At 41.8% G+C, this 44631-nt stretch carries 44 protein-coding genes and 1 pseudogene; 32 read left to right on the top strand and 13 right to left on the bottom strand.

What is annotated here, in order from left to right; translation table 11 throughout:
- Window positions 1-201 (bottom strand): hypothetical protein (locus V7L12_RS32495; RefSeq protein WP_335090721.1); only part of this gene is annotated, 201 nt, incomplete at its 3' end.
- 146 nt (window positions 202-347) lie between these two features.
- Here V7L12_RS32495 and V7L12_RS32490 point away from each other — a divergent pair.
- The 4 genes from V7L12_RS32490 (at window position 348) to V7L12_RS32475 (ending at window position 5084) form a co-directional block, all read left to right on the top strand.
- The gene (locus V7L12_RS32490; RefSeq protein WP_335090719.1) at window positions 348-989 is read left to right on the top strand and encodes a Uma2 family endonuclease; all 642 of its coding nucleotides are present in this window, start codon (window positions 348-350) and stop codon (window positions 987-989) included.
- A gap of 396 nt (window positions 990-1385) precedes the next feature.
- Window positions 1386-2855, top strand: a complete 1470-nt coding sequence (locus V7L12_RS32485; RefSeq protein WP_334822268.1) for an efflux RND transporter periplasmic adaptor subunit — start codon at window positions 1386-1388, stop codon at window positions 2853-2855.
- A 97-nt stretch (window positions 2856-2952) separates the two neighbouring features.
- Window positions 2953-4170 (top strand): ABC transporter permease, encoded by a 1218-nt coding sequence (locus V7L12_RS32480; RefSeq protein WP_335090717.1) that lies wholly within the window; start codon window positions 2953-2955, stop codon window positions 4168-4170.
- Between the two features lie 302 nt (window positions 4171-4472).
- Window positions 4473-5084 (top strand): hypothetical protein, encoded by a 612-nt coding sequence (locus V7L12_RS32475; protein ID WP_335090725.1) that lies wholly within the window; start codon window positions 4473-4475, stop codon window positions 5082-5084.
- Between the two features lie 125 nt (window positions 5085-5209).
- Here the strand turns inward: V7L12_RS32475 and V7L12_RS32470 are convergent, their stop codons facing one another.
- A complete protein-coding gene (locus V7L12_RS32470) occupies window positions 5210-5578 on the bottom strand; it encodes a Dethiobiotin synthetase (RefSeq protein ID WP_292787328.1) in 369 nt (122 codons plus the stop codon).
- 209 nt (window positions 5579-5787) lie between these two features.
- On the opposite strand from V7L12_RS32470, the gene V7L12_RS32465 reads away from it, so the two are divergent.
- The 9 genes from V7L12_RS32465 (at window position 5788) to cas5 (ending at window position 15089) form a co-directional block, all read left to right on the top strand.
- On the top strand, window positions 5788-6024 hold the full coding sequence (locus V7L12_RS32465; RefSeq protein ID WP_334822265.1) for a hypothetical protein: 237 nt from the start codon (window positions 5788-5790) through the stop codon (window positions 6022-6024).
- Window positions 6025-6520: 496 nt separating this feature from the next.
- The gene (gene psaC / locus V7L12_RS32460; RefSeq protein WP_015175986.1) at window positions 6521-6766 is read left to right on the top strand and encodes a photosystem I iron-sulfur center protein PsaC; all 246 of its coding nucleotides are present in this window, start codon (window positions 6521-6523) and stop codon (window positions 6764-6766) included.
- 408 nt (window positions 6767-7174) lie between these two features.
- Window positions 7175-9058 (top strand): glutamine--fructose-6-phosphate transaminase (isomerizing), encoded by a 1884-nt coding sequence (gene glmS, locus V7L12_RS32455; RefSeq protein ID WP_335090715.1) that lies wholly within the window; start codon window positions 7175-7177, stop codon window positions 9056-9058.
- A gap of 264 nt (window positions 9059-9322) precedes the next feature.
- Complete coding sequence (locus V7L12_RS32450) at window positions 9323-10018, top strand: hypothetical protein (protein WP_335090713.1); 696 nt, start codon at window positions 9323-9325, stop codon at window positions 10016-10018.
- Between the two features lie 21 nt (window positions 10019-10039).
- Entirely contained in the window at window positions 10040-10996 is a 957-nt protein-coding gene (locus V7L12_RS32445) for an AIPR family protein (RefSeq protein WP_335090711.1), read from the top strand.
- 348 nt (window positions 10997-11344) lie between these two features.
- A complete protein-coding gene (gene cas6 / locus V7L12_RS32440) occupies window positions 11345-11836 on the top strand; it encodes a type I-MYXAN CRISPR-associated protein Cas6/Cmx6 (RefSeq protein WP_335090723.1) in 492 nt (163 codons plus the stop codon).
- Between the two features lie 58 nt (window positions 11837-11894).
- Window positions 11895-13430, top strand: coding sequence for a type I-MYXAN CRISPR-associated Cas8a1/Cmx1 (cas8a1, locus tag V7L12_RS32435; protein WP_335090709.1), 1536 nt, complete (start codon window positions 11895-11897; stop codon window positions 13428-13430).
- 56 nt (window positions 13431-13486) lie between these two features.
- Window positions 13487-14461 (top strand): DevR family CRISPR-associated autoregulator, encoded by a 975-nt coding sequence (locus tag V7L12_RS32430; RefSeq protein WP_335090707.1) that lies wholly within the window; start codon window positions 13487-13489, stop codon window positions 14459-14461.
- Window position 14462: 1 nt separating this feature from the next.
- Window positions 14463-15089, top strand: a complete 627-nt coding sequence (cas5, locus tag V7L12_RS32425; protein ID WP_335090705.1) for a type I-MYXAN CRISPR-associated protein Cas5/Cmx5/DevS — start codon at window positions 14463-14465, stop codon at window positions 15087-15089.
- 495 nt (window positions 15090-15584) lie between these two features.
- Here cas5 and V7L12_RS32420 read toward each other — a convergent pair whose 3' ends face one another.
- The gene (locus V7L12_RS32420; protein ID WP_335090703.1) at window positions 15585-15731 is read right to left on the bottom strand and encodes a hypothetical protein; all 147 of its coding nucleotides are present in this window, start codon (window positions 15729-15731) and stop codon (window positions 15585-15587) included.
- Window positions 15732-15736: 5 nt separating this feature from the next.
- The gene (locus tag V7L12_RS32415; RefSeq protein WP_335090701.1) at window positions 15737-15967 is read right to left on the bottom strand and encodes a hypothetical protein; all 231 of its coding nucleotides are present in this window, start codon (window positions 15965-15967) and stop codon (window positions 15737-15739) included.
- A gap of 145 nt (window positions 15968-16112) precedes the next feature.
- On the opposite strand from V7L12_RS32415, the gene V7L12_RS32410 reads away from it, so the two are divergent.
- The 3 genes from V7L12_RS32410 to V7L12_RS32400 are packed head-to-tail and all read left to right on the top strand — an operon-like array spanning window position 16113 to window position 17226.
- Window positions 16113-16235 carry a hypothetical protein gene (locus tag V7L12_RS32410; protein ID WP_335090699.1) on the top strand — a complete coding sequence of 41 codons (123 nt, stop codon included), beginning with the start codon at window positions 16113-16115 and terminating at the stop codon, window positions 16233-16235.
- 10 nt (window positions 16236-16245) lie between these two features.
- Window positions 16246-16815 carry a TniQ family protein gene (locus tag V7L12_RS32405; protein WP_335090697.1) on the top strand — a complete coding sequence of 190 codons (570 nt, stop codon included), beginning with the start codon at window positions 16246-16248 and terminating at the stop codon, window positions 16813-16815.
- A gap of 27 nt (window positions 16816-16842) precedes the next feature.
- Window positions 16843-17226: a TnsD family Tn7-like transposition protein gene (locus V7L12_RS32400; protein WP_335090695.1), complete on the top strand. Its 384-nt coding sequence runs from the start codon at window positions 16843-16845 to the stop codon at window positions 17224-17226.
- 242 nt (window positions 17227-17468) lie between these two features.
- Here the strand turns inward: V7L12_RS32400 and V7L12_RS32395 are convergent, their stop codons facing one another.
- The gene (locus V7L12_RS32395) at window positions 17469-17771 is read right to left on the bottom strand and encodes a hypothetical protein (RefSeq protein ID WP_335090693.1); all 303 of its coding nucleotides are present in this window, start codon (window positions 17769-17771) and stop codon (window positions 17469-17471) included.
- 196 nt (window positions 17772-17967) lie between these two features.
- On the opposite strand from V7L12_RS32395, the gene V7L12_RS32390 reads away from it, so the two are divergent.
- Window positions 17968-18225: a hypothetical protein gene (locus tag V7L12_RS32390; RefSeq protein WP_273766102.1), complete on the top strand. Its 258-nt coding sequence runs from the start codon at window positions 17968-17970 to the stop codon at window positions 18223-18225.
- A gap of 267 nt (window positions 18226-18492) precedes the next feature.
- On the opposite strand, the gene V7L12_RS32385 is transcribed toward V7L12_RS32390, so the two are convergent.
- The 3 genes from V7L12_RS32385 to V7L12_RS32375 all read right to left on the bottom strand — a co-directional run bounded on the left by V7L12_RS32385 (window position 18493) and on the right by V7L12_RS32375 (window position 24755).
- Window positions 18493-21819, bottom strand: a complete 3327-nt coding sequence (locus tag V7L12_RS32385; RefSeq protein ID WP_335090690.1) for a Swt1 family HEPN domain-containing protein — start codon at window positions 21817-21819, stop codon at window positions 18493-18495.
- A gap of 127 nt (window positions 21820-21946) precedes the next feature.
- Window positions 21947-22498 (bottom strand): hypothetical protein, encoded by a 552-nt coding sequence (locus V7L12_RS32380; protein ID WP_335090688.1) that lies wholly within the window; start codon window positions 22496-22498, stop codon window positions 21947-21949.
- Window positions 22467-24755, bottom strand: a complete 2289-nt coding sequence (locus V7L12_RS32375; protein WP_335090687.1) for a DUF1156 domain-containing protein — start codon at window positions 24753-24755, stop codon at window positions 22467-22469. The genes V7L12_RS32380 and V7L12_RS32375 overlap by 32 nt, the downstream gene beginning before the upstream one ends.
- Window positions 24756-25184: 429 nt before the next feature.
- Here V7L12_RS32375 and V7L12_RS32370 point away from each other — a divergent pair, with 429 nt between their 5' ends.
- Both V7L12_RS32370 and V7L12_RS32365 read left to right on the top strand, forming a co-directional pair.
- Window positions 25185-25595: a type II toxin-antitoxin system RelE/ParE family toxin gene (locus tag V7L12_RS32370; protein WP_322637850.1), complete on the top strand. Its 411-nt coding sequence runs from the start codon at window positions 25185-25187 to the stop codon at window positions 25593-25595.
- Window positions 25592-25939: a helix-turn-helix transcriptional regulator gene (locus V7L12_RS32365; RefSeq protein WP_335090684.1), complete on the top strand. Its 348-nt coding sequence runs from the start codon at window positions 25592-25594 to the stop codon at window positions 25937-25939. Before V7L12_RS32370 ends, V7L12_RS32365 begins: the two co-directional genes overlap by 4 nt.
- Window positions 25940-26068: 129 nt before the next feature.
- On the opposite strand, the gene V7L12_RS32360 is transcribed toward V7L12_RS32365, so the two are convergent.
- Window positions 26069-29584, bottom strand: a complete 3516-nt coding sequence (locus V7L12_RS32360) for a helicase-related protein (RefSeq protein ID WP_335090682.1) — start codon at window positions 29582-29584, stop codon at window positions 26069-26071.
- A 493-nt stretch (window positions 29585-30077) separates the two neighbouring features.
- On the opposite strand from V7L12_RS32360, the gene V7L12_RS32355 reads away from it, so the two are divergent.
- Window positions 30078-30662, top strand: coding sequence for an AMP-binding protein (locus tag V7L12_RS32355; RefSeq protein ID WP_335090680.1), 585 nt, complete (start codon window positions 30078-30080; stop codon window positions 30660-30662).
- A gap of 36 nt (window positions 30663-30698) precedes the next feature.
- Window positions 30699-31118, top strand: a complete 420-nt coding sequence (locus V7L12_RS32350; RefSeq protein ID WP_335090679.1) for a phosphopantetheine-binding protein — start codon at window positions 30699-30701, stop codon at window positions 31116-31118.
- A gap of 717 nt (window positions 31119-31835) precedes the next feature.
- Here V7L12_RS32350 and V7L12_RS32340 read toward each other — a convergent pair.
- The 3 genes and pseudogenes from V7L12_RS32340 to V7L12_RS33455 form a co-directional block, all read right to left on the bottom strand.
- A pseudogene (locus V7L12_RS32340) lies at window positions 31836-32036 on the bottom strand (CmcJ/NvfI family oxidoreductase); the annotation flags it as partial.
- 187 nt (window positions 32037-32223) lie between these two features.
- A complete protein-coding gene (locus V7L12_RS32335) occupies window positions 32224-32628 on the bottom strand; it encodes a gamma-glutamyl-gamma-aminobutyrate hydrolase family protein (RefSeq protein ID WP_335090677.1) in 405 nt (134 codons plus the stop codon).
- 114 nt (window positions 32629-32742) lie between these two features.
- A complete protein-coding gene (locus V7L12_RS33455; RefSeq protein WP_442947943.1) occupies window positions 32743-32880 on the bottom strand; it encodes an IS4/Tn5 family transposase DNA-binding protein in 138 nt (45 codons plus the stop codon).
- Between the two features lie 348 nt (window positions 32881-33228).
- On the opposite strand from V7L12_RS33455, the gene V7L12_RS32330 reads away from it, so the two are divergent.
- The 11 genes from V7L12_RS32330 (at window position 33229) to V7L12_RS32280 (ending at window position 43919) form a co-directional block, all read left to right on the top strand.
- Window positions 33229-33456: a hypothetical protein gene (locus tag V7L12_RS32330; RefSeq protein ID WP_335090676.1), complete on the top strand. Its 228-nt coding sequence runs from the start codon at window positions 33229-33231 to the stop codon at window positions 33454-33456.
- A 453-nt stretch (window positions 33457-33909) separates the two neighbouring features.
- Window positions 33910-35763, top strand: a complete 1854-nt coding sequence (locus V7L12_RS32325) for a glycoside hydrolase family 2 protein (protein WP_335090675.1) — start codon at window positions 33910-33912, stop codon at window positions 35761-35763.
- Complete coding sequence (galT, locus tag V7L12_RS32320) at window positions 35742-36842, top strand: galactose-1-phosphate uridylyltransferase (protein ID WP_335090673.1); 1101 nt, start codon at window positions 35742-35744, stop codon at window positions 36840-36842. Before V7L12_RS32325 ends, galT begins: the two co-directional genes overlap by 22 nt.
- A gap of 8 nt (window positions 36843-36850) precedes the next feature.
- Window positions 36851-37873, top strand: coding sequence for a hypothetical protein (locus V7L12_RS32315; RefSeq protein WP_335090671.1), 1023 nt, complete (start codon window positions 36851-36853; stop codon window positions 37871-37873).
- A gap of 2 nt (window positions 37874-37875) precedes the next feature.
- Complete coding sequence (locus V7L12_RS32310) at window positions 37876-38613, top strand: AAA family ATPase (protein ID WP_335090669.1); 738 nt, start codon at window positions 37876-37878, stop codon at window positions 38611-38613.
- Between the two features lie 24 nt (window positions 38614-38637).
- The gene (locus V7L12_RS32305; protein ID WP_335090668.1) at window positions 38638-38916 is read left to right on the top strand and encodes a hypothetical protein; all 279 of its coding nucleotides are present in this window, start codon (window positions 38638-38640) and stop codon (window positions 38914-38916) included.
- Window positions 38917-39085: 169 nt separating this feature from the next.
- Window positions 39086-40198 (top strand): M24 family metallopeptidase, encoded by a 1113-nt coding sequence (locus tag V7L12_RS32300; protein WP_335090666.1) that lies wholly within the window; start codon window positions 39086-39088, stop codon window positions 40196-40198.
- Window positions 40199-40203: 5 nt separating this feature from the next.
- Window positions 40204-41298: a galactokinase gene (gene galK, locus V7L12_RS32295; RefSeq protein ID WP_335090664.1), complete on the top strand. Its 1095-nt coding sequence runs from the start codon at window positions 40204-40206 to the stop codon at window positions 41296-41298.
- On the top strand, window positions 41288-41683 hold the full coding sequence (locus V7L12_RS32290) for a signal peptidase I (protein WP_335090662.1): 396 nt from the start codon (window positions 41288-41290) through the stop codon (window positions 41681-41683). The genes galK and V7L12_RS32290 overlap by 11 nt, the downstream gene beginning before the upstream one ends.
- A gap of 154 nt (window positions 41684-41837) precedes the next feature.
- A complete protein-coding gene (locus tag V7L12_RS32285) occupies window positions 41838-42647 on the top strand; it encodes a phytanoyl-CoA dioxygenase family protein (RefSeq protein ID WP_335090660.1) in 810 nt (269 codons plus the stop codon).
- A gap of 255 nt (window positions 42648-42902) precedes the next feature.
- Window positions 42903-43919, top strand: coding sequence for a glycoside hydrolase family 43 protein (locus V7L12_RS32280; protein ID WP_335090658.1), 1017 nt, complete (start codon window positions 42903-42905; stop codon window positions 43917-43919).
- On the opposite strand, the gene V7L12_RS32275 is transcribed toward V7L12_RS32280, so the two are convergent.
- Entirely contained in the window at window positions 43913-44395 is a 483-nt protein-coding gene (locus V7L12_RS32275; RefSeq protein ID WP_335090656.1) for a DUF4383 domain-containing protein, read from the bottom strand. The genes V7L12_RS32280 and V7L12_RS32275 overlap by 7 nt on opposite strands.
- Between the last annotated feature and the right edge of the window lie 236 nt (window positions 44396-44631).

Genomic DNA, 44631 nt, shown 5'->3' with positions numbered 1-44631 from the left:
ACTCCGTTCATCCACTTCAGAACTCCGTTCATCCACTTCAGAACTCCGTTCATCCACTTCAGAACTCCGTTCATCCACTTCAGAACTCCGTTCATTCACCTCAGAACTCCGTTCATCCACTTCAGAACTCCGTTCATCCACCTCAGAACTCCGTTCATCCACCTCAGAACTCCGTTCATCCACCTTAAAGACTGGATTCATTAAAGTAGACCATCGGTGCGTTAGCCTCCGGCATAACACACCCTACGAAAATTGTTAGCAAGAATGCAGTTAAAGCTTTGGTGTCAGCTTAGTGCTGGAAAATGAAACTTGTATGATCGTTGTTAAAGTTCCTCTTTCGCAATATTATGAGCGAATTACAGACCCAACTAGCAACCGATACCTGGATAACAGCAACTTGGGATGAATATATCCAAATAATTGAAAATCCTGCCTACGAAAAAGCCAAGGGCTACTACCACAATGGACAGATGAGGATTGAAATCTACGCACTAGGCCATGACCACGCTTGCGACAACACAATTATTGCCTTTGCTGTTAACCTTTTTTGCACAATTAAAGGCATCCCTGCCAAAGGCTTAACTAATTGTACATATCGGAAAACAGGCTTTAAGGAAGCTCAACCTGATGTGTCTTACTATATTGGTGAGAATGCTGATGTCATTCCTTATGGAACTTCAATCATTAATCTAGATATATATCCACCACCAGATTTAGTTATTGAAGTAGCTAATACCTCACTTGCTGACGATCAAGGTGAAAAACGACTTTTATACGAAGATTTAGGAGTAAAAGAATACTGGATTTTAAATGTCCAGAATGTCCAAGTTATGGCTTTTGCTATTGAAAACCAAGGTAGTAGGCGGATTACAGAATCTCAGGTATTACCAGGACTAGCTATTTCTTTATTAAACGATGCATTACGGCGAACTCGTCAAATAAATCAAAGTCAAGTTGGTGCTTGGTTATTAACCCAATTTCAGCAATAATTACAAACTGCTTTGCAGTAGGGAATGGGGAGTAGGGAAAAAGAAAAGGATACAGAGCAACTAAAGCCCGATCGCACTATAGCAATCCTATCTAATTTGTGAGAATTCCCAGCCGGAGATTCCCAGCTTCTCAAAAAAGTCGGGAATCTTGTTTCTCACGAATAGTTCAGAATTGCACTAATATGCTGTGGCTAAAGTCACCCTTTTAGGTGAAGACATACAGAAATACGAATGCCTAGTATTAAGGAAGATTAAGCAACTGTGAAGCTTATTATGCATCTGGTTGTTAATTGACTCATAAAAATTTAATCCCAAAGCTTTAACAACTCCGTATTACCCATTTGTCCTCTAACTAAAAAATATTCTTATACAGCAAGATTTACAGGCTTCTATAATATGGCTACGCACATAGAAATTCCAGTTATTGGCAAAGTTAAGTATCCATTGCGCTGGCTGATAGGGCTGATGGCAGGGAGTGCTTTGGTTGTGGGTACTATAACAACTTACACTTTAGTAAATCAAGGGACAAACAAAGAAGATATTGCTCAACTAACTGTGCCAGTTGCAGCACAAAACGTCACTTTGCGGATTACAGCTAGTGGCAAAGTCGTGCCAGTTCAAAGCGTAAATATTAGTCCCAAGAATCCTGGAGTGCTGTCGCAATTATATGTGGAACAAGGCGATCGCATTCAACAAGGGCAAATTCTCGCCCGCATGGATAGCGCCAGTATTGAAGCTCAAAGGAGCCAGTACCGTGCTAACTTAGCCCAAAGTCAAGCACAGCTAGCCGAAGCTAAGGCTGGTAGTCGTCCTCAAGAAATCGCTCAAGCTAGGGCGCGATTAGCACAATCTCAAGCCCAATTAGCCGCAGCTAAGGCTGGTAATCGTCCCCAAGAGATTGCTCAGTCTCAATCCCAAGTGGATGCGGCTCAAGCAAAGGCGAATTACACCAGTGGACAGGTAAAGCGTTATCAATACCTATACGAACAGGGAGCGGAGAATAAACAATTACTTGATCAAGCCATCAGCGACGACAAAAGTGCTAAAGCCAGTTTAGAAGAAATAAAAAAACGATTGTCGTTAGTCCAAAGTGGCACTCGGAGTGAGGAAATTGACCAACGCCAAGCCGCTGTTAACGAAGCACGGGCAGCATTGGTACTGTTAGAAGATGGCACTCGTTCTGAGGAAATTGCCCAGCGTCAAGCTGCGGTTGCATCTGCTGAGGCTCAGTTAAAGGGTGTGCAAGTGCAGTTGGAAGATACTATTATTCGCGCTCCTTTGTCGGGAATTGTTACCCAAAAGTATGCCGAACCCGGCGCGTTTGTCACACCGACAACTTCTGCTTCTGCTAGTGCATCGGCAACTTCCAGTTCAATTGTCGCTGTAGCACGCGGTTTAGAAATATTAGCTCAAGTTCCTGAAGCCGACATTGGCAGAATTAAACCGGGGCAGCAGGTGGAAATTGTTGCTGATGCATATCCGGATCAAGTTTTTAAAGGTCATGTGCGCCTGATTGCTCCTGAAGCAGTGATAGAACAAGGTGTGACATCCTTCCAGGTGCGGGTTGCTCTCAATACTGGCATAGATAAACTGCGTTCTGGCTTAAATGTGGATCTGACTTTTTTAGGCGATCGCGTTAATAATGCCTTGGTGTTACCAACGGTGTCAATCGTCACCGAAAAGGGTAAAACTGGTGTACTCGTACCCGATGCAAAGAATAAACCCCAGTTCCGCGAAATTACAATTGGGGCACAAATTCAAGACCAAACTCAGATTTTAGGGGGAGTTAAACAAGGCGATCGCATTTTTGTTAACCCACCCAAAGACTACAAAATCGAAAAGGCGAAAGAACAAAATAATTCGTAATACTTCGGCTACGCCCTTCGACTACGCTCAGGACAAGCTCAGTACAAGTTCGTAATACTTCGGCTACGCTCAGTACAAGTTCGTAATTATATAAGATATGAATTTTTTAGAAAGCATGAATATGGCGGGGAAAACCCTGCTGTCAAATAAGCTGCGTAGCGCTCTCACGATGTTGGGTATAGTTATTGGCAACGCTTCCGTGATTGCGATGATTGGGATTGGCGAAGGTGGGCAAAAGTACATTAATAAACAGTTGGAGTCACTAGGGCCAAATGTGCTATTTGTACTGCCAGGTAATCGAGAAACTCAGCGGATCTCCTTTGAAGTACCAAAAACTCTAGTGTTGCAAGATGCGGATGCGATCGCCTCTCAAGTACCAACAGTAGTAGGAGTTTCTCCCGAATTAAACACCAGACAGGTGGTTACATACCGCAACAGAAACACCGATGTCAACATCATTGGCACAACTCCCAGTTTCCTGTCGGTGCGGGATTTTGAAACTGCTAAAGGCAGGTTTTTCTCCGAGGTAGACATCAAGCGAAGTAACCAAGTCGTTGTGCTAGGTGGAGACTTGACAGAAAAACTATTTGGTAATACTAACGCTATAGGTCAGCAATTGCGAGTTGGAAATACCAGCTTTCAAGTGATTGGGACGTTAACAGCCAAAGGTTCCAGCGTGGGAGCAGATTATGATAATGCTGCCCTAATACCAATCACGACATCTGCAAACCGACTTGTGGGCAAGAATTCTCCCTATGGTATTGCTTTAGATTATCTCGTTGCTGCCGCTCGTGATTCCGATAGCGTGGATGCAGCAGAATTTCAAATTACTAATTTGCTGCGTTTACGGCACAAAATTAATGGTGAAGATGACTTTACTCTTCGCTCTCAAAAGGATGCTTTGCAAACTGTCGGTCAAATTACAGGTGCATTGACAATTATGCTAGCTGCGATCGCAGGCATATCCCTGTTTGTCGGCGGCATTGGCATTATGAATATTATGCTAGTCTCCGTCACCGAACGCACCCAAGAAATCGGATTGCGAAAAGCGATCGGGGCAACTGAACAAGATATTTTGCTACAGTTCATCATTGAGGCAGTGATAGTTTCTGCCGCTGGCGGCTTAGTTGGGACTGCGGTTGGTGTCAGTGGCATCCTATTAGTGGGAGCCTTGACTCCTTTAGAAGCGAGTCTTTCTCCTGTAGCGATTACTATGGCTGTTGGTGTCTCTGGGGCTATTGGTTTATTCTTTGGTGTTGTTCCTGCACGTCGCGCTGCTAAACTCGACCCCATTGTGGCTTTGAGAAGTGCTTAGTGATGGGAATGGGGAATTAAAAATTAAAAATGAATACAGCGTAAGGGTTTCATTGATTTGGAATCGGTGGTTTATTTACGCACTGCCTCAGCTAACTCTCTAATTACAGCTATTTTCAGGTAAATAGACCACGCGGTAGGGGCGCAAGGCCTTGCGCCCCTACAACAGATGTGGTTCAAATACTTGAATTCTGCTGTAACGCGACGCGATCGCTGCAATCCATTGAAGTAATTTTGCTGAAAAACGGGAAGACTATGGTTACTCCCGAATGGGAAATTTCTATAAAAATCCTCAACAGCAAAATGCTCAAAAAATCTCTGCTTAACTGTTTAATTTTACCTTTTTCTCTAATGCCCTGGCTCTGTGTCGGAACGCTTTTTGATTCCCAAGCCAATGCTTTACCAGGGCAAAGTACAGAAGAGGTAGGCACTTGGATTAAAGCACATCCGACACTCCGCCCCAGGAGCGGAGAGCGATTATTTGTGCAAAAGACTGATACTGCTGCCCAACGCTTCACTTTTCAAGCGTCAGTATTGCCTCCCGGTAGGGTAGAGTTTTCTAAAGACCGTGGCAGAATTCGGACTGAGCGCATTACTATGTATGATGCTATTAACGGCATGACATTTGCGCGTCTCCAAGAATCCTTGCGGGTAATTTATGGCTTGGAGATTTATCAAGACTACGATCGCGCCCAAGTCGTGTATCAATATCCCAACCAGAATGTAGTTAATTCGGCACGTCTAGCCAAAACTCCGATTCGAGAAGCCTTAAAGGGAGAATTACGAGTAGGCGATCGCTATGTATATTGGGTGGAAGTTGCCCAACCCAAGACTGGCAAAGCTTTTACAGGTCAAATGACTGTTTTGCTCAAAACTGACCTAGACAAGTTAGAAAATGAACTGCAAATTCGTTAATGGGCATTGGACAAGAGGAGGCAGGAGGCAGTGTTTCGACTACGCTCAACAACCAGGTAGGAGGCAGAAGTTCTTTAATTTTGAATTTTGAATTTTAAATTTTGAATTTTGAATTGATTTCTTCCTCATCTCTTCCCCAACTCCATCTGAGCTAAGGTTTGCCATATACCCGAAAAGATACTTTCAGCTGCTAAGGAAATTCGTAGTAAATCTTCTTTGAGTAGTGGTGGCCAATCAACCCCGGCTTTCCGCCCTGCGCCAAATAGCTGTTGTGCCTTAATACTTAACTGATAAAGGGCCAAAGCCAGTTCTCGGTCTAGGCTCTTTGCATCTTTGAGGGCTTCAAACACCACTTTCAATGCCAACAAAATCGAAGTGATCTGACCGGGTACCGGCGGTTTGCCCTGTTTCATACGCGTTAACAGCGCATCTGGGTTTTCCTCGGTTGTGATTGTCTGATCTATGAGGAGTTTCCTAGCTGTTTCGTAATTCATGTAGTCAGTTTAGCGCACATTTTGCTTCAGCAGTAATACTTAATTAAAAAGTCATAAAACGGGCTTTTAGTTATTTATAGCAATCTCTGATGATTTGTGAAATGATAGGCGTGGGGAAAATGATGGAGAATTGGCGATGCTCTAGGTTAACCAGATAGACTGAATATAATATCTTTGAAAAATACACCTTACTAGGAATCAAAAGTAAAATGATCTCACCGAATTTACTAGAAATTGAGCGCTCTATCCTTACCTTGTCTGTGGAAGAACAACTTTGGCTGTTAGAAAGTATTGTCCGACAAATCCGAGAAAGGGAGTATGTAAAAGATAAATTAGTTGATGCTAATAATCTAGAAGAACAACTGCAAGTGACGGCTATTGAGCCAAAGATTGAAACAAAAATTGCTACTATAAATGATGAGTTTGCAATTTCTGAAATACTCTGATATGTAGGAGTAAACATTATGAAATTGCCAGACCTAAAAAGTTAAATATACGAGTTATCGGTGAGCGATCGCAGTCTGTAAATTAATCATTTACATAGCAAAAGCAGTTTGATTCAGTAATAAAACTGCTTTTGCGTAATATAAATTGCCGAACTGCTTTTGTTTGCACGGGGAAGTGGCGATCGCAAAATCAGATTATTACCCAAAATCCCCATAGTTAAAATTATGGAGATGTTTCTATTTACTTTTAATTTTGTTTCATCTATCTTTACGATTCAACCCCGTTATGGTATACCACTGTGGTAAATACGCTCTGATGATGTTGCTGATTATCAGTCAATAGGGACAATCTCGCAAAAAGAAATTTTAACGCTGCTTATTACATTGTTTGAAGTTATGTAGCCTTTTGATTACGGCCTATCAACCACTGCGGTAGACTATGCGTTGATTATGATTCTTTCGCAGAGAAGAACACTCGAAAGGAGCCGTTTATTCAATGTCTCATTCTGTAAAAATCTACGATACCTGCATTGGCTGCACCCAATGCGTCCGCGCTTGCCCTACTGATGTACTTGAGATGGTTCCTTGGGATGGCTGTAAAGCTGCTCAAATTGCCTCTTCACCCCGTACAGAAGACTGCGTGGGCTGTAAGCGTTGCGAAACCGCTTGTCCCACCGACTTTTTGAGCATCCGGGTTTACCTGGGCGCTGAAACAACTCGCAGTATGGGTCTAGCTTACTAAAAAGCTGAGTGCTGAGTGCTGAGTGCTGGGTGCTGAGACAAAAAGAAGTAAATCAGAAACAAAATTTTTTGATTCTTCACTCGGAACTTGGAACTCGGAACTTGGCACTCAAGGCTTTTAATTGTCTCAATAGCAAGCACCTTTACGATCGTAGAGTGGACACTGCCCGCCTTACGAAATCGCAATTTTAGATTGGGGATATAATCTCTGGGTATGTAAATCCTAGAAGCCGTATTTGTACCGTCAGGTCAAAAGCTGACGGGGAATCCGCTGTAAAAAAAACCTAAAATCCATAACAATACCTAGTGGTAGAGGGAGTATCTTACTCCCTTTTTTCTTTGCAAAATGTCCACTTTATGCTACCGACTATACTGGATTTAATCATCCTGAAAAAAAGTGGTGTGAAGAATGTGCGGAATTGTTGGATATATAGGCACTCAAGCGGCGACAGACATTTTACTGGCTGGACTGGAGAAACTAGAGTACAGGGGCTACGATTCGGCTGGAATCGCCACTGTTTGGGAAGGTGAGGTAAATTGTGTGCGGGCAAAGGGTAAACTCCATAACCTGCGTTCTAAACTGGAACAAATAGAAACCCCTGCCCCAATTGGTATTGGTCATACACGCTGGGCAACTCATGGTAAACCAGAAGAGTACAACGCCCATCCCCATTTGGATACGGCAAAGCGAGTGGCGGTAGTGCAAAATGGCATTATTGAAAACTACCGCGAGTTACGCGAGGAACTCAAAGCGAAAGGACACCAGTTTCTTTCTGAAACTGATACCGAAGTCATTCCCCATTTAATAGCCGAATTTTTAAAGAATCTTCCTCCTTCATCTTCCTCATCTCCCTTCCTAGAGGCAGTTCGCCAAGCTGTTAACCACCTAAAAGGGGCATTTGCGATCGCAGTTATTTCTGCTGACTACCCCGATGAATTGATTGTTGTCCGCCAACAAGCACCTTTGGTAATTGGTTTTGGGCAAGGGGAGTTCTTTTGTGCATCTGACACGCCTGCGATCGTTGCCTATACCCGTGCAGTGCTACCTCTGGAAAATGGCGAAATTGCCCGCCTCACACCTTTGGGCGTTGAGATTTACAATTTTGCTGGCGATAGGTTGAAAAAACAACCCCGGCTGCTCAACTTCAATCCTGCAATGGTAGAAAAGCAGGGATTCAAACACTTCATGCTCAAAGAAATCCATGAGCAACCAGGGGTAGTAAGAGCTAGTTTAGACGCATACTTTACTAATCTTGGAGAATCTACCGAATCGCCAATCAATCTTGGTTTACCTGCGGATTTATACAAGGATTTAGAACAAATTCAGATCGTCGCCTGTGGTACAAGTTGGCACGCAGCATTAATCGGAAAATATTTACTCGAACAACTAGCAGGAATTTCAACTCAAGTACATTATGCTTCTGAGTATCGCTATGCACCATCACCCGTGACAGCTAACACCTTGATTGTTGGTGTTACCCAATCAGGTGAAACAGCTGATACCCTCGCAGCTTTGACTATGGAAAAAGAACGTCGCCAGGGAAAAGAACCCAAATATCAAGCGCGACTACTGGGCATTACCAATCGTCCTGAAAGCAGCCTTGGTCATCTAGTACCCCATATCATCAGTACCCTAGCGGGAATTGAAATTGGGGTAGCAGCGACGAAAACTTTTACTGCTCAACTGATGGCATTTTATGCTTTGGCATTGGATTTAGCCGCTCGTCGTCAGACAGTTTCAAAAGATACATTAGATCAAATTATTAATGGGTTACGACAGATTCCCAAAGAAATTGAAGCAACTTTAGAAAGTCAGGAACGTTTAAGCGAACAGCTAGCCCACGAATTCGCCGAAACCAAAGATTTCATTTTTGTGGGAAGAGGAATTAACTTTCCCATTGCTTTAGAAGGGGCGTTGAAACTAAAAGAAATTAGCTATATTCACGCCGAAGGGTATCCGGCTGGAGAGATGAAACATGGCCCGATCGCGCTTTTAGATGCGAAAGTACCAGTAGTTGCGATCGCAATACCTGGTAGTGTGTACGAAAAAGTTATTTCTAATGCCCAAGAAGCCAAAGCTAGAGATTCTCGGTTAATTGGCGTGACTCCCGTCAACGATGGCGAAGCTGCGGAAATTTTTAACGATCTTTTTCCCATCTCTCATGTAGAAGAATTACTTTCTCCGATTCTCACAGTAGTTCCTTTGCAATTATTGGCTTATCATATTGCCGCCCGTCGCGGTTTGGATGTCGATCAACCTCGTAATCTAGCTAAAAGCGTTACTGTAGAATAGTATTATTTTATACTCAAAATTAAGGTAAAATGGCTTCTGAAGAAGTTCTATGGCTTGCAGAAGCCATTTTTATGGCAATGATTATAAGTATAATATATTTATTAATACTTAAGTAAGCATTCGTTGGATTTGCAGTAAAGGGTAAAATTATCCAAATGCGATCGCAAAAACCCGAATGTATATTTTTACAACGTCTTTATACTACAGACAAGTCTGTAAAAATTTGAGCCGATAACATCCAAGTTAATTACATCTACCAACATTATGAGTGAAATCCACCTACGTCAAATAAAGTCATACCTTCAAAAAACATTTAATGGTTTGATTGACTTATCAGATTATCAAAATAAATCTGAAACAGACAGAGAGTTAATTTTCTTAACAAGAAGTCTAGCTGCATTTACTTTGATGGTTTTAGCTAATATCTCTCCTCAAGAAGCATCAAAATCGATAGTTGATGGTGGACAGGATAATAGAATAGATTCACTTTATTTTGACAGGCGAGAAAAAATAATGTATGTATTACAGTCCAAATGGAAACAAGACAGTAAAGGTAGTGTTAAAACAGATGAGGTAATGAAATTTACTAGAGGTTTTAAAGACTTGGTAAATGCTAGATATGACAGATTCAACTCAAAATTTAATAATAAAACTCCAGATATTGAAGAAGCGCTGAATGACGCAGGAACAAGATTTGAAATAATTCTTGTCTATTCAGGTCAAACTCCCTTAGCAGATGAACCAAAAAGAGAATTGGATGATCTATTAGGTGAGATGAACGATTCATCAGATATTGTTAGTATGAGAGTTTATAACCAGGCATATATATATAATATTATATCTCAAGGAGCATCTGGCAATCCTATAAATTTAGATGTTTGCCTGTTTGAGTGGGCACAAACAAAAGAACCCTATCAATCATATTATGGGCAAGTGTCTGCTAGGGAAGTAGCTGATTAGTGGACTAAACATTCTCCTAAATTGTTCTCTTCAAATATTAGGCTTTTTGTAAAAGATAGTGAAGTTAATGAAGGTATTATCAATACACTCAAAAAAGAACCGGAAAAATTTTGGTATTATAACAATGGCATAACAGCTTTGTGTTCTAGTATTGGGAAAAAACCGCTTGGTGGTAGTGGAAGAGACATGGGCATATTTGAATGTAAAGATGTCAAAGTAGTTAATGGCGCTCAGACTGTTGGATCGATAGCAAGAGCATATCAAAATTCTCCTGAGCAGGTTGAAAAAGCAAGAGTTCTTATTCGTTTTATCTCCTTAGAAAACTGTACTGAAGAATTTGCTACAGAAATTACTCGATTCAACAATACTCAGAACCGAATTGATCGTCGAGAATTTGTAGCTCTCGATCCAGAGCAAGAAAGAATAAAAAATGAACTTCACTTAGAAGGAATTATTTATACTTATAAGTCAGGTGAATCAATCCCAGATGGAGAAAAAGGTTTTGATTTAAATGAAGCTACGATTAGTCGAGCGTGCAAACAGAATGAGGTTTCTTTCGCCACGCGAGTTAAAGATAAAATTGGTGTTTTATGGGAAGATATAGAAAAACCTCCATACAAAACTCTCTTTAATACATCAGTAAATGGTTCTAACCTTTGGAAATTAGTTCAAATCTTAAGAGTAGTAGAGAATAAATTATCAGAAGTACAAAAACAACGAGATGGAAGAGAAAAGCTATTTGCTACTTCTAGTAATCGTCTCATACTACACCTGGGGTACAAAGCCTTAACAGAGAATTTTTTGAGCATATCATCTGATTTAACCGCAGTACAAATTGATGATATTCAATCTATGACCTCAGAGTTTTTGGGTAGTATTATGAGTGAAAGTAGCAACCTATTTCCAACTTCCTATCCGGCAAATATCTTCAGAAATGTCAAAAAATGCCAGGAAATTGTGGAAAAAATTTTAAATTGAGGACAATACTGTAGGAGTCCCAGTAATTCGAGTTGGTACAAATGAGGCTTTTCCTATTCTTCAAGGAAATTTTATAAATGCTAGGAGAGGAACAGGAGAAGGAAGTGTAATTTGGGACAGAATGGTAAATGCTCATAAATGGTATTTCTTTATGGAAGGAATGTGGTAATACCAATGGACAAAAACTTTTGTTCCTTTCTCAGATGAGATAAATGAAGTTTTTTATGACGAAAGTCAGGGAATTATGGATATTGCTATCAAACTTTACAAAATGCTTCAATGGAGAGCAATTTCAATAGGCGGGAAAGAAATTATTACTGTTGAGCTAATTCGTCAAGCAGCTTTGGAATTCATACTATTGCAGGTATTCCCAAGGAAAGCGTAATTCAGCTAACTAAAAATTCTAGGCTTCGGATTCAGCTACTAGTAGATCAAGTGCGTTTGGTTTATCCGTTAGCAGGTAAGTCCCTGAAAATTGGCAAGCATACAATTCGCTTGGGGATTCCTGAAATTTATTTGCTTGAGCCTACTGAGAGATTGCGATCGCGTATAGTGATTATCCAGGGTTATCAAGAACCGGAGTCATTTTTAGCAGCAGCACAGCGTCAGTTAGAACAACTGGGTATTCAGGGAAAAGCCTTTATTACTAAAAATACTGATGGTAGCCCAAAACGTAGAAGTATCAAAATCAAGCGCTTTACGGTTGTGGGTTTTAGGTTAGAAATCATTAATCTCAGCAATGAAGATTCGCTAACATTACTGAGATATGGCATTGGGGAAAAGCGTAAGATGGGCTGTGGCATTTTTGTGCCAGTGAAGAGAAAGGGAAACGCAAGTTAAAGCTGGTTTTGACTATTACCCAATAAAAGTTTAAGAGTATTTCCCAGAAATAAATAAGATGTCCATAGTAGCTAGTGTTGTCAATCCCAAAATCCAGTTAAATCTGGGCGACCCAAGCATAACTTGGATACATCGTGCTGGCATAGCAGGGCTGTGGATGACGCTCAAGCAACTAGAAAAACTATACCCAATACCTACGGAACGACCTGGTAATTTAACTTGGTTGCTGACTCCTCGCAGTATCAGCCTTGAATGGAAAGGGCAGGATTTCGTAGTTTTAGACTGGCTGCTAAAGCAATCTTTTCAGATTAATGAAGAAGGTCTAATTTCGCTGACAGGCTTAAATACGCATTCAATCAATATTGAAACCCAAATTAATATTCACTTGGGAATAACAGGAACGTTTCTCCAACATAATCAGGTTTTTAAATTTGACGGCAGTAAATCCTGGTCATTAATAGTTGATGGTGTAGAAATCGATGTTGAGTTTAAGAAAGCAGTTTCCTATGCTCATCAACATTTTGCTAAACAACTCTGTGATAAACAAGGTCAATTATTTGAACAATCAATTGGTGTCGCAGGGTGGCTATATCCAGGGTCTGTAGTTCGTCATGTTGCTTTTACAAAAGAAACTAAGTTTGAAGAGAAACCACAACTGACTTTTGCTCTTTTATATGCTCCTGTCGCTTGCCACTACTTTGTTATGCGATCGCATACCAAACTGGAACATACACAATATGCTCTAGTTATACCTGAAGTGGTTGACTTAGAAATTTATGCCCAGGAATACTGGAATTTGGGAAACTTAGATTACAAGGATTTCCATGTATCTAGCTTAGGAGATGCTGCATTAAGATTCCTTACTTACGAAACAATTATAGAACTGACTACACCCGATCAAGTAAAACGATGCCAGGTCATGTTATTTGGAACGGTAATTTGGTCAAAGCAGCAAAAAACTCGCATAGAAATAGCAGTAGTAGAAGCGACTGAAATAATAGCTTTTATCTATAAGCTTAGTCGTATTTATTTTCCAGAGTACCAAATTATTAAGTATAAAAATAAAAATTTTATCATTAGCAACATGTTTAGGGGAACAATTGCCGATAACTTAGTAAAGGGCTTTCCTTGGTGGGCTAATTTATATACAATCTTTAAAAATAAAAGTTTATTGAAACTCATTACTAATGATGGAGTTAATAAGATGATTCAAAACTCTGAATGGAATCTAGAAAGTCAAAAATTATTTATTAAAGCTTGTCATGAGGCATTGAAGAAAATCTACGCTAAAATTCATGGGCGAACAAATGAAGGTCAATATGCTCAAATTGAAAGAGAAAACATACGTATTTTATCGCAACTAGGACGTTGTACAAATGCTGAAAACTTTCGGAAATTCATTGCGGAGTTTTGGGGAAGATCAGGCCAACTTTCCATTTTAGAGAAACACTGGGAAGAATTACTGCCATTAACTTCTGGGATAATGGATTGGAAAGTTGCCAGAGATTTAACTTTTATTGCTCTTACTAGTTATCCAAAAAGCAATGTGATTGAGAAACAAATATTGGAAATCTCTGATTCTAATAGTGAATAATTACACATTCTTTTGCTTAATAAAGCACAAAACATGAATTTAATAGGCAATTTTAAATGTTTCATTTATTCGGTAATATTTTGACTAGCTATGGAACCGCAGCTAATAATCGTGGGGAAAATGAAGGTAATATAACTCCCTTACAAAAATTAATTTGGAAAGGTGAAGTTCATACTACCATTTCATCTGAGGCGATTCGTTGGGCATTAAGCTACTACTGGCAAAATGTTGGCTATCCGGTGAATCGATGTTGGGATGAGAACGCTCAACCAGTAGCGGATCATGTTTGGCAAGACCCTAACTTTGATGAGATTCGCTTTATTGATGATGATATTTTAGGATTTATGCAGGCAGAAGCAGCAAAGGTGGAAGCGTCAGATGAGTCTGAAGGCGAGTCCGAAGGAGCATCCCAAGATGAGAACAAAAAAAGTTCTAAAGGTAAGGATAAGCAAACTTCTCCACGTAAGGGCAAGCAAAAGCCTAAAGGAAAAATAACTGCTAGACGAGGTGTATTAGAAGTTACTCGTGCAGTGTCAATCATACCTTTTACGGGAGACATTACCTTTAATGCTGTCAGTGGAGTAAAAGGACGAAATTCTCTTTATGCCACAGAGATTCATGCTACTCGTTATCAATATGGTTTTGCATTGACACCTGATAGCCTCAAAGATAAATCTCGCATCCATCCTGTTCTAGATGGTTTGATTTCGATTGGTGAAGTCGCGGGAAATCATGCCCGTTTTTTGTATGATTTCTCCCCTGAAAGTATTGTACTGCGCTGGACACATGATTTTTCCCCTCGTTTTCTATATTGCTTTGAGCAAGATGAACTGGGGAATTTGTCAGTATCCAACTTAGTGCGACAGGTGGAAGTAGAAGATATTGATCCCAAAGAATTATGGATTGGAGGCTTAATTTCTCAGGGTTTAGAAGATTTGGGAGCAAATGTGTTTCCTGGAGTGAAGTCGGCAGTCAAAGCATTAAAACAGGTCATTGCTGAAGATTTGCAGTTGTCATCGGGGAGCGATTAACATGACGACAATTGCTTTGAAAGTTGAAGTACCTATTGCTTGTTTTCGTCAATCCCGTGCTAGAGAATATGCTGAAACGTATCCAGTACCACCGCCTTCTACGGTGTACGGGATGTTACTTTCTCTGATTGGTGAGACAGATCGTTATAAGCATTGTGGAACTCAATTAGCGATCGCGCTCTTGTCTAAACCAGAAAAATCTCTTGTAATTCGGACTTTTCGCAGGTTTAAAACGAAAGATATCCACCACCCTAAGAATGCTAAACCTGATTACCAAGAGTTGCTAACGAACATTGAGTTTGTAGTTTGGGTAAAAACAGACAAAGCAAAGCCTACTTTACCAGAACGTTTGCAGCAGGCATTTGCGAACCCAGGTTCTATCAATCGATTTGGTGGGCTGTGTTTAGGTGAAAGCCGGGATTTAGTCAATACTGTTACCCTTTTACCTGAGAAGTATCATGGTGAGTTGCTGTGGTGGTTAGTTACAAATGAAGATGGTTCGCTAACCTTACCTTACTGGGTTGATCATGTTGGGTCTAAGAGAACGCGCTGGCAGTGTTATGAGCTTCAAGAGTCCCAAGTATGGCAACCACCGAATTTATCGTGGACTACAATTCAAACTAGTTGAAAAATGAGGATATTTAGATTTTCACAAGGATATCTGCTTGTTGAACCAACATAAAGAGATAAAAAGTCGGTATTCTTTACTGAATCAGTAATTTAGCGTTTTCCTATAACTTAGGATGCTTGTAATTCCTGAAAAAGTTTCAATAATAAGTCTTCTGGGCGTTGCTAAACTAACCTAGCCTATTAAATTTTGCAAATTTAGTACCTCTTAATGACATATGCTTGTAAGATTATCTAGAAGACCTGATGGATTAATATGTTTAGCCATCGCTGTTCTTTAACATTAGATGTCGTCAGACGTTGAGCAGAGGAATGCGTTGAACATTAGTGATTCTCAATAACTTTGTTCTTTAACATTAGATGTCGTCAGACGTTGAGCAGAACTTGAAAAGACAAAGGCTGACAAAGTTGTTCTGTTTCTTTAACATTAGATGTCGTCAGACGTTAAGCAAGATTTTGCTGCTCTTTACCATAACTTATACTTCAAAAACTTCCTTCAACCTTCTTCATGCGAAATTTTTGTGCGGATTTGTTCCCATTGCTCAATCTGCTTGTGTAGTTGCAACTTGCGATCGCCCTCAACTGCACCAAGACCAGCAAACAAACCCTGACGGTTCAACTGATCGCTGTAAATAGCAATCAATTCGGTCAGTGCTTTTTTATGGCTTCCATTTCCTCCTCAGTGAAGGAATTTACATCTAGGCAAATCAGTCGTCTGCCAATTCTCTCTACAAGCTCCGACCTGCTTATATCAAAATTGGAGGCGATCGCATCTAATCCTTTAATACCAGTAGGAGTAAGGGCTAGGTTGACCCTTTTTTTCACCTCGTCGTACATCTCTGGTACGTCTTTTTGTCCTTTGTGCCCTTTCTTCCCCATTAGTACCCAGCTATTACACACCTCCTAAATCATAGTCAACAGCAAGGACTACGGGTAGATTCTATAAATTGGTCAAAGATATTTAGTTATTGTGTAATACCTAAATTATTGATAATATAGGCATTGTGTAACACCTAAAATTTTGATGATAGAGGACAAAAATCCTGATAATTTTGTTTGCTGGGGAGAGAAAGGTGTGGAAGGCGATCGCCACAAACTTGAAACACTTTGGAATTTACAAAAATATTCTTTTCAGGTTTCAACATAAGAAAGAATCTATGCTTGGCTTTTTTCCAGCCCCTTATCCAGATGAAATTTTATACAGCATCTTGGTTCGCTACCACATTAGGAGTGGTAACACAAGTCCAAAAATAACTTTAAGAGAGCTATTTAATTCTCAAGATGTAATAGCTACTGTTGACTTACCTTCTAACCTTAATTCGTTGATTGAGAATCTACAATTTATCTCGAATTATCAAGTAGAAGATTTGATATATAAATATACCCTCTATCCTTTCTACAGTGTTTTCCTGCCACCGAAAAGAGCCAGCCAGGTAATGGAGTCTATGAAAGCAGATTTCGGAGGAGATATTCATACCAGAACCGGAATTATGGCGAGTTCGTTGAAGATGCAGAGGTATCTGCGATTTTGCCCAAAATGCTTGGAAGAAGATTTGCAAAACTATGGGGAGTCATACTGGCATAGGCTACACCAAACACCAGGGGTTCTGGTTTGCCCAGTTCATGGTGTGACTTTGCAAGATAGCACAATTCCCATGCAAGGTTTTAATAGGCATGAATACTATGCTACAAGCCAAGAAAACTGTCATGTTCTACCGATACAATAGACTTACAGTCAAGAGACTTTAAAAAAGTTGCGACTGCTGGCTCAAGACATTTCCTGGTTGATAACTAGTAATCTTTTCTCTAGAGAACTAGAGTGGTTTCAAAGAAAATATATAGCTTTATTGATTGAAAAAGATTTTGCAACGGCAACCGGGCGAGTAAACCAAAAGAGACTACTAGATAATTTCTTGTTCTTTTATGGTGCTGAAGTGCTTGTGGCTGTTAACTCAATGGTGAATTACGAAAATGAGCAAAACTGGCTATTCAGCATTGTTAGGAAGCATAGAAAGTCATTTCATCCCATCAGACATCTACTCGTAATTAGATTTCTGACGAATTCTATTGAGGAATTTTTCAACACGGATTACCAATATAAACGAAACTGTAGAGGATTTTCAGATTCGGCGTATTAAGTGGGCAATTAAGCGGCTTGATGATTGCGGAGAAGAAATTCAGCCTTGGAAGGTGATTAGACTGGCTGCACTACGAGAAAATTGCTCACAGAGAGTACAAGCAGCTCTAGAAAATGAGCTTTATAAGCAACCGAATTAAGTTAATAACACTTTCTAGATCATAGTTCTGTTAATCAAAAGCTCCAAACAAGAAAGAGACGTGACTTTAACACGTCTCTAAGTGATGGGAAGAATATTGAGTTCTAAGCTACATCCGCGACTAGTAAGCCGTTGACAGCAATAATCAAAAGCAGCGCTGAATCAGAAGTGTCACAGCAGTGTCTTTTATCGCTATTACAGGGCTGTGCTATCCATTTGCCTTCAAGATTCTGGTAAAAAGTTCCTAGAAGTTGGGAACCGTTCCAAACTCGATACAGTTCTCCCAAATCATCTGGCACTGAGTCAATTTCAATTTCTGGCGCTACTGCGTCAGCTAAGTGGTCAACATATTCCTCAAACTCTGCTTGAGCCGAGGCTTGTTTGTCAAATTCATCTTGTACAATCATCTGAGTAACCTCATTGATGGGGCTTTACAAAAGGCGATCGCAATCTTTGAACGGAGGGCGATCGCCTTTGTCTTGTTACTCCATTGTAATTACCTGTTATTACTAAAACAAGAGCGTTACTACAAAATTTTCAAAATTAGCCACAATTAAGGTAAATAGAGTTATTACAGATTGAGAGTTTCTAGCAGAAAGGAATATGGTAAAGCGGCAAACAACAAAATTGGGCAATCAAATCATTGTCAGAATGGACGATGAGACTAAGGAAGCTTTTATGGACAAAGCTAAAACTGAGGGCAAGACAGCCTCAGAATTAATCATGGGTTGGATTCGTTCTTACCTGGCTGAAGAATCCCAAGGAACTCCAGATTTAGCCAAAATGCAGGTGGACTTAGAGACATTAAAACAACAGGTTGCTGTACTCCAAAATGAATACTTGGGAAAATTAGCAGCCTGAGAGAAGAGAACGATTCTCTCAGGCGATGGATAGATGAAATTATCAGTTCTGCTCCCAAGATGCCAAAAAGCCCGTCAGATGTCTGACGGGTTTAGCTTTATTAAGACGATTGACTGTGATAGTTAATTGTTTAGTTACTACAAGTACTAACAACGTATTTACTATAACTACAATGGCGATGTCTACGACGGGCTACGCCTACGCACTCTTGAGAGTGACGTAATGCTTTACCTCATTACTTTCTAACAAGGTTTATGTACCTCAACTTCATTCTTGTTCAAATCCCTGATTACTAAATTTGAGAACCCGACAGTTCTCGCTGACTGTGCGAATCACGTTCTCTGGCACTCCTTCAGGGACAGTGACCTGAAGTTCTAAGGTAATTTCTACTTCAGCATCTACTAAACTACTGAGGTGTTGAATAACCTCGTCTGCTATCTGTCCTATGTCACGTCTTAGCCGCAATGCGTCCAATTTGACTGAACCATAGAAACGTTTTGGTGGAACTATGACAGTTACTTGGCTATCAGAGGAGCCATTTGCTGTTACTACAGTGTCAATAGTTTTTTCCTTTCCAGTCTTGTAGCTTCCTGTTTTTTCTTTAACTGATGGTGGAGTTACAGGTTTAACAGCAGCATCTGCATCAATTTGACGTTGTGCTACTTCTGGCTTAACTATCAGATTTTGACTGCTAAGGGTTACGGTAATGTGTTCAGCTGCTTTCAAACCAAGATAACGTCCTTTGGATTCATCCCAGCCTGTGGCATAAGCAAAGTTTTCATTCCACAGTAACGCTGCAATTCCTTCTGCGATCGCTTGTAATAGTACCTGTTGATTTTTGATGCGTGGCAGGTAAAGGTAATACGCTAAGTATTCCCACAACTTTTTAAGGTCGAGGTGGTTTACATCGCGCCAGAGATAAGGATCGAGGGCTTCTAGGCGCAGGCGGCTGGCGGCATAGTTAGCAATCAAATGTTCTTCATGAACTGCTTTGCGGCTTGCTTGCAGAATAGGAGAGTCTTGCTTTTGCAATCGAATTTCTTGCCATTCAATCTCTCCTTGAGGGTCGGGTTGCATCGGTACTAACAGCCAGATGTAAGCTTCTTGAATTAAATTTTTTAGATCCTTGTCGGTTTGCTGTTGTTTAGTCGTCGCCTGATTGCTTTGAAAAACATCTAAGTTTAAGGCTTCTTTATCCCGAATAATCGAATTCCAGGCAAGGTACTGGCAAACAGATTGTTCTAATAGCTCCAGTTTTGTCTTGTCTGGTGCCAGGAACAGCAACATATTTTTGCAGTACCGAGGACTGGCTCCCTTTTGGTTCAGTATTTCTTCGGCTTTGGCGCGGGCTGGGGTTTCGCTTTCCTTATTTTTATGGGGATGTTGTGGCCCCATAACAACCAGCCTTACGGCCATTTCATCAGGAACATCTGCCGAGGAGTCGGGAGCAATATGTACTCCAGTAAACTCACCCCGTTGCTTATCAGCCTTTAATCGGAGAATGATTTCATCCCAAACTTTATCCTGATCCTGTTGGATTTGCTCGGCTCGGTCTTGGGCAAGTCTGGTGACACTAGGCTGAGTTGAGAACCAGTAACGAGTGTTATCGACATAAAGATGTGTGGACTGGTCGGTAAGTCGGCGCAAAGCATCGCCAAAAGTTGCTGCACTTTCCCCTGGTTGAACACACCCTAACTTGATCCGATGATCTTCTACACCGCGATTGGCTGCTCTTAGAGTTGGGGCAGAACCAAGGTAAATCGTCCGAGCAACACGGCGACAGGCAGAGTAACGTCCTAAATTCGGGTTTTGGCGATCGCACGCTAATGGTAGAGAATTATATCCATCTACATCTTTTTCAATGACTGGCACCCAGTTATCTTCTAGGTAGCGGGTCAATTCTGTTTGTACCTGTCCGTCATCCATTGGCACACTGGCAGGCATGATTAACAAACTTTTGTCCTGTCCTTCCCAAAGTGAATGAATCACCTTTGCCATCAGTCGCAGCACACCCCGCGTGCGTTGGAATTTGTCGAGAGTTGACCAGTCATTATAAAGTCGGTCAAACAGTTCTGGATGGATAGGATAGGCATTTTCTAGCCGTCGTTTGTAACTAGCTTCTCGGCACTCACTAGGAAACTCCTGAGATTGGTTTTGGTACATTTCTGCAAAGGCACGGATGATTGCATCACGGGCAATAAAGCCATTTTCTTCGGTGATGGGTTGAAACAGCCGCCGCCGCACAATTTCAAAGCTTTCATCGGCAGTTGCTGGTCGCCAAGGAGATTCAACTCTGCCAATAGCATTTTTGAGTCTACTTAAGGCTGCTTTACCGCGATCGCCTCCAATCTCATTATCAGATGCAGGGATACTCACAACCAAAAGAGTTTGGTTGGCGTTTTTTGCCGACTCACTCAAAGTCTGGGCAAAGGTAAAGTGAGTGTCAAAGCTGCCCCCCGGAAGGTCGTTTATTTCGTGAAGCTGTCGGGCATAAGCTACCCATTCATCAATTAAAATCAGGCAGGGTGCATAGCGGTTAAACAGCAGCCGCAGGGTATCGCCAGGGTTCGTTGAGGTTTCATCTGCCTCTCGAATCATTTCGTAGGCTTCCCTACCGCCCAGTTGCCAAGCTAATTCGCCCCAGAGTGTTCGGACAAATGTGCCATCTTTTTTAGGTTGAGGCTGACCGGGAGAAATTTTATTTCCTACCAGCACTGCTGTGTTAACTTTTGGCAAAGGTAAAACATTTGCCGCTTCCAGCACTGGTTCCAATCCTGGTAACTCGGATGCGGGAACTCCCATAAACAGGTGGTATAGTGCCAGCATCGCGTGGGTTTTGCCGCCACCAAAGTTGGTTTGCAGTTCGATAACGGGGTCGCCTGCATTGCTAGAAAGACGTAGCAAGGCATTTGTGAGCAGTTGCTTTAGCCCTTCGGTGAGAAAAGTACGGCTAAAAAACTCTGTAGGTATGCGGTATTCGTCGGAACCTTCATCTAAATAAACTTGCCAGAGGTCGGCAGCAAATTCTGCTTGTTGGTAGCTACCAGAGGCAACATCTGGGTGAGGTGTAACAATTTCTCGCCAGGGTTTTAAACCGCCTACAGGATTGCCTTCTAGAGGTTGGTGAGTAGCACGACGAGTTTCACGACGGGCTTGTTCTGTAAAGCGTACCCGCAAAAGTTCTTGTTTTTGTTTATCAACTTCATCTGCTTCTGGTGCGGAAAAAGCAGAAAGTAACCGCGATACGCTATCAAGAGCGCGATAGGCATCATCTGTAGAGAGTGGCTTATTGTGCGCCCAAGAGTTGCGCGTGTCAATTAATTCCCCAACCAAGCTTCTTTCTGCATTGCCCAGAGTCTTTTTGAACACCTCACGCCACTGATTAGACATGAGTTTCAGCAGTGCTGATTCGTCCTGCTTGAGAATTTGCTGGACAGTACGTCTTAGGCTGTGGTCTTCTGGAACAAAAGGTGTAGCGGCAACTACCCACTTATCGCCATAAATGGAACGCATTTCCCTTTCGACAAAAGGATATAAGCCTTCTCTCAAAAGGTCTAGCACCCTGCCAACTCGTTCGCGGTTACTTACGGACATAGATTTTTTATACTAGTTTTTCTTTTAACTCAGGGCTGCTGCCTGACGATCGCTACATATACTCTGGGCGTTAGAGCCACCCAGAATGTGTTAATAGGCTGAGGCTAATAACGAGAGTCGAAAGTAATTAAAGTAAAGCCATTTGTAAAGGAGTCGATTCATCGGTTTCAGCAGCGAGTCGAGAAATTTCTGGCCAGGAAATCACCAAGCTGTTGTAAGCGACACCTTCAGCAGCCCAGCCTTTTCTGTCGCAAATGTTATACAGCCGATAAGCTAATTCCCTTACTGCTTCTCCTATGGTTCCCAGTTGAGAGAGTAAATTTGCAGCACCTTGATTTCCCGCACCGTCTTGCAATTCCCGAATCATGTGCTGTGTGGCTTCCCAGACCGTGAGGCGGTTATCGGTTTGGGGATTCCAATTTTTGGATAATTCATCGCGGCGCAATAGTCGCACTTTACCCGCCTTGGCAGTGAGGATACCAGCGTCTACCAAGCCGTGTACTGCTGTATTCTTTGCTTTGGAGAGGGTTTCAGCATCGCCAAATAAACCTTCAGTAAAGGTGTGCTGTTCATACCAAATCAGAGCAAAGCGGGTTTCAGCGTCAAATTCGCCTTCTTGTTCAGCGAGGAATTCGTCTAGGGTTTGGTTAATTAATTGCAAGGCGGTACGCACAGGCATTTCTTTCCCGTCTGATTCTATGACTTTGCTGTAGCGGGAGTAAATATGCCATACCAGGGCCAATGCTGGCTTGTGCTAAGTCTACTGGGGCTATGTTGCCTTGTTGCAGTTTTTGCAGAGCATCAGGGAGTTCGCGTTTGAGAATGTTGACGAATTGTCGGCGGGTGGTGGATGGGGCGGTTTCTGGGCGGGGACGGCAGACGAGGACGATAGAGGAAGCAAGGGCATTGCTACCAATAGCTACACTACGCACACTACGTTCTGTCCGCATTGGCCAAGTACCATTAATAGAAAAGCCTGCTTGAATTAAACCTTCAAGCATAGTTTCCCAACCAGTAGAAGCAACTGCTGTAACCCCGTTCTCATGTTCCTCATCTTCTTCATTCTGTTTCACAGCGTAATAGACGCTAAATGGATAATCAGGAACAGTTGCATTACCTATTCGTGCAAAAGCTTTTCTTAACCCTTCCTGAAAAAATATTTCAGCTTTCTTTCTGCTACCACCGAAACGGTAAGGGGTAGCAACCAGTTCTTGAGCTTTGGGCGTAAGTAGAGTATCAAATAATTGAGGGTAAATAGGGTTTAAAGAACGACGTAACCATATATAGAAAAAGTCTGACAAGTCTGAATATCCAATTGAGTCAAAATAAGGTGGATCTGTAGAAATCAAAATATAGGGAATACCATTGCCACTATCTGTAGTTGCATCAGCTTGACAACTATAACCACTAATTGATGCAGGGACACTCTTTTCCAGTACTTCAACAATTCCTCTGAGACTTACTGTGAAATCTCCAGCAGCGCCAGCTAGTGGGTTAACTTCCGTAAAATCCCACACCATAGGAAGGGCTTGTCTAGCAAAAGTAGACTTAGCTTGATCTCTACTCGGACTCCAAATTACCAGGGAGCTGTTGTAGTCACTTAACTTGCTTACTCCAAAAGCTAAATAGGTCGCTACTGCATCAGCATAACCCGTTGCCCCTGATCCTTCCTCGCAAAGCGGAAGACTATCATCAAGTATTCCATTGGTTACAGCGTCAGCAAGTATTTTTTCTCGTGCTTCCTTTACCAAGTCACTGAAAGTGGTTAGCGCTACAAGCTGGCGTAGGGTAAATAAATCAGCAAAGGTTCGCATTCCATAATTAGGCGTTTTAAAGTCTCTTGGATTATGAGGTAGTTCAGCTTCAGGTTTCCACTCAGGTTGTGCTTGTGTTGCAATTTCCTCATATTCTTGATTGGGTGACAAATACACCCGCCCACGCTTGGCTTCTACCACAACAGCCATTAACTTTGCATCCATCTGTTCTGCTTTCCCTTCACTGCGGATGTAGTCCAAAGGCACAGGTGTACTACAACAAACGCATACTGCACCTTTACGACTAACTGTTCCTTCTGGTGGCTTACCTTTGCCAGTCTTTACCTGAAAATGTAAAACACGCGGTTGCTGGGTGTTATCAACAATAGGTTCAACCCAAGCTTCTTTTCCCTTCTTAGTCGAAAGTGCAAACGATCGCACTAACGGCATTATTGCACCACAAGCAGGGTTAGGACATTTGACTGTTCTTGCCCACAACCAAGCAATAACAGTTGCCTCCCCACCACCATACTCCTGCGGTAAATTCACCTTCGGATAAAGATGCCCTATTCTCTTAAAAGCCTCATCTCGCATCCATTGCCCGTAATAACGCACATCTTCAGCTAAACCCTGCGCCCCAAACCATTTTTGTGTCTTCAAAGATTTTTTTTGAGATTCAGGGTTAACTGGAGGCTGATTTGCAAACTTCGGCGGAATTTCAATTAAAGCCTTAGTAATCAAAACCGCCACCGGATTAATATCACTGCCGTGCGCTTCTAACCCCAATCTTTGAGCTTCCAAAGGTATGGAACCCCCACCGCAAAAAGGGTCTAGGACAGGCGGTGGATTATTATTTGTTGATTTGAGAATTTCTGCTTTAGCTGCGTCTAAAACTTCCTGATTATTGATATTTTCCCACTTCACCAATTGCTCGATAATTTCAAACAGGCGTTTTCTCTCTGTATCCTGCGCCTCTTTTGTGGGAAATTTATCAGGATGACTTGAGGGATCATCTACCAAAGACGAAAACAAAACTGCCCGACAAGTTGCTAGCGGTCGCCGCGCCCACCACAAATGTAGCGTAGAAGGGTGTCCATGCCTAATTGATTTTTCTCTAGCAGATTCTTGATTAATCGCTTCCAGTGGTAATGCTACTTCGATTAGCTTCTTGCGGTAGGTCATTCATTTTGCCAGACTTGTATAATTGAAGTCTGTATTTCTACCAGCAAGCAGCGCAAAATATTCCGAATGAGTGGACTTACGGAATCATTGCATCAAAGAATTTATTGGGCTAATTAACCTTTGTTGGTTGTTGCTTGCTTAACTTAGTTACAGAGCTTCATCCGGTAATTATAGTTTTCATAAATCGTAGATGTATCTAAGTTAAAATACGTAAAATATCAAAAAAAATATAAAGTTTTTTGAGAATTCCGTCTTTGTTGCTAGGACTCCTAAAACCAAAATCTGACAAGCCGAAAATCGAGAGCTACGTTCAAGACAGTGGCTCTATCGTAAGGTTATGGAAAACTTTTCCGCTTTAACAGGTACAAGACGTTGAACATAGCGAAGATTTCTGATAACATTAACGTTATCAGAATAGTGCATTAGTAAGTGAGCGAGTGGAAAATAGAATTTTATCAATCTGCTGACGGTCAATCCCCAGCGAAAGATTGGTTTGATGAACAGGAGGCAAAGGTCAAGGCTAGATTAGGTCGTATTTTTGACCTCTTGCAGGAGCAAGGCACATCTGTAGGAGAGCCTCATGTTAAGCACGTTGAAGACAAGCTTTATGAAATTCGAGCAGAACAAAACACAAATACTTATCGTTTAATCTACTTTGCCTACACTGGCAAGCGATTCATATTACTTCACGGCTTTCAAAAGAAAAGTCCAAAGCTACCTAAAAAAGAGTTGGACTTAGCTAAACAACGGATGAAAGAGTTTGTGAATCAAGAGAAAAATCAGCAGGAGAAAGCTTCTTCTCCAGAAGGTAATAAGTCCAAGAAGGGTAAAAAACGATGACTTCTAACACAATTTCTTGGGATTCTATCCGTGATGAGGTTTTAGCAGATCCAGACGTAAAGGCTGAATACGATGCCTTGGAATCTGAATTCCAGTGTGCAAAACAAGTTATTGCTTTAAGGAAGGCTAGCGGCTTAAACCAACGGGATTTTGCTAAGTTGGTTGGCATTAAACAGCCACAGCTAGCTCGGATTGAATCTGGGAAACAGGTTCCTAAAATTGAAACCCTAGCAAAACTTGCTAGGAGTGCAGGTTACGATGTCGAGATTCGCTTTGTAGCACCCAAAGGAAAGCGATCGCATAAAGTCGAGCCTCTGAGGATTTCTGCTAAGGAGTTAGTTTAGTCCTGTGATTGCTCTCACTAAAAGCATCCCTTTTTACTTGGATAACTAGCTATCCAATAAAGTAGGCAGACTTAAGAGCGATTACTCTTACAAAATTGCGATCGCAGATCAATTCTCTAAAATCTCCAATTATTGCGGTGCTGTCCCCATCTGCCACAATTCTTGTAAATTGTAATTTACACTCGTGACTGCGAAATCTGGCTCTTTATGAAACGGTTGCTGCACATAGCGAATTGAACAATTACTATCGATTACATCTGCCGGAGGCACTTTCACCAGTGCCAAAATAAAGTTCTCAGGCTTATTTAAGGCAGTGATAATTTCATTCTTAGTTACTGTCACTGTCTGTCCAGTTGCAATTCTTCCCTTGACTTCAATAAACCGCAACTGCCCTGTTTTAGGGATGCGTGACTCAATATCATAGCCGCACTTCTGGATACTCACATCAGTTGGTTCGTACCCTAAATTGCGTTCTACTTCCATCACAGCCGTCATTGCTGCCTGTTCTACTCGTTCCGTCTCTCTAGCAAACATCGCTGTTGTTGCCTTTTGTTTGCCTTGCATTCGTTGCAGCAAGCCTACTGAAACTACCAACGCACCCCCAACTACTACAGGCGGTAATGGCGATAATCTACGTTCTTGCTCTAATTCCTCCAAGCGCTGCATTAACCGTGCTTGTAAATCATCCGCTCGCTGACGTGCTTTACCTGAGTTAATTTTGGCATTAGGCTTGCCAGCTTCCTCTTGCATTTTCAGTTCTTCTGCCCGATGATCCCAGTAATTAATCTCCTTAGTTAATCTATCTTTCACTGCTGTCATCGTTTTAGCAATTAGTTCCTCTTTGCGCTGCTTGAGTTCTTGAAGATGTTGGGGAACAAGGTGAGCGATCGCATAACTCTTAGCTTTTGCTTCTAAATCTTCTCGTAACCAAGATTCTTCTAAAACTTTTTCCACAACACCCTTTTCCTCGTCTGTTAGCGGACGGTAATTGAGGTAAGGTGCGTAACCTGCATTGTAAATATTACCTTCTGGATTGATTTCTACATATTGCATCCGCCGCGATACTAAACGCCTAGAGCCATTTAGATTTGTCCGCGCGTCTTGTATGGAATGTTCTAGATAAACTAAGGCGCGGGTTCCTTCGCTGGAATCATTTTCATCGACTAAGATAGTCCCTTGTTTCAACAAATCCCGGTGTCGTTCCAAAGTCAGATCAATTGTGGCATCCAGTAGAGAATGTCCAGAACAGATGAAGGCAGCTAGAGGTTTAAGAGAAACGCTGATCAAATCTTTTTCAAAGCAGACACGTTCGTAACGTAGCAACAACGGTTCTCCTACACCAATTTGCCGCCCTCGATTGCGAATAACTGCCGGAACATGACTGATTTCGTAACGCTGGGGTTCTCGTTGACGCAATGTTCCACCTAATTGGGTAAATGCTTCTAGGAAGAAAGAAGCAATAAAATGAGGTTGCAACCGTCGCGCTTCTGCCCTTTCCATTTCTTCCCGAATTTGCTGCACTTTGGCGATATCCATCGAATCCCGTGCCAAAGCCCTTTCTTCTAAAAGTTCGCGTAGTCGCTGTTGGTCGAGTTTATCATGTACGATTTGGTTGAGTCTGTCTCGCACCTCTGGTTGATCGCCATAGCGAATTGCTTCAATCAATAACTCTCGTAATTCTGTCCCTGCGATCGCTTTCCCCAATACATCAAATACTTGACCCCCCAGTGCCTTCTGCTCTGCCTCTATCTTTTTCAATAACGCCAAATAGACATCGCCTTCACGAGTGCCTTTTGCCACTAAATTCCATAAGTGACAGACCTCCGTCTGGCCAATCCTGTGAATTCGCCCGAAACGCTGTTCTAGGCGGTTAGGATTCCAAGGTAAATCGTAATTAACCATGAGGTGCGCCCTTTGCAAGTTAATCCCTTCACCCGCAGCATCCGTAGCTATTAAGACTTGTACTTCGATATCTTGGGTAAACGCCTCCTGCATTTTGCGGCGTTCTTCGCGTCCCATTGCGCCATGTATATTTACCACAGCTTCATTACGCCCTAGTAGCGTGCGAATCCGATCTGTCAAATAATTTAATGTGTCCCGGTACTCGGTAAAAATCAAGAGTTTGCGCCGATGTCCTTGGGCATTGAACATTTCGGCATCATTTTGCAACAGATTAGAGAGTTCTTCCCATTTTTTATCTTTACCACTACGTCGCACCCGCAATGCCAGTTGCTCTAATTCTTCTAAAAGCTTAATTTCTGTTTGTAATTCTGCGATCGTCCGTGATGCTGTAGCTAGGTCAACAACTTCCTGTTCTGTTGCTTCTCGTTCTTCACCAGGAATATCCTCTAAATCATCTTCTAAGTCTTCTAGATCCAGAATCTGCCTAAATTCAATGATTACGTTACTTCCTCGCCTCAAAGCTTCTTCTTCCCTCAGCCGTTTTTGCAACCTTTCCCGGCGGCGTAGCAGCGATTGATATATAGCTTCTGGGGAAGAAGCAAGCCGACGTTGCAAAATAGTCAAAGCAAAGCCAACATTACCTTTGCGCCCTTCATTTTCTAAAGCATCGGCACGATTAAATTCCTCGCGGACGTACTCAGTGACTCGCTTATAAAGTACCGCTTCTAAATCCGATAGTTCATATTCTATAGTGCTAGCTTGGCGTTCAGGAAATAGCGGTTTTCCATCAAATTTCAGCAAATCTTCTTTAACCAATCGCCGCATCAAGTCGGAAGTATCGGCTACGTGAACACCATCGCGGAAGCGCCCTTCAAATCTGTCTCCATCCAATAACGCCATAAACAACTGGAAGTCTTCCTCTTTGCCGTTATGTGGTGTCGCTGACATTAATAAAAAATGCCTAGTCAAAGTCGAGAGTAACTTACCAAGTTTGTAGCGTTTCGTCTCTTTAATTTCACCACCAAAAAATGAAGCTGACATTTTATGAGCTTCGTCACAAACAACTAAATCCCAGTCTGTCTGCGCTAGTTTTGCTTGTAAATCTTGATTACGGCTGAGTTTGTCCAGTCGCACAATCACCAACGGCATTTCAGCAAAAGCATTTCCAGTTACTGCTGATTCAATGCGATCGTTGGTGAGAATTTCAAAGCGTAAATGAAACTTTTGCGACAATTCATCTTGCCATTGTGGGGCTAAACTGCCGGGACAAATCACAAGGCAACGATGCAAATCACCTCGGATGAGCAATTCCCGCATCAGCAACCCCGCCATAATAGTTTTACCTGCACCTGGATCATCTGCTAAGAGAAAACGCAGAGGTTGTCGAGTCAACATTTCCCCATAAACTGCGGTTATTTGGTGTGGTAAAGGTTCTACTAGAGAGGTGTGAACAGCTAGCAAGGGGTCGAAGAGATAAGCTAGACGGATGCGGTGCGCTTCTGATGCCAGACGAAAATTAGCCCCATCAGCAGTGAAACTCCAAGCACCACCAGAGGTGATTATTTCCAGGGTAGGTTCTCTGTCTCGAAAGACTAACTCATTCCCTAACGTGCCGCTAGCATCTTTGTATGTTAATTCCACAACATCAGAACCATGCCACTGAGCATCGACGATGGTGACAATACTATTTGGCAGAATACCTTGTACTTGTGTGCCTTTTGTCAGATCCTCAAGTCTAAGCATGTTGCGGTGTCTTCCTTTTTGGCAGATGTTGGTGGCAATGTAGACACTAATGTTTTGTGGTAGAACATTGCTCCTTATGACCATAAGAGACACTAGGCTGGTTAGTAGCTAGTATATTTACTGTTTTTAGCTGTGGTAGCTTGATGTTGCCTAGAAAATGGCGTTGCTTAATTGAGGGCTGATTTAAGCGATTGCTCCATGCTAGTGGCTACAGGTAAAGTGAAATAGAGTGCGATCGCATCCCTCGAAACTCAAGCTGTTGATTCAGCTTTGTACTTGGAATGCGATCGCCATTGAATCTTGTAGTAAATAGTTCCAAACCCTTACAAGGCTTGCTTTTGAGATATTGTACAACTTTTTTATTTATCAATATGACGAATTTTAGGAAAATTGTACAACTTTATTTTTATAAGTCGCGTGAATGCCAACGCTAATATAGGGGTTACAAACTGCAAAATTGTACAACTTTTTTATACTTCTACACCTGAGCTTCATGAAGTTGTTGATCGTAGGTTCAGATAGTTGGTATGTACAGGAGTATCGACAATTTCAACATTTTTTAGGTGCCCAGACTCGTTTGATCAATTCTTATGGGGTGAGTGAAGCGACCATTGACAGTTCATATTTTGAAAATGCTTCAATTAAGTTGTCTGTTGATGGACTAGTACCGATTGGACGACCGTTTGCTAATACAAAAATTTACATTTTAGACCGAAATCTCCAGCCAGTTCCTATCGGAGTTCCAGGCGAACTGTATATTAGTGGTATTGGTCTGACTCGCAGCTATCTCAATCAACCAGAGTTGACCGAGCAGAAATTCATCCGTAATCATTTCAGCTTCAGCAATGAATTATGCACCCGCCTTTACAAAACAGGAGATATGACTCGCTACTTGAGCGATGGCAATATTGAGTTTTTAGGACGTGTTGATTATCAGGTAAAGATTCGTGGCTTCCGCATTGAGTTGGGAGAAATTGAATCAGTGCTAGGTCAATATCCTAATGTCCAGAACGCTGTGGTAGTGGCACGGGCAGAAGAGAATGGTAGCTCAGGATTGGTCGCCTACTTGACACCCTAATTTGGCGATTGTCAAATCTCGGATCTACGCAACTATTTGAAAGAAAGACTTCCAGGCTATATGATCCCCAGTGCTTTTGTCACCCTAGAACAATTTCCACACACCCCTAATGGCAAGATCGATCAAAAAGCATTACCCGTCTCCATGATTCCATCATCTGCCGTACCTTATGCTCCTCCCTGCAATCAAGCAGAAGAGAAAATTGCTGCTGCTTGGCGACAGGTCTTCAATCGTCAAGAAATTAGCATCCACGATAGCTTTTTTGAAGTTGGCGGTCATTCACTCTTAGTAGTGCAGGTTCATCACTTATTATCTTCAGATTATCCTTTCCTGAAGATTGTAGATTTATTCACGTACCCTAGCATTCATAGTCTGGCAAACTATTTATTGCAGCAAACACCCCCTAGTTTTGATAAAACAGGAACGTCAAATTCTTCAATTTTCTTTCCGAATTGAAGGTGTCACCTCAAATTATATCTGATATTCGGAAAAAGATAGCAATGCATACTCAGTCAGTAAATCAACTAGGAACAACTTTCTCTACAGATAAAAATGAACGACTTTATCAACTATTAAACATTGTTATTAAAGGATAAAACCTTGAACTATTCTAAAAGTATTCAAAAGATTGCCTCAAAACAAGGTCACACTTGCCTAATTCGTGGACAAAGCCTGTACAAAAGTGAAGAAATTTACAAACATTACAAAACTTAAAAATCGTATATGTAGTAAAGATAACTATTCAAAAATGCAATTAGTTCGTCTCTACTGTCATCAACAAATCCATTCTGGGATGTAGCTGTAGTTGGGTATCCTTCTCTTTCCATATCTCTACTCTAGCGAACCCCAAAAGTGCATAACACGCTCTACATACGGTTCTTAGGAGAGAATGGGGTAGCGATACCTCCGACCTACCCGACTCATACCAGTTCTCCATGATGAGAGTCGCTTTGGGCTTAAAACTATAACTGGTCGCACAATTACCCTCAAAGGGGTTAAACCCGAAGGTATTGTTGGATGGCAACGAAAAAATTTTTACCTGTATGGTGTTGTTGAACCAGCAACTATCGAATTGCTTTTTTTGGGAATTTTCTTCGGAGTGACGGTACTTGTTTTCAAGATTTTTTATACCTGTCTTATTGACAAAAGATTTTTTGAATTGTTATTCCTAATTTATCCAGGATAGAAAACCAGCGTCCGCAACTCAATACTTTCTCTAGTTGGGGCATCTGGTGGGCTTGTTGGGTCATCAAACCCAGTATGAGCAGCAAACCTGGCTCGTCCGTCTTCTGCGGAGTCAAAGCACTTAATCAACAGTGCCTCATTTGGTTGCATTTGAGGGAAGTAGAACCATTGATGTGTCGGGTTATAGGTGAATGGCACTAAGAAAAGCTCTAAGCTGTGCGGGATAAGCGCTACAGATTTTAAAGCTATTGAACAGTGAATGAAGGTCTTGGGATGGAACAGGTGATTGTCCTTGATGCAATACCTGCGATCGCTCGCTGCTAAACCAATATGATGAATTATGAAAAATAATGCCGATAAAACTTTAAATCCTGAGTTAGCTTTGTTGAGTATGTGCAGCCTGAACGAAAGCTTGAAAAATTTTTTGATTACTAGGATCAGAAATTGAAAGCTCAGGATGCCATTGCACACCAATTGCCCAAGGATGATGTTCATGCTCCACAGCTTCAATGACCCCATCATCTGGAGCATGACCAACAATCCGCCAAGAAGATGGTACTTTATCTACTGCTTGATGATGCCAAGAAACTATAGATATATGAGAATTCTGTACACATTTAGTTAAACGGCTTTCTATATCTATTGTGACGAGATGTTCTGTCGGTAAGCGTCGTCCAGGTTCAGGCTCTAAGCGATGTAGTGTAGATATACCATAGACATCTGGAATGTGAGGAATTAAAATACCCCCACAGGTGACGACCTCCCTTACCAATCGGACCATAACCTTCTGTTTTAGCCACAATACTGCCATAATCAAGGAAAGTTGTGTCTCCGACACACAGCACTACGTCGCATTCTGCAACAGTTTCCGCCGTCATTTGACAGTGCGGTTCTATCAGCTTTGAAAATTCCACTTTTGGGTTGGCCAAAACTCGTAAGCTCTCTTGAGTACTGTTCCATTGCTGAAGATTTCTGAGAATGCTTTACCGAATCCAAGGCTTAGAGCATAGCCTAAAGACAAAAGCCCGCTCATTTAATCGGCGGTAAGCGTAGCCATGCCGTCAGGCTTATCGCCTAACTCACAGGTCGCAAAATTTTTCTCCCACCAGTCCAGCATTGTTGTTACCTTTAGCACCCGATTTTAACTACTGTACCGTATATGCTGTGCTATTTCTTAAATCCTTATTTAGCAAGCTTTTCGAGACTTAACGGGAAAAGTCAGATGCATGAGCGGGGGACTCACCAAGGCTGGATTCGATCGGGTAGCCTCTACGTGAAGGCTGAGAAGCATCCAGTGACTACAACCATTATTGTTGTTGGTCTTAGCACCTTAATCTGGTGGTTTACATCGTTATTAATTAATCATTCGCAGGCTTAATTGATGTCACCAAGCATTTATGCAAATCAGTTGCACTTGCACTGGCAAAGTAGAGGAAGACCGATCAAAATCTCTGTTCCTAGATTTCAGCAAGAGCGGTGTTTTGCTTGGTATCAGCGCAAATATCGCTGTCTCGTCGGAATATGGGAACGTCAAAAGGTTTACTTCGACGCATTCATTGACCTTGCTACAATCCATATCTGGATTAACAAAATGTTATTAGTGGGATAGGTTCATGGATGGTTCCGTTATTCCCTTATATAACCTGATTTTAGTGATTTTTCTTTTGTTTGCTAATGCTTATTGACTAATAAATGATTTTGAAACATTTACTTAAACAATTTATATAAATAAAATTTTCATGACAACCACTTTATTGTGTGGCAGATTTATAATAGTTATTAGCCACCTAAATTTAATGCTTTTTTTTTAGATAACCTGGCAAAGATTAGTAATGTATATGCCATAATGTCACGAGCTAGGGGTATATAAACTTATTGCTATACTTCAACACGTAAGTGGGGAAGGTATCAGCATTGGCTACGAAAAAATATAATGTTACTAGCTCGAACCGAGCAATAAATGATCGGGTCAAAACTCGTGCTATATACCGCAATCCAATATTTGGGTCTGGATTTAATCTATAGCAGGGGTTGATTGAGTTATGGATAGGGAGGAAATTTGATGAAATTGTTAGATATAAACAACCCTGAGGTAAAATTAGCCTCTAAAACTGATAATAACTTTGTGGACTTAACAGCAACACACCCCCGACCATTGTTAAAGCGATCGCACTGGCTAAATTTAAACGGTCTGTGGAAGTTCGCATTTGACCATGAAGGGCGATGTGTTCAACCAGGCGATATCCAGGGGTGGAGTCATCATATACAAGTTCCCTTTGCTCCCGAATCTACCAAAAGTGGTATTGGTGATACAGGTTTTCATCCAAACTGCTGGTATGAGCGAGAATTTGAAACGCCTGAAGGTGACGGCAGATTATTACTGCACTTTGGGGCTGTGGATTATCGCGCCCGTGTATGGGTCAATGGTCAATACATGGTAGAGCATGAAGGGGGACATACTCCTTTCACGCTGGATATTACCGCAGTTTTGAATGACACTGGCATAACTAAAGTAACAGTCTGGGCCCAGGATGATCCGTGTGACCTTGCCAAGCCTAGAGGAAAGCAGGATTGGCAATTGGAGCCGCACAGTATTTGGTATCCTCGCACCAGTGGTATTTGGCAAACAGTCTGGATTGAGCGTGTGGGTAGAACTTACATCGATCACATCCGGTGGAGTCCCGATTTTGAGCGGTGGGAAGTTGGTTGTTATGCTGCGATCGCAGGTGATGCACCTGCTGGTATCCAAATCAAGGTAAAACTGAGCATTGGCAATACCGTGCTCGCAAACGATACCTATGAAGTGTTTAACGGAGAAATTGGCCGTCGCATCTCCCTTTCCGATCCAGGTATCGACGACTACCGCAATGAATTGCTGTGGAGTCCAGAAAAGCCAACCATAATGGATGCCCACATTGAACTTTGGCATAACAATGAACTATTGGATGAAGCAAAATCCTACACAGCAATGCGGACTGTGGGAATACAGCGCGATCGCTTTATGCTCAACGGTCGTCCTTATTATTTGCGCTTAGTTCTGGATCAAGGCTACTGGCCGGATTCGCTAATGACAGCACCGGACGATGGGGCATTGCGGCGTGATGTCGAACTCGCTAAAGCAATGGGTTTTAACGGAGTCCGTAAGCACCAGAAAATTGAAGACCCGCGATTTTTATATTGGGCAGATGTGCTGGGGTTGTTAGTATGGGAGGAGATGCCCAGTGCATATCGTTTCACGCCTAAAGCAGTGGAACGCACAACGCGAGAGTGGGCTGAGGTGATTAAGCGAGATATCAGCCACCCCTGTATCGTAGCTTGGGTAACGTTTAATGAATCCTGGGGAGTTCCGAATTTGGTTGAGACTGCGGCTCACCGAAACTACGTCTTGGCAATGTTTCACCTAACTAAAACTCTCGATCCGAGCCGCCCAGTGATTGCCAACGATGGCTGGGAAAGTACAGATACAGATATTCTGGCTATTCATGACTACGACACGCACCCACAACGATTAGGTCATCGCTATGGACCAGAAGTCAAGCTATCAGATTTGTTTGACCGGAAGCGTCCTGGAGGGCGCATCCTGACACTGGATAACTTTCCGCATCAGGGACAGCCAGTGATGCTGACTGAGTTTGGTGGCATAGCCTATGCCCCTGTTGATACCCCCGATGCAGATAAAGCTTGGGGATATGAGCGTTCCTCCAATATTTCCGAGCTAGAAATGAAATACGCTACTCTGCTCGAAACGATTAATGATATCGAGTTGTTTAGCGGATTTTGCTACACGCAATTTACAGATACTTTCCAAGAAGCTAACGGTTTATTATACGCCGATCGCACGCCTAAATTTCCCGTTGAGGCGATCCGCGCTGCGACCCTTTCAGGACAAGGATTATGTACTCCCACAAGCTGTTAAAGCCGGATGGTCGCCCACTGACCTTATACAGTCGATACCCGATTGCTGAGAATATCATCGCCACTAGCCCTAGTAATGAACCAGTGCAGGCAAATCCCCACCTGCGCTGGCATCCTTTACGCGGCGAATGGGTTGCTTACGCTTCTCACCGTCAAGGGCGGACTTTCATGCCGCCCCCGGAATATAACCCCCTTGCACCCACTACGAAACCGGAGTTTCCTACAGAACTACCCCCAGGTAAGTATGATGTGGCGGTGTTTGATAATCGCTTTCCCTCAATGGCTCAAACGGCACACGACCCACCAGAGTGTATTGTGGAAACATTGCCAGCTAATGGGGCGTGTGAAGTTGTGGTTTTTACTCAAAATGCCCAAGCTTCCCTTAGTTCTCTGAAATTGGAACACCTTGATTTGCTCTTAGAAGTGTGGGGCGATCGCACCCGCGTATTAGGAGCAAATCCCCAAATTCAGTATGTGCTGCCTTTTGAAAATAAGGGTATAGAGGTGGGCGTAACTTTGCACCATCCCCACGGGCAAATTTACGCCTATCCTTTTATACCGCCTGTGCCAGCGCGGATGCTGTCAATGCAGCAGGAGTATTATGAAAAACATCGGCGGGGTTTACTGCAAGACTTGATTCAGAAAGAGATTGCAGACAATCAACGGATTATTTATCAAGATGAGTATGCGATCGCATTTGTCCCGGTATGCGCTCGTTACCCCTATGAAGTTTGGATTGCTCCTAAAGAGCCAGTTGGCACTTTTATGGATCTTACGCCAGAGCAACGTTGGGGACTTGCTAAAGCGTTAAAAACTGTCACTCTCAAGTATGACGGTTTGTGGAATCGTCCCTTTCCTTACTTGATGGCTTGGTTCCAAGCACCAACTGACGGTTTAGCGCATCCAGAAGCGCATTTACACGCCGAGTTTTTTCCACCATATCGGACAAGCGAAAGGCTAAAGTATCTGGCGGGAACCGAACTCGCAGCAGGGATGTTTGCCAATGATGCTTTACCGGAGGAGAAAGCTAAAGAGTTACAGGCAGTGAATGTCAATCTGCAAATGCCAATTTCTGCATAAAGGGGAAATTGGCAAACCAAAACAAGCGCATACGTTACGAAATGCGCTTATTTTTCAGAAAAAAACCAAAATCAAAATCTACGCAGATTGGTTTGACGGTAGAAAATCCAACATTATCGAAATTGTTGTTGAGTTGCGACTGTTTACACCAACCTGCGATTTTTTTTTACCTACGTTTTACTGGCGATCTGCAATACCTCTACAAGCCGCCAAAATATGTGTTAACCTCAAAATTCAGTATAAATACAATTTATAAGAAAAATAATATGTATTTAAAAAAAGTTTTACTTGAAAATGTAGGCCCTATAAACTATTTAGATATTGATTTACCCTTCAATGAAAGTTCTCAACCCAAGCCTGTCATTATTGTAGGTGAAAAGGGCTCAGGAAAAAGTATTTTTATTTCCTATATTGTTAATGCTATTATAGCTGCTCAACAAGAAATTTTTGATAATTCTGAAGTGCAAAAAGGTAAAGTTTATAAGTATCGAAGTCCGCATTATATTAAAATTGGCTCAACATATTCTTTCGGCAAAATAGAGTTTGAAGAAGAGTTAACTTACTTTGAATGGCAACTTAATCGAGCAAGGAAAGAAATTGAAGCTCAAGATGGAATAACATCAATTTATAAAGAGTGGAATCAAATACCTGAAAATGATAATAGTTTTTTCTTTAGAAACTTTAACATCCAAAGAGAAAAATTAGAATATACATATAATAGAAATAGCCTCCTTTACTTTCCGCCTAACAGGTTTGAAGAACCTGCATGGCTGAATTGGGATAATTTAAATGCTAAAGCAAGTTTTTCACATATTAAACAAGTAAAAGGCTTTTTAAACCGACAAATCATTAACTACGCGCCACTCAAAAATAATCAAAATTGGTTGTTTGATCTCATATTTGATAGAAGTGTCTTAGAAATTCAAATAACTCCTCAAATAGTAAATACACAACTTGGTTCATCCATATGGAATGTCATTACAGGATACAAAGGCGATAGTACAAATATATATATAACTCAATTTTGTTAATTTTGAAAAATTTTTTTCAAAAAGAAGGTAATCTCAGATTTGGTATTGGAGGAAAGAATGACCGAAATGTTTCGTTGATAAATGATGATAAATTATTAGTTCCCAATATATTCCAGCTTTCTACTGGAGAAACTGCACTACTAAACCTCTTCTTAACAATCTTACGTGATTATGATTTATGCACTTCAACTGTATTTGAAAGCCTTGATAAAATTCGTGGATTAGTAGTTATTGATGAGATTGACATACATCTTCATTCATTACACCAAAGAAATATTCTCCCAGAACTTATTAGTTTATTCTCAGGAATTCAGTTCATTATTACTTCACACTCTCCTCTATTCATACTTGGACTGGAGGAAAAACTAGGAAATGATGGTTTTATGATTATCCAGCTACCAAAAGGTATAGAAATTACCCCAGAGCAATTTAGTGAGTTTGAAAAAGCATATTCTTATTTTAAAAATACAAAAAAAATTAATGAAGATATACAGGCAGAAATCGAAAACTCACATAAACCCATTTTATTTATAGAAGGTGATTACGATATTAAATACTTAACAAAAGCGGCTGATTTACTTGAAAAAAATGAGATTTTAGATAAATTAAATCTCAAAGATTCTGACGGTTATGGAAATATTGATAATGTCTGGAAGCATTTTAATACTAAGCTTGCTGAGATTACTCCACAAAAAATAATTTTACTCTATGACTGTGATATTTCTAAAAAATCAGAATAAAAGGGAAGCGTATTTCGTAGAACAATGCTTTTTTTAGATACAAATCCTATAAAAAAAGGAATTGAAAATCTTTTTGATGTTACAACCTTAAAAAAGGCCTTAGCAGTAAAGCCAGCTTTCATTGATATAACGTCAGAATATACAAAAACTGAAAGAGGTACAACTGTCACTGTTCCAGAAAAGTGGGAAGTAAACAAAGATGAGAAAAAAAATCTTTGCAATTGGTTGTGTGCTAACGGTACACGAGAAGACTTCTATAATTTTATAGATGTATTTAAAATAATCGAAGAAATATTAAACTAATCTGCTAAAAAATAACATCATTAAATTTGACATTAGTTAATTGTAATTTACACTAAATTATATTAAGTATTATTAATCTGTACCAAGCAACGTCAGTTCAATCCCTCAGACAGACGCAGACAGACGTAAATAAATTTGATAATCATTTATATCTATGTGTGTTTTTTCTATGAACGAAGAAGTCTCCAAAAAACTAGAGTTAATCAGGCAAACCTTGCGTGAAACCGAAGTGCAAGGCGTGCGCTTGCGCGGTACAGACTGGTTTGCCTGGGCGACAGCTGGCGCTTCTAACACCGTGCTGCTTACTGCTGAAACTGGCGTAGCAGAAGTATTAGTAACTACTGAAGATGCTTGGGTATTGACAGATGAAATTGAAGCGCAGCGTCTTAAAGATGAAGAACTACCTGCTAATTTTAAGGTGCATATCAACCCTTGGGCTGATGGTGATGCCCGTGAGTCTTTTGTTCGTGATGCAACTGGGGGCGGAAAAGTAGTTAGCGATGTCTGCGACAACGCGAAGCGCGAACGCCCCATCTCCAATTTAGAAAAGCCGTTACCCCCATCTCTGCAAAATCATAAACGGGTAATGATGTCAAGTGAATTAGAGCGATATCGTCAAGTTGGGCAAAAAGCTAGTCAGGCAATGACAGAGGTACTCAAAGCCGCCAAGCCAACTTGGACAGAATATCAGTTAGCGGGTGCGGGTGCAGAGGCGTTATGGGCGAAAGGATTGCATCCGGCGCTGACACTGGTAGCAGGTGAGAGGCGTTTACCGCTATACCGTCATGCTACACCCACGGGAGAACAGATTGGACGGCAAGCGATGCTGGTGTTTTGCGCTAGAGGTTACGGTTTGTATGCAAATCTGACTCGATTTGTTTGTTTTGGTAAGCTTTCAGACGAACAGGCCGAATTGCATTCCCATGTGCGTGAAGTAGAAGCAGTAATTTTGAATTTGTGCCAACCCGGAACCACACTCGATGCAGTTTATCACGCCCTAGCTCAGGCTTATGAGCAGCATGGATTTCCCAATGCCATCCGCGAACACCACCAGGGAGGAACCACTGGATATTTAGCGCGAGAAATCGTAGCAAATCCAACTACTACTGATACCTTGACAGAAGGCATTGCTGTTGCTTGGAATCCCAGTTTAGCAGGGGCAAAGGTTGAAGATACTTTTGTGATTCTCAAGGATGGAAAGTTGGAAAATCTGACTTTTGATTCAAATTTTCCTAATGTTGAGGTAGAAGGAAGGTTACGCCCTGTACCTTTGTACAATTAAAAATTATGGATTTTCAACAAGTATTCGGTAAACCACCTGAAACTCAAGCCAGTGCGCCGGGAAGAGTAAATTTACTAGGCGAACATACAGACTATAACGATGGCTTCGTTCTGCCAACCGCGATTCCTCAATCCACCACGGTACAGCTAGGTTTTAGTAGCGATGCCTACGGCGGGCTACGCCACCATCACTTTTACTCGGAAAATCTCAACGAGCAAGTGAGCATTTCAGATATTAATCATACCCCGTCTGGATTCGCCAGTTATATCTTTGGCTGTATTGAGGTTTTGCAAAAAGCAGGACACACAATACCATCGCTTTCTGTGTACGTCACATCATCGGTTCCTATGGGTTCGGGTTTGTCTAGTAGCGCGGCTTTAGAAGTAGCAACGCTGCGGGCATTACGCCAACTTCTGAAGCTGACCATTGATGATGTTGAAATCGCCCAATTCGCCCAGCAAGCAGAAATTCATTATGCTGGCGTGCAATGCGGCATCATGGATCAGATGGCTTCTAGCTTGGCTGATACTGAACATATCTTATTTTTAGATACTCGGACTTTAGAACGCCGGGTGATGCCTTTGCCTGAGAAAGCGGAGATTTTGGTTATTGATAGCGGTGTACCCCGCACACTTGCAAGTAGTGGTTATAACCAGCGCCGATCTGAGTGTGAGGAGGCGGCGCGATCGCTCGGAGTTAAGGCACTACGAGATATTACTGATGTTGAAGTAACAGAACAACTACCCGAACCTCTCCGGCGGCGTGCCCGTCATGTGATTACAGAAAATAACCGCGTCTTGGAAGTATTGCAGGGAGTATCATCTGAGCGCTTTGGCGAATTGATGAACGCATCCCACGCCAGTTTGAGAGACGATTACGAAGTGTCTGTACCTGCACTGGATACATTGGTAGAGATTTTGCAGAAAACAGAAGCAGTGTATGGTGCAAGACTTACGGGTGCTGGTTTTGGCGGTGCAAGTGTCGCTTTGGTGAAATCAGGCCACAAAGGTATTGCAACCCATATTCTTGAACAATACAAGCAAGCAGGTTACACCGGACAAATTTTGGTTCCTTCCTTGGAGTTAAGTGATGCAGCCTAAAGTTGTTTATGGAAACGCAGCCGTTGAAGGTGTAAATCGTTGGGGATGGTTCATGGGTCACTTTATCACCCCTGAAAACGATCCGCGTTCCACGGAAATGCTAGAAGTAAAATGGGCTGTTCACAAAGCAGGTGACAGTAAAACTGAATGGGCAGTAAATAACCAAGCTGCTACACTTTCAATTCTCATTGACGGACAATTTCGTCTACAATTTGAAGATAGAGAAATTTTATTAACTTGTGAAGGTGATTACGTTCTTTGGTGTGCAGGTGTGTCCCATTGGTGGGTTGCTGAGTCTGACTGCACGATTCTGACTGTCAAATGGCCTTCAAAGCCAGGCGATAGTGTTGCATTGCCTGGAGTGTCAAAAAATTTAGTTTGTTAAGTAATTCATCATAATTAATTTTAATTAATTGTTACAGAGGATTGGTATAAGCCACTAATTTTAAAAATAGTGCGCTACTATCGACAAGCAATAAAAAAAATCTCCTAGAGGTCATTAATACCACTCTAGTTATAAGTTGAAGAGGATAAAAAAGATGGTTCAAAGTATAGGCGGTATAGCGAAATATTCAGCTACCGACCTAGACCGATTTGCTCAAAAACTGAATCAAGACGGAATTTGTGTCATTCCTGGTGTTTTTGAGCAAAAATTAATTGATGAGTGGACACAAGCTTTTGAAAAATTATTTCACGAGCGTCAAAATCAACCAGGTGGGTTGGCTCCTCGTGAAATTTCCCGCTACTATCTAACCTTACCTTGGATTTATCCATTCGCTAATGAGTTAATTTTTGCCAATCCAGTAATTATGGGTATCCTAGATCGCGTGTTTTTCCAAGAATACGGGATGGTTCAGATGGGAGTTGATGTCCCATTCCAGGGTTCAGATTATCAGGAAATCCATCGGGATTTTCGCCCGTTGTTTAATGATCGCATAGTAACCCCACTTTACGCCCTAGCAGTCAACTTTCCCCTTGTGGAAGTAACCGCAGAAAACGGCCCGTTCCAAATGGCACGCGGTACTCATGTCTTACCGCGTGAAGAAGGATTAAAGAAAGTTGCTAGTGGTGAAATTCCGATGGAATCCTTTTATATGCAGCCAGGTGAGCTGATGGTGCGATCGCCTTTAGCACTGCATCGGGGTTCCCCAAATCGGACAAACCAGCCAAGACCGATGGTAGTTATGGGCTATGCGATGCATTGGTTGCATACGCCAAAGGTAGATTTGACTCTCCCAAAAGACTACTATGAAAGCCTGCCAGAAAAGCTAAAGCAGATCCTACGGTGTCAGCTGGTAGAAAGCTTACCTAAGAACAAAGTCGAAACTTACGTGAATTTTAAATACTAGTCGTCTATCGCATTAAGTCTGATAGGTGAATCAAATTTAAATTTCCCTTCTTTCCTTCTTCCTTTGCGACGGACACTTTCCTCAAGTCGGGAAACCCGCCCACGGAAGTGTCCTCCTCTTTGCGACGGCAGTCGCTACAACGGGGGGAACTCCCGCAACGCGCTGCCTCTCCTTTGCGGTTCGTTCTCTTATCTCTCAATAATGGGACAGACCACTAGTGGAAGAAGGACTTTTGTCATTTCATAGATAATTAAGATGCAAACCTATACTAATCCAGTCTACAAAGGTTATTTTGCCGATCCTTTTGTTTGGCAACACGAAGGGGTATATTATGCAATCGGCACTGGCGCAGCAGAAGCAGAAGGAACGGTAGATGAAATACCGGATGCACCAAATATTAACTCCAATAACAAATCGCGTGTCTTTCCTCTGTTACGCTCTTTCGACTTTGTGAATTGGGATTTTGTTGGTAACGCACTACTGCGTCCAGATCCCGCCCTTGGCGATAATTTCTGGGCCCCCGAAGTTGCTTACTACGATCGCCAGTTTTATCTCTACTATTCTGTGGGACATGAAGATAAGAATCATCAGTTACGTGTGGCTACAAGCGATACTCCGTTAGGCCCTTATCAAGATGTTGGTGAGCCACTTGTAGATCCAAAATCTTGTCCTTTTGCGATCGATCCACACCCATTCCGGGATGACGATGGACAATGGTATTTGTTTTACGCCCGTGACTTTCGGGATACATCGGATGGAGTGCGTGTTGGTACAGCGTTGTTTATAGACCGCCTCCAAACCATGACTAAACTTGCTGGTGAAGGGAAAGTGGTTTTACGTGCGCGATCCGATTGGCAACGGTTTTTAGCCAACCGTTTAATGTACGGTGAAATTTATGATTGGCATACTTTAGAAGGCCCTTGCGTTCGTAAGCATGAAGGTAAATACTACTGCTTTTATAGTGGTGGACGCTGGGAAACTGAGAACTACGGTGTAGATTATGGCGTTGCTGACAACGTGATGGGGCCTTACTCTGATGCAGGTAACGAAACCGGGCCACGGGTGCTAAAGTCTGTTCCTAATTTTGTTAGAGGGCCGGGACATAACTCTATCGTTATTGGGCCAGATGGTAAGACTGAGTATGTTGTCTATCATGCTTGGACACAAAACATGGATATGCGGCAAATCTGTTTAGATATGCTGATCTGGAAACCAGAAGGGCCATGTTGCAATGGCCCTACCTGGACATCGCAGACTATCAGCAACTATTGAAGATTTTGCGATACATTAACACCGCTCACTTTAGCTGGTATAACAACGCCATAGTAGCCAGCTGCGATCGCTGCTAATGCATTAAGCAAAACATTAGCGCCGAACAATGGCATTAAACCGAAAAATGTCTTACCTAAAGGCAACAATCCGATGAGCGCCAGCAAGGCATAAGAAACTGCAAAACCACGATTGAATAGACGCGCGGTGGTAGTATTGTTGTAAGAAGTAATTCCTAACAACCCTACGGCGCAACGTACAATGTTATGCAAAAAGTTGGTGGGAATTGCACCAAAGATATAACCAAAACCCGCAGAATAAGCACCAGAAGATTCATCAAGTGGAACAAAAGATTCGTTCGTTCCTGGTAATGAAACCAAAGCTGGTACAAATCCAGCTAAACCTAAAAGTAAATAAATGATTCCGATAGCCAAAGCAATATAACGCTCGATCATTTTTGCCTGGTTAATGTTTTCCATCTTTTTTGTCTTGGTAAGTGTGTAGATGTTTACAAAATAGTAATTGCTAGCTGAGAAATCATTAGAATATAACTTGTTCATAGATATACAGCACTTTCGAGGTTTGTGAGGTACATTAAGTAATAGTGTATCAAGAACTACAATGAAACCGTACTCAATCGATTTGCGTTCAAAAATAGTAAATGCGTATGAAAGAGGTGATACTTCGGTCAGAAAAGTAGCCGTTCAATTTGGTG

The organism is Nostoc sp. (assembly GCF_036918245.1).
In the GTDB taxonomy this organism is placed as follows: domain Bacteria; phylum Cyanobacteriota; class Cyanobacteriia; order Cyanobacteriales; family Nostocaceae; genus Nostoc.
This window is presented reverse-complemented; position numbering and strand designations above follow the sequence as displayed.

Bases quoted from the DNA above. Each gene is read 5' to 3' on its own strand.
- V7L12_RS32490 (WP_335090719.1), top strand. From the start codon at position 348: ATGAGCGAATTACAGACCCAACTAGCAACCGATACCTGGATAACAGCA.
- V7L12_RS32485 (WP_334822268.1), top strand. From the start codon at position 1,386: ATGGCTACGCACATAGAAATTCCAGTTATTGGCAAAGTTAAGTATCCA.
- V7L12_RS32480 (WP_335090717.1), top strand. From the start codon at position 2,953: ATGAATTTTTTAGAAAGCATGAATATGGCGGGGAAAACCCTGCTGTCA.
- V7L12_RS32475 (WP_335090725.1), top strand. From the start codon at position 4,473: ATGCTCAAAAAATCTCTGCTTAACTGTTTAATTTTACCTTTTTCTCTA.
- V7L12_RS32470 (WP_292787328.1), bottom strand. From the start codon at position 5,578: ATGAATTACGAAACAGCTAGGAAACTCCTCATAGATCAGACAATCACA.
- V7L12_RS32465 (WP_334822265.1), top strand. From the start codon at position 5,788: ATGATCTCACCGAATTTACTAGAAATTGAGCGCTCTATCCTTACCTTG.
- psaC (WP_015175986.1), top strand. From the start codon at position 6,521: ATGTCTCATTCTGTAAAAATCTACGATACCTGCATTGGCTGCACCCAA.
- glmS (WP_335090715.1), top strand. From the start codon at position 7,175: ATGTGCGGAATTGTTGGATATATAGGCACTCAAGCGGCGACAGACATT.
- V7L12_RS32450 (WP_335090713.1), top strand. From the start codon at position 9,323: ATGAGTGAAATCCACCTACGTCAAATAAAGTCATACCTTCAAAAAACA.
- cas8a1 (WP_335090709.1), top strand. From the start codon at position 11,895: ATGTCCATAGTAGCTAGTGTTGTCAATCCCAAAATCCAGTTAAATCTG.
- V7L12_RS32430 (WP_335090707.1), top strand. From the start codon at position 13,487: ATGTTTCATTTATTCGGTAATATTTTGACTAGCTATGGAACCGCAGCT.
- cas5 (WP_335090705.1), top strand. From the start codon at position 14,463: ATGACGACAATTGCTTTGAAAGTTGAAGTACCTATTGCTTGTTTTCGT.
- V7L12_RS32415 (WP_335090701.1), bottom strand. From the start codon at position 15,967: ATGGGGAAGAAAGGGCACAAAGGACAAAAAGACGTACCAGAGATGTAC.
- V7L12_RS32410 (WP_335090699.1), top strand. From the start codon at position 16,113: ATGATAGAGGACAAAAATCCTGATAATTTTGTTTGCTGGGGAGAGAAA.
- V7L12_RS32405 (WP_335090697.1), top strand. From the start codon at position 16,246: ATGCTTGGCTTTTTTCCAGCCCCTTATCCAGATGAAATTTTATACAGC.
- V7L12_RS32395 (WP_335090693.1), bottom strand. From the start codon at position 17,771: ATGATTGTACAAGATGAATTTGACAAACAAGCCTCGGCTCAAGCAGAG.
- V7L12_RS32390 (WP_273766102.1), top strand. From the start codon at position 17,968: ATGGTAAAGCGGCAAACAACAAAATTGGGCAATCAAATCATTGTCAGA.
- V7L12_RS32385 (WP_335090690.1), bottom strand. From the start codon at position 21,819: ATGTCCGTAAGTAACCGCGAACGAGTTGGCAGGGTGCTAGACCTTTTG.
- V7L12_RS32380 (WP_335090688.1), bottom strand. From the start codon at position 22,498: ATGCCTGTGCGTACCGCCTTGCAATTAATTAACCAAACCCTAGACGAA.
- V7L12_RS32375 (WP_335090687.1), bottom strand. From the start codon at position 24,755: ATGACCTACCGCAAGAAGCTAATCGAAGTAGCATTACCACTGGAAGCG.
- V7L12_RS32365 (WP_335090684.1), top strand. From the start codon at position 25,592: ATGACTTCTAACACAATTTCTTGGGATTCTATCCGTGATGAGGTTTTA.
- V7L12_RS32360 (WP_335090682.1), bottom strand. From the start codon at position 29,584: ATGCTTAGACTTGAGGATCTGACAAAAGGCACACAAGTACAAGGTATT.
- V7L12_RS32355 (WP_335090680.1), top strand. From the start codon at position 30,078: ATGAAGTTGTTGATCGTAGGTTCAGATAGTTGGTATGTACAGGAGTAT.
- V7L12_RS32335 (WP_335090677.1), bottom strand. From the start codon at position 32,628: ATGGTCCGATTGGTAAGGGAGGTCGTCACCTGTGGGGGTATTTTAATT.
- V7L12_RS33455 (WP_442947943.1), bottom strand. From the start codon at position 32,880: ATGAGCGGGCTTTTGTCTTTAGGCTATGCTCTAAGCCTTGGATTCGGT.
- V7L12_RS32330 (WP_335090676.1), top strand. From the start codon at position 33,229: ATGTCACCAAGCATTTATGCAAATCAGTTGCACTTGCACTGGCAAAGT.
- V7L12_RS32325 (WP_335090675.1), top strand. From the start codon at position 33,910: ATGAAATTGTTAGATATAAACAACCCTGAGGTAAAATTAGCCTCTAAA.
- galT (WP_335090673.1), top strand. From the start codon at position 35,742: ATGTACTCCCACAAGCTGTTAAAGCCGGATGGTCGCCCACTGACCTTA.
- V7L12_RS32305 (WP_335090668.1), top strand. From the start codon at position 38,638: ATGCTTTTTTTAGATACAAATCCTATAAAAAAAGGAATTGAAAATCTT.
- V7L12_RS32300 (WP_335090666.1), top strand. From the start codon at position 39,086: ATGAACGAAGAAGTCTCCAAAAAACTAGAGTTAATCAGGCAAACCTTG.
- galK (WP_335090664.1), top strand. From the start codon at position 40,204: ATGGATTTTCAACAAGTATTCGGTAAACCACCTGAAACTCAAGCCAGT.
- V7L12_RS32290 (WP_335090662.1), top strand. From the start codon at position 41,288: ATGCAGCCTAAAGTTGTTTATGGAAACGCAGCCGTTGAAGGTGTAAAT.
- V7L12_RS32285 (WP_335090660.1), top strand. From the start codon at position 41,838: ATGGTTCAAAGTATAGGCGGTATAGCGAAATATTCAGCTACCGACCTA.
- V7L12_RS32280 (WP_335090658.1), top strand. From the start codon at position 42,903: ATGCAAACCTATACTAATCCAGTCTACAAAGGTTATTTTGCCGATCCT.
- V7L12_RS32275 (WP_335090656.1), bottom strand. From the start codon at position 44,395: ATGGAAAACATTAACCAGGCAAAAATGATCGAGCGTTATATTGCTTTG.